Raw genomic sequence first — 54,120 nt, forward strand, 5'->3', positions numbered from 1 at the left:
AGTCTCTTATCGAATCGAAGATCATGGAGTCCGTAGACTCTGCTGATAGGCCTCGATTTGTTGCTGCGCTTCGATCGCTGCCCGCCGACGCCACAAAACACCTAACGATGAAGCTATTGGACTTGGCGCTTTCTCATGCGTCGGACGCACTTCACGCAATACGAACGGCGCTTCACCTGACTTGATCCACTCGTCGTTACGCTCGAAACGCCCCCATCCGACGCTCGGACCAAGCTCAACCCAGAATTCTTTAAGGTCGTTTTCGATGGCGGCGTTTTCGATGACCATGTGTCCGTTGTGGAACACGATTGCCTTGAATTTCAGGTTGACCATATCAAGCAGCCTCCCGTGTCATCGAGTTGCGCAGATACGCCCAATCGACGCTTGCCGCGAGATCTTCGCAGCGCACGACGCCGCCGCTCTCGCGATCGATGTTGATGCAAAGCGACTCGCCCAACTGCTGGCCGGCGCTGATCGCCTTGCGCAGATAGCCGATCGTCGTCCCGCACCGAGCCGCAAAGTCGCGCTGCGCTTCCGTACTCAGTGAGTTGAGGTATGCGAGTAGCTTGTCCATGACCAAACTTTACCCGTGGGTAAAATAACAGTCAATACCCGTAGGGAATTTACCTGTGAGTATTAACCGGCTTAAATCGGCTTATGGATAAATATGAGAGAAGGCGTCTGCGGCTCATCGAGATCCGCGATGCACTATGCAACGGCGCAACGTCAGCACTGGCCAAACGAATCGGAAAGTCCGATTCCTACGTCAGCCGGATGCTTTGGCCTGAAGGTCGAGAAGGACGAAAGCGGATCGGCGAGGATATGGTCGACATGATCGACAACGCATTCGGTTGGTCACCGGGTTCGTTCGAATCCGAGACGCCGATCCGCGACCTATGGGATTTAGGCCCAAATGTCAAATCGGGAAGCACACCCAGAAAAAGAGGCCAAATCGGCGAATCAATTACGAAACCATTGCATAATACTGACAAGAGGAAGGCGTCAAATGGGGCGAGCTTGCGAGACGGCCGCTCATCGGTGAGTGCCAGGCCAATATTGGCTTGGGATGACGCCTCAGAACTTGGCGAAGAGTACGTCTTGATACCGCGACTTGAAGTAAAAGCATCTGCGGGCAATGGCCGCGTCGCTTGGCATGTGGATGAAAAAGGACAGAAGCAGGCTTTCCGCAAGGCATGGTGTACACGCCTTGGAATAAAGCCGGAGCAGGCCGCAACTATCGTTGCTGAGGGGTCTAGCATGGAGCCGCGCGTCAGAGACGGCGACTCCCTCGTGGTCGACTACCGCGCGACGGATCTCATCTCTGGGAAAGTCTACGTACTCTCGTTTCAGGGCGAGGTCTATGTAAAGCGCGTCTTTAAGAAGCCCAATGGCGGCTTAACCATCCGATCGGACAATCCGGACAAGGCTATGTACCCGGATATGGACATCGACCCGAACGATTTTCCGAACCTGCAAATCATCGCGCTCGTCGTTGCTGTCAGCGGCGCGATCTAAACCAGCTCATCACAACAAAAACCGGGGAATCTTCAATGAGGACGTTGGGGTGGCTTTTGCTTCTGGGCGCCGCGATCGGCCTGCTTGTGTCGTTCAGCATGGACGTAACGGTCGCATCGCCGTTTGATGGCACGAGAGTCACAAATTTCGGCCTGATCTCCCAACGCAACTCCATCCAGATGGTTTCTGGCTTTGCTGCGTTGTGCGCGGTCCTTCTGATCACACTGAGCGGGCGGCGCAGCTCCACGTCAGAGGCGCCGGGAGATCGAATCGCCTGTCCCGCATGCGCAGAGCCGATCCTCCGGGCCGCCAAGATCTGCAAGCATTGCCACACTGAGATCGGCACGGCGGACAGGCCGCCTGAAATCCAGCCTAGCAACCACGACGTTGTTAATGTTCCCGTGGCCAGCAACGCAGACCTGCGCTTTGTCGTTGGCATCGTAATCGTCGCCGCAATCGTGGCTGTCGCGATGAAGCTCGGACTCACCTGACGGCGGTACCAGCTGCGTGCGGTTGCTGCGCAAGTAGTTAACACCTGCCCCGCCTCCAGCGGGGCCGCAGCGCGGGCGGTCCTTTAGACCCGCGTCTCGCAAAGCGACGATCGTGCGTCCAAATCAAATCCCGATCCAATCAAGATGAGCTCTTTAGAACAAGACGATCAGATTGCTGACACAGACGGCGCCATTGCAAACCTTTATATCAGCGACCTGGCGAAAACCGCCTAGCACCCGGACGCCGGACGCAGTGAAGCCCCGCCCCGTGCGGGGCTTTTTCATTTGTACGCGAAAAAGAGCCGCGAGCTAGTCGCGGCCAAAATACACGCGCCAGGCGGCCCTCTGCCCGGCTAACAAAGCTTACATGTTTGCTTAAGTAGCGCAATCGGGTGCTTGGTCTGACGATTTCGTGAGACCGGTCGCGCTCGGATACCAAAAATTTTCCAACTATTCACCATTCTGTGGCGGCAGCAACAGCGCGACCTTTTATTCCTTAATGTTTTACCCATAGGTATTGACACACAATTTTACCCCTGGGTAATATTCGTCTCACGCACTCACCGAGTGCCCTGCAAGAACGAACAGCTTTGAGTGGGAGCGTCTCAAGACGGCGCGGCGTCTCTAAATAGCCCGTACAGGTCTCCGAACGTGGGCACACCGAGACGCTCCCTCTGAAAGCTGTTGCGCAATCCAAACTGCTACGGAGCACGACGTGAACCGTGTCGCTTTCGATAACGAGCTGCTCGCCGCGTGTGAGCGAACCCACGCAGTAACTGCACTTCTCGCTTTCCTGACGTTCATCGGTATCGGTTGCGTCTGGTTCCTCTGCGTGGCGATCCCGGCAGGTGCACTGTGGAAGTGATCAAGATCTGGGCCGGCGCCGCCGCCGTCGTCGCAATCTATCTGCTCATGTGCGCATCTTCTGAGCAACACGCGGCTGAAATTGAGCGCTGCAGCGTAGTGCGCTGCACCTGATCACGCAAAGGCTTATCGATGGATGCAAAGCTGATGTTCTGTTTAGCAATCCTATGCGCTTTGCTTATCGGCGTTGCACTTGGCTTCATGTTTGGCGGCATGGGTCGCGCTCCGAGGGCGAGGAGCGACGACGCAGGTGAGCACGAGTCCGATGCGCCCTACCGGCGCTTTGATGAATAACCGCAGTCCTTCACACACGGAGTCAACCAATGAAGAAGGCTTTTACGCAGACCCTCATGGAGTTGCGCGGGGGCGCAGTCGTCGAAGAGGCGACGAACGAACTGAACACGCTGGTCGCGATGGTTCGTGACACCGGCAAGGCCGGAAAGATCACGATTACCGTCGAGGTGAAGCCGTTCGCCAAGGTGCAGGACGCGCTCGAGGTGACCGGCAAGGTCGTCGCGACGCTGCCGCGCGAGAAGGAAACCGCGGAGGTGTTCTTCCCGACCGTCGAAAACAACCTCTCGCGTCATAGCGAGCGTCAAACCGAACTGCCTGGTATCTCGCTGGCGGACAGCAGCCCCCGCGTCGCGCTCGGCTAAGCGCGCAGCAATTCCCTCTACCACCAAAACCAAAACGGACAAGACATGCTCAAGGATTTCCAAGGCGAACGTGACGTCGCCGCAGTTCTCGCCGCAGGCACCTCGCTCGCCGGCACACAGAAAAGCCCGCTGCAGGACGGCAAACCGTTCGTGATCGTGCCGGAAGGCTACAAGGCCCAAATCGTCGACGAAGTGTTCAACAACCCGGCGCGTGCCAGCGGCCTCGTGAAGCTCCGCGACGCGAACAGCTTCGTCGCCTACTTCAACCGCCAGAAGCGTCCCGAGAGCCTGATCTATGCGTCGCTCGACCCGGCGAAGATCCTCGGCGTGATCGACGATCACCGCGCATACAGCGCCGTCGGCGCTGATCACGATGGTTCGAACTGGCGCGGCTATCGCGTCGAGTTCGCAGTGCCGGCCTCGCGCGAATGGAAGGTGTGGACGGGCAAGGATCGCAAGGCGCTCAACCAGCTCGAATTCGCCGAACTGATCGAAGACAACCTGCCGGACATCGTAACGCCCGACGGCTCGACGATGCTGAGCGTCGCGCTCAATTTCGAAGCCAGCAAGGAAGGCAACTTCGTGTCGGCCGCTCGCCTGCAGGACGGCAGCACGAACTTTGTCTGGAAGGAAGACGTGAACGCGACCGGCAACAAGATCGCGATGCCGTCGCAGATCACGCTCGAAATCCCTGTGTTCGAAAACGGCCAGCCGTCGCCGGTCGACGCCCGCATCAAGTACCGCGTCAAAGACGGCGCTCTGACCATCTGGTACGAGCTGGTGCGCCCGCACAAGGTGCTCGAAGCCGCGTTCCGCTCGATCTGGTCGCAAATCGAAGAGCAGACGGCGACGACGATCCTGCTGGGTTCCCCCGAGTAACTGCGAGTGCGGCGGCTCCCCCGAGCCAGCGCTTTGTGGGCGCAGTACCGGCCCACTCTTTTTGGATACCTGACATGCGCTTTTTCATTGTTGGCGACATCTGTCTCGAAGAAGTGATCGGCGAGCCGGTTGAGTTCGCAGAAGCGCCGGGCGAGATCTACGCGGTGCACCGCCCGCATCTTGGTGCGACTGACGCAACCTGCTATTGGCACGTGTCTCACGTTGAGACAGGCGTGCGCCTTGGGATGGGCGATTCGATCAACTTCGCTATCGACAATGCACGTCGCACGCTGGCAAGCAAAACTCCGGTGCAAATTGCCGAGGCTCTGGATGCTGCGCGCGTTCGTACGCAAGAAGCGAAAAAGCGCCTTCCGATTGGTCCTTTGGTTGGCGGGATCGCCATGAGGGCGGAGTGATGAAAGAACGTCTGATCCTCTTCAGCGGCCCGATGGTGCGTGCGCTGCTCGATGGCCGCAAGACACAAACGCGTCGCATCGTGAAGCCGACCGGCGCACATCACATCTTCCAGTTCCGAGGAACGGAAGAAGCGCGCGGCGCCGACGAACCAACCGGCGAATGGGCGTGGTGCCGCGCAGAGCGCGTCGTCAGCGAACACATTCGCTGCCCCCACGGCAAGCCTGGCGACCGTCTGTGGGTGCGCGAGACCTGGGCGCAACCGACGACGCTCGACCCAGGACCGACCGTCTATCGCGCCGACTACCCGGCCTGCGTGCCGGCCGGCTTCGAGAACGTGCCAGCGGCCGAAGCCATCACGTGGAAGCCATCGATACACATGCCGCGCGCGCTGTCCCGCCTCACGCTCGAAGTGACCGGCGTGCGTGTCGAGCGCCTGCAGGACATCAGCCGCGCCGATGCAGTCGCCGAAGGCTTGATCAAGCTGCCAGCGACCGGCCGTTACGTAGTGAACCGTGGCGACCAGTACTTCGGCGGCGCAAGTCACGACTCGCGCGAGGTGTATGCCGATCTGTGGGACCGACTCAACGCAGCGCGCGGCTTCGGTTGGGAAAAGAACCCGTGGGTCTGGGTCGTCGAATTCAAACTCGTCACGCTCGAAAGTGAATGATGCTGTCGCTAAGCGCTTCGAATGAGTTCAGGAACTTGCCACCGGTGCTCCATGTACTTCGCGGCAAGCCACGCCTCGTTTTCACTTTCGTACGGCTTCTCGCCGTATGCGTATTCCGTGAAGTCCGCACCGGTATCGACATGAGTTACCACCGCAAGGCGAGGCCAGTAAACGCCTTCTTTTTTGAAGGTTTCAGCTGTGATGACGCGATGTGTCACCTTCGGGAAACCTGCCATGACTAGTTCCTCGTTCGATTGCGTGAACAAGATGCTATCACCTGCGCGATGCTCGCGCGCTCGGAAACCCGTGCTACTCGCAGTCTCGGCGACCGTGACTGCTGCGTGTCTGTCCGTAATGGCGGGCTGGCAGCGAGGCGGATTCGTCGCAGAGCGGGTGCTCTGGATAGCCGTCGGCGTCGTGCTGGTTGTCGCCGCTCACCTGCTCCCTGCCCTGATCCGTTCGCATGGCTGGCGTATCCGTATTGTCGGCGCCCTGCTCTGGATCGGCTGCATGGCGGCTACCTGCTACGGTCACGCGGTCTTTTTCCTCCTGGCTCAGAAGCATGCTGGCGAGGTCCGCGCGGCAGCAGTACCGGCAGTGGTCACGACCGGCCGCAGTCTCGCAGTAATCGCCGCTGACCGCGCGACCGTCGTATCGCGACTGGCCCGCGCGACCGAACGCCACTGCACCGAGCCCTGCTCCAGTCTGCGGATCGAGCGCGCAACCCTCGCCGCGCGACTGGAAGCGATCAATGCCGAAGCGGCCGAGGCGAAGCGTCAGGAAGCCGCGCAGGACCGCGCCGACGCCGCGCGCGCCGCTGCCGTCACCGATCCCGTGATCGGCACGCTGACCGCGTTCGGCATCCCGTCCGGTCGCGTCGATCTGCTCGCCGGTCTCGCTTTCGCGGCAGTACTCGAAGCAGTCGCGTGCTTTTGCTGGTTGCTCGCGCTGCGCCCTGTCGAATCGCTCAAACCCAATACTGGCGCGGCAGTAACGCCAGTCACGGAACCGAGTAACGCCGTTACCGAGCCAGAGAGCGCGCCCGCGACGACCGTCGACGACGTCACCCGCGTGGCGGCAGCGGTCGCGGCGGGACGACTGCGCGGCACGGTCACGGAGATCCGGAAGTACCTCGGATGTTCGCAGTCACGAGCTGCCGCAGTCAGGAAGCAAATCAACGAACCGGCGGTACCGGCACTCAACCAATAAGCGCAAACAAATGAAACGCGATCTGAACAGTCTCCCGCTGGACCTTGGCAGCGAACTCATCGTCGACAACTTTGCTGGCGGTGGTGGTGCAAGCACTGGCATCGAACGCGCCTTCGGGCGCGCGATCGACATCGCGATTAACCATGATGGTGAAGCGCTTGCGATGCACACGGCCAACCACCCAACGACTGCTCACTACACCGAAGACGTTTTCGCTGTGCACCCTGGGTTCGTGACCGGTCAACAGCCGATTGGGCTGGCGTGGTTTAGCCCGGACTGCAAGCACCATAGCAAGGCGAAGGGCGGGAAGCCGCGCGAGCAGAAGATTCGCGGTCTCGCATGGGTCACGCTGAAATGGGCCACGTTTCAGGCTCCGCGCTGCATCGCGCTCGAGAATGTCGAAGAGTTTCTGGACTGGGGCCCGCTCGACGATGAAGGTCGTCCGATCAAGGCAGAGAAGGGGCGCACGTTCCGCGCGTTCATCGACGCACTGACGACGGGCCTCGCGGCTGATCATCCTGACGTGCAGGAGATCTTCGAGACGCTCGGCGCCGATTTCCCGATGGAGCGCCTGCGCACAGGACTGGGCTACAAGGCTGAATGGCGCGTGCTTCGCGCATGCGATTTCGGTGCTCCGACGATCCGCAAGCGCCTTTACTTCTTTGCGCGTCGGGACGGCCTGCCCATCGTCTGGCCGGTGCCGACGCATGGCGATCCGAAGAGCGAGGCGGTGAAGTCAGGCAAGCTGCAGCCGTGGCGCACCGCAGCCGAATGCATCGACTGGTCGATCCCGTGCCCGTCGATCTTCGAGCGCGGCCGCCCGCTGAAGGATGCGACACTGCGGCGTATCGCGAAGGGCATCATGAAGTTCGTCGTGAACAGCGCCGAGCCCTTCATCGTTTCGTATTACACCGCTGATGATCGATTCCGTGGCGCAACTTTGAATGAACCGCTCGGCACGGCGACCACCGCAAACCGCTTCGCCGTCGTCGCGCCGACGCTGATGCACGTCACGCATCACGGCGGCGATCGCGCCGCGCATGTCGACGTGCCGCTCGCCACAGTCACAGGCGCAAATCGCGGAGAACAGGCACTTGTGTCGGCAACGCTGATCCAGACCGGCTATGGCGAGCGCGAAGGGCAGGAGCCGTGCGTGCCCGGCCTCGACAAGCCGCTCGGTACTGCCGTCGCAGGTGGCGTCAAGCATGCGGTAGTTTCGGCGTTCCTCGCCAAGCATTACGGCGGCGTTGTTGGAACTGGCGTCGGTGGCCCGACAGGGACTGTCACCACCACTGATCACCACTCCGTTGTGACAGCGCAACTCGTCGGCTGTGGCGGACGTGCGGGCCAGTCACGCCCACGTGACGCTAGCGAGCCGATCGCCACCATCACCGCGAAAGCTGACACGACAGTCGTCACATCGCATCTGGTCAAGCTTCGCAATAACCAGTTCGGCCAGGATATGGGCGATCCCATGCCGACCCTCACGGCCGGTGGCGGCCACGTCGGAGAAGTCCGCGCGTTCCTGATCAAGTACTACGGCAACGACAAGGACGGCCAGAGCCTGCTGCAGCCGCTGGGCACGATCCCGACTCATGACCGGTTCGGCCTGGTGACGATCCACGGCGAGGACTATGTGATCGTCGACATCGGTATGCGGATGCTCACCCCGCGCGAGCTGGCGCGAGCCCAAGGCTTCCCCGATTCGTATGTGCTCGACCCGCTGCACAACGGTAAGCCACTCTCGAAATCAGCACAGGTTCGCATGATCGGCAACAGCGTCTGTCCAGACGTCGCCGACGCACTGATCACCGCGAACTTCGCACACGAAAAGCAGCTGGTCGGCGTTGCCGCCTGATCTGATTTAACCGCAAGGACAACGGCAATGAGCGATACAACGAAGCGCGGCACCAGTGCGTGCACAAGGAGAGACGCGATGAACTGCCTACAAAGCGTCAATTCGACGTTCCGCGTCGAAACGAGCCTCTTCGATCGCCTGCTCCTGACTCATCGCAGGCGCATCATGGCTTCTCCAGTAGATGGGCGGCTTGGTCATCGTGTACGCCCAGTCCCACCTCCCGTCCTTCTGTTCGGTCAGGTAAACGCTGTAGTTGACCTCCTTGTACGTGAAATTGTGGCTTGCCATGAAGGTCTCGCTCGGGGGTTTTCGAGGGATCCTAGCGTGAAGGAACGCCCTATCCTTTTCAGCAGCGCGGGGTCGCCCGCAGCCGCCAACAGCGCTACATCTGGCAGCTTAAAGTCCCACGTCGCCAGCTTGGGCACGCTCGACTGCATAGACGACAGCAGTATGAATGGCGTCATCCCGACTGCTGAATTTTTGGGGAAGCTTGTGCCTCATCGCCTGCACGAATGTATGGGCCCGATCACTCTTGCGCTCAAACAAAACCGAAGGCTCCCATACCCCTGGAGCGGACTCAAACGCCGTGCAATGCACGATGTATTCGCCTTCCTCGATAACGGTGCAATTCGTCATAGCAAGCTCCGCCGTCACTTTCAAGGAATCGTAGCATGACCGCAGTCATCAGCCCTTGCGGCACATATCGCTACCTGCTGACGCGCGCCGCCGAATCGATGGCGCCTATGCGATCAACAGCGCTGTTCGTCATGCTCAATCCGAGCACGGCGGACGCGACGCTCGACGACCCGACGATTCGCCGTTGCCGTGGCTTCGCGAAGCTGTGGGACTGCAACGGCCTCGCCGTGGCGAACCTCTACGCGCTGCGTTCAACCGATCCGGCCGGGCTATGGTCGCATCCTGACCCGATCGGCCCGGACAACGACGACTATCTATGGAACTTCGCGCGCGAATGCGGCGACGTCGTGTGCGCGTGGGAATCGAATGCCAAGCCTGAGCGCGCCGCTCGTGTCGCCAGCATCTTGACCGACGCAGGCGCGCGCCTCTGGTGTCTCGGCATGACAAAGGACGGTTCGCCCCGTCACCCGCTTTATGTGCGTTCCGATCAGCCGCTGATCGAATGGCACCCAGTCGCGGCAGCCACAGAGAAGGGGTCCTAAAAGTGATTGCTTTCGATCACCTGCGTACAGCTCTAGCCGGGAAAACCGGTGTTGATAGCATCTCGCGCCCTCTGTTCGCCATCTCGAATTACAGATTGGAGATCGACGAAGGTATCACCCTCGTTGATTTGATACGTGAGGTAGCTTTCATAAACCGGCGATCCGTCCAGCCTGGTGATGGTCGCTCGCGCCACGTAGCCCTCGATCTCACTGGGCGAGCCAGGTCGATACTCTGGTCGAGCGTCGACGACAACTCGATACGGCGGTGCATCAATCTCCCGGTGCAACGGCGACGACATGATGCTCTCCTACGCCCGAACCTATCCGTTGCCTACCTCGGTCCCTTCGACTCCGAGGGATACGATCTTAAGAATGTATTCCACGGCCTCGGTCTCGGAAAGACCGCCTTTAAGAAGCGGCTCGACGCTTATGTGCTGTGGCGGGAGAAGACCTCCCTGCCTGCCGGGTGGAGGCTGGACCATGATCGATGCTTCGGCTTTTGCCGCTATCAGCATCACGACAATCTGATGACCGTGCACCACATTTCTCTTGTTCGGGGCCGTCATGACAGTCTCCAAAATCATTGTGGAGAAATCGTAGCACGCGGCCTAAGCGCCGTTCTGGTCGCACCATTGAATCGCCCAACGCTGCGCCGCTTCGATAGCATCCGCGTCGGAGGGGTAATCGCCGAGGTCACCCGAATACTTCACTTCTACGGCTTCACCGCCTGCTGGGTCGCGCCGACAAATCTTCGCGCGGGCGTAGTAGCGACCGCCTTCATCGAGAGGCGACGCGTCGATATGAAACTCCTTGTAGTCGAATCGCATGCTCAGCTCCGAAAAGATCCACTACTCGTCACGCTGGACAAGTTGCGGGCGCCCAGTTGCGTCTGGACCGGTGTTCACCAGCTTGTTCCGGTAGTCGCAGCCAGGGCAAATGAAAAAAAATCCGTCCTCGTCGATCCGGGCTTCCACCTGATCGAAGTCAAAACGTGCATTGCAGTTTCGGCAAGTCCACATGGCTGTCTCCGTCGCCGTGCAGAACATTCATTAAATCTAGCATGACCGAAGCAGCACAACGAGTAATCGAAACAACGGGAAAACACTGGGGTATCACATGGACATCGCGAAGGGAAAACGCGTAAGCGCGACCGAGGCGGCGCAGATCCTCGGCGTGCCTCGATACGCGATCAGCCGGATCGACCGGGCCGGCGAGATCATCCAGCGCTACAAACTCGGTCACAAAACGCACGTCTACGAACTCGAATCGCTTTATAAATTCCTCGCGTCATGCCAATCGAAACCATTACAAAAGCCGGCCGCCGTCGCTACCGCTGGACGTTCGAACGCGTCATCGAGGGGACTCGCATTCGAAAAACCAAAATTCTCCCTCCGGGAATTTCTGCCAAAGCAGCAGACGAACTAGCGCGCAAGTGGGAGAGCGAGCAATACGAGATCGCCGCGGGCGCGCGCAAGCCTGTCGTGACCATCGGCGAGTGCGTGATGGCGCACTTTGCCGACAAGAGCAGCGGCTGGAAGGATGCCAAGAAGCGAATGCAGATCCTCGAAAAGTGGGCGCCGGAATTTGCCGAGCAGGACGCGCTTGATCTGCACGAGTGGTCGAAGTCGTTCGTTGGGTATCTGCGCGCCGCGACCGACCATCGCGGCGTCGCAAAGCATCCGCTGACAGACGGCGCGATCCGAAACGTCCTCGCGTACATTCGCGCTGCCATCAAATACGCGCATAAGGTCGGGAGGCTTGAAACGGACCAGACCGCGCGCATGGTTATTCCAGGCGTCAACAATGAGCGCCACCATTACCCGCAGCGCCGCGAGATGCTGGAGATCGCTCGCGCGTGTGAAGACCGTCAGGTCCGAGCTGCTATCCGCATCGCGTTCTACTCAGGCATGCGCCGCGGCGAGATCCTGCGTGCCAAGGTGACGCGGAGTGGCTACTCGCTCGACGACTCGAAGAATGGCCGGCCGCGCATCATCCCAATCCACCCGCGCATCGCCGTGCTCGCCCGCCGCGTGCGGTTCACGATACCTGTCTGGAAGTTCGAGGACGGCTGGCAGGCAGCCCGCGTCGCAGCAGGGTATCCGACCACGAAGTTTCACGATCTACGGCACGGCGCCGCGTCGGAAATGATCAACGCCGGCATCGATCTGTTCACGGTTGGCGGGGTGCTCGGCCACAAATCAACGGTGTCAACGAAGCGCTATTCGCACCTGGTAACTGACCGCCTGGCAGACGCCGTCGCCCGGATCGGGCAGAAGAGGTAAGAGATCGGAATCAGTTTTCGGGCAGAAAAACCCACACCCCTGATTTAGTGGCTACCCGATGGAATTTGCGGGAGCCTTATGGGACTTGGTGGGCCGGGTGGGATTCGAACCCACGATGTCCTTTCGGAGGCGGATTATGAGTCCGCTGCCTGCAACCAGCACGGCGTCCGGCCCAACGATGCTTCACGACGGAAGCAGGAGGGGACCAACAAAAAGACCCGGTCTGAAGGCCGGGCCTGTTCGTTGATTGGCCGACATACTACACGAAAAAAGGGCTTCCGTGATCGCTTCGCTGAACAAAGCGATCGGGAAGCCCCATGCGCAGATCGGGTCAACGAGCAGCCAACGACGGACCTCGATCAGTTGCCTTCGAGGAACGACTTCAGCTTGTCCGAGCGGCTCGGGTGACGCAGCTTGCGCAGCGCCTTCGCCTCGATCTGCCGGATACGCTCACGCGTCACGTCGAACTGCTTGCCGACTTCTTCCAGCGTATGGTCGGTGCTCATTTCGATGCCGAAACGCATGCGCAGCACCTTCGCTTCACGCGGCGTCAGCGAATCGAGCACGTCCTTCACGACATCGCGCATGCTCGCGTGCAGTGCGGCATCCGACGGCGCGACCGTGTTCGTGTCCTCGATGAAATCGCCGAGATGCGAATCGTCGTCGTCGCCGATGGGCGTTTCCATCGAGATCGGCTCTTTCGCAATCTTCATGATCTTGCGGATCTTGTCTTCCGGCATCTCCATCTTCTCGGCGAGCGTCGCCGGATCCGGCTCGAGGCCCGTTTCCTGCAGAATCTGACGCGAGATACGGTTCATCTTGTTGATCGTTTCGATCATGTGAACCGGAATACGGATCGTGCGCGCCTGGTCCGCGATCGAGCGCGTGATGGCCTGGCGGATCCACCACGTCGCGTACGTCGAGAACTTGTAGCCGCGGCGATATTCGAACTTGTCCACCGCCTTCATCAGGCCAATGTTGCCTTCCTGGATCAGGTCGAGGAACTGCAGGCCACGGTTCGTGTACTTCTTCGCGATCGAGATCACGAGACGCAGGTTCGCCTCCGTCATCTCGCGCTTCGCCTGACGCGCCTTCAGTTCGCCCGCCGCCATCTGGCGATTGGTTTCCTTCAGGTCCTTCAGCGGCAGCACGACGCGCGCCTGCAAGTCCAGCAGACGCTGCTGCTGTTCGCGGATCGCGGGCACGTTACGCGACAGTATCGCGCTGTACGAGTGGTTCTCGGCGACGATCTTGTCGGCCCATTCGAGGTCCGTCTCGTTGCCCGGGAAACGCGCGATGAACTCGGCACGCGGCATGCCGCACTTGTCGACCACCGTATGCAGGATCTGACGCTCGACCTGGCGCACTTCGTCCACCTGCGCGCGCAGCGTGTCGCACAGACGCTCGACGGTACGCGCGGTGAAGCGGATCATCATCAGCTCGTCCTGAATGGTTTCCTGCGCCTTCAGGTAGGACTTCGACTTGTAGCCCTCCTTCTCGAACGCGCGGCGCATCTTGTCGAACCATTCGCTGATCAGCGCAAATTTTTCGAGCGACAGACGCTTCAGTTCCTCGAGCTGGGCGGCGTTGGCCGTCGCTTGCGCGGTGCCGTCGTCGTCTTCCTCTTCTTCGTCCTCGTCTTCTTCCGCTTCCTGGTCTTCGTTCTCGATCGCTTCGGCTTCCTGTTCGGAGAAGCCGTCCGCGTCTTCCGCGTTCGCGTCGATCAGGCCGTCGACGAGCTCGTCGATGCGGATCTCTTCGTTCGCGACACGCTCGGCCATCGCGAGAATATCGGCGATCGTGGTCGGGCACGCGGAGATGGCCATCACCATGTGCTTCAAGCCGTCTTCGATGCGCTTTGCGATTTCGATTTCGCCTTCGCGCGTGAGCAGCTCGACGGTGCCCATCTCGCGCATGTACATGCGCACCGGGTCGGTCGTGCGGCCGAACTCGGAGTCGACGGTGGAAAGCGCGACTTCCGCTTCCTCTTCCACTTCATCGTCCGACGAAGCGTTGGGCGCGTTATCGTTCAGCAGCAGCGTTTCGGCATCGGGCGCCTGCTCGTAGACGGCGACACCCATGTCGTTGAACGTGCTGATGATGCCTTCGATCGCCTCGGTTTCTGTGAAGTTGTCCGGGAGGTGGTCGTTGATCTCGCCATAGGTCAGGAAGCCGCGCTCCTTGCCGAGCTTGATCAGCGCGCGCAGCTTCGAGCGACGCTCTTCAAGCTCCTCGACGGTACCAGGCTGCGAAGACGCGAACGCGTCCTTGAGCAGCGCTTTTTCCTTTGCGCGGCGGTCGCGTGCCTTGGCCTTTTCGCCTTTGCCCTGAGCGGGGGTTGCAGCTTCTTCGCTCTGGGTTGCGTCGTCATCGACGGATACTTCGTTCAGCTTTTTCGTCATGGAGTTCGCCATACCGGCTGTAGTCTCGACTGCCGGCTGCTGGACAACAGCCGGTTGAACCGTGGATACCAAAGACTCGCGGGGAGCCGCATCGTCCTGCGCGACATCCGCTTCCCTTTCGCTTCTGACTCCTTGCCGCTTCGCAACCGACGCCACCGACTTCGATGTCACCGATGCCGCTCTCGCGGCTGAAGAGGTCGAGGCTTTCTTCCGGGCTATTGGCGTGACGGTTTCGGCAGACGCCTTTCTGGCGGAAGAAGCCGGCCTGGCTGCGCTGACCCTGGTGGTCTTTTTCGGCTCCTCCGAGCCTTTGCCTGTCGCCCTTTTTCCGCCTGTAGTCTTTACCATTGCAATCGCCTTTTATCGCCTTTGCCTGGAAAACAAAACCGCTGAGAACCTTTTATTATAGCACCCGGGTTTCAGCCCTTCCCTTTCACTGTCCGAGCTGACGCTTCATGTCAGCGCGCTTTTTCATCAGTTCCGTCAATTCCGAAAACTCCTCGGGGGTGTGCCTCGACTGACGCGACAATTGATCCAGCCGCTCGCAATACGCGTCATAGCGCATCTTCAGAATAGCGGCTTTCAATTCCTCACCGGCAAGGCGCTCGTGCTCACGCCGCTCTTCGGCGACCGTCGCGTCCTCGGGATTCTTCAACAGCAAATCCCGGACGTTTTCATCATAGTCCAGAATTTCGCGGAAGATTTCCTCGAAGGTGGGGGCGTTGGCCCCGTTTCGCAACAGATCGGACAACAACTGAAATTCCGCCGTGTCGCCCAGCCCGCGTGCGTGCGTCGTCACTTCCTCGAACAGTTCGCCGTGCCGCGTGACCTGTAGCAGCGCCTGCTCTTCTTCTTCGTCGAGCGCCGCGACGATGCGCGGATGCATCACCAGATTCCGCAGCGCACGCTGCTCGATGCCCGTGACGCTGCGGCGATCTTTGCGGGCAGGCGCGCTGCGTGCTACGGCCGCGATCCGCGCATCGACTTCGCATAGCGCGGCCACTTCCTCGAACGGCACGTCGAGCCGGTCCGCGAACATATGCATGATCTGCGCGCGCAAAGCATTTGCGGGCAGCATCTGCAAGAGCGGCTTCGCGTCGAAAAGCGCCCGCGCGCGTCCTTCGGGCTGATCCAGCTCTTTGCCCGCCAGCACTTCATTCAGCAGGAATTGCGACAGCGGCATGGCGCGGCGCACTTGTTCCGCGAAGGCGTCGGCGCCGAATTCGCGGACGTAGCTGTCGGGGTCGTGCTCGGCCGGCAGGAACAGGAAGCGGATCGTGCGGTTGTCGGCGGCATGCGGAAGACATGCGTCGAGCGCGCGGCGCGCGGCGCGGCGGCCCGCCGAATCGCCGTCGAAACTGAACACAACCGTATCCGTCTGGCGCATCAGTTTCTGCACATGAATCGGCGTGCAGGCCGTGCCCAGCGTCGCGACGGCGTTCTCGAAACTCAGTTGCGCGAGCGCAACCACGTCCATATAACCTTCGACGACCAGCACGTATCCCTGTTCACGGACCGCGAGCCGCGCCTCGAACAGGCCATACAGCTCGCTGCCTTTGTTAAATAAAGGCGTTTCCGGCGAATTCAAATACTTGGGCTCGCCGCCGTCGAGCACGCGTCCGCCAAAGCCGATCACCTGGCCTTTCACGTTGCGAATCGGGAACATCACGCGCTCGCGGAAGCGGTCGTAACGCCGGTTCTGTCCCTGAGCATCCGATTTCTCGCTGACGATCACGAGGCCCGCCTCGACGAGGGCATCGTCCCGATAGTTGGGGAATGCCGCTTCGAGGTTCTGCCAGCCATCTGGCGCGTAGCCGAGACCGAAGCGTTTCGCGATTTCTCCCGTCAGACCACGCTTCTTGAGGTACTGGATCGCGTTCGGCGCGCCGCGCAGCTGTGTGCGGTAGTAGTCGTTGGCCGTCTGCATCACGTCGGTCAGCGCCGTCGTCACGGCCTTCGATACGGCGGGCGCGTAGCCTTCGCCTCCGGAGCCACCTCCCGAGCCGCCGCGCATCGGCGCGGGCTCCTGCGGCACGGTCAGACCGACGGATTGGGCCAGCTCGTTGACGGCTTCGGGAAACGACAGCCCGGCGTGCTCCATCAGAAAGCCGATGGCCGTGCCGTGCGCGCCGCAGCCGAAGCAGTGATAGAACTGCTTAGTCGGACTAACGGTGAACGAAGGGCTCTTTTCGTTGTGAAACGGACAGAGTCCCATGAAGTTCGCGCCGCCCTTTTTCAGCTGCACATACCGGCCGACCACGTCGACGATATCGACGCGGTTCAGCAGGTCTTGCAGGAAGGAATGCGGAATCACAGTGGAGACGCGGCCTTAAAAGGAGTGAGGCACTGGGGTAAGGCACCGGCGCGAGACATGCCCGCCGTGCGCGCAGCCGCGAGACAGCAAGCACGCACGGCGAAAACCGATGACCGGCTTATTTCGACAGCGCGGCCTTGACCTGCGCGGACACGGCCGTCATGTCGGCGCGGCCGGCGAGCTTCGGCTTCAGCACGCCCATCACCTTGCCCATGTCCTGCGGACCGGCGGCGCCGACCTGCGCGACGGCCGCCTGCACTTCGGCGGCGATTTCCGCGTCCGACAGTTGCTCGGGCATATAGGCGCTCAGCACGGCCAGTTCGGCCCGCTCCTTTTCGACGAGATCGGTGCGGCCGGCCGTTTCGAACTGGGCAATCGAGTCCTTGCGCTGCTTGATCATCTTGTCGATGACGGCCGTTACGCCGGCGTCGTCCAGTTCCACGCGATCGTCGACTTCACGCTGCTTAATGGCAGCGAGCAGCAGCCGGATCGTGCCGAGGCGCTCGGTTTCGCGCGCGCGCATCGCTGCTTTCATGTCGTCGTTGATTCGGACCTTGAGACTCATCGTTCACCTGAATGCGTGGAGTTAAAAAAAGCGGGTGAAGACGCAGTGCAGAGCGCAAAAACCCGCTTGGGATCGTTCCTCAAGCGGGTTAGTACCCGGGCTGGAACCCGGGCTGGTCCAGATACGCAGTGAATCCGCTGAATTCTTGCGTCTGGATGCGGCCTTACGGAACTCTGACCGAAGCGGCCCGGGGCCGTTTGGGACCGTTCGAGGCCGGTTGCCGCAGCGCCGGCACGCCTGCGCGCCGTCACCTTGTGTGAGCCGCTGCTTTCGCGGAAACATCGGGCGAGAGCCGCGACTTCACGTTGAATCAGTAAAACTTCTTGGGCAATTGCTGGCTGCGCAGGCGCTTGAAGTGGCGCTTCACCGCAGCCGCCTTTTTCCGCTTGCGCTCGGACGTCGGCTTTTCGTAAAACTCGCGCGCACGTAGTTCGGTCAGCAGGCCGTTCTTTTCGATCGTGCGCTTGAAGCGGCGCATCGCGACTTCAAAAGGCTCGTTTTCTTTTACGCGGATAGTCGTCATCTTTCAATAACGGAGCTTGGCAAAGAAGCGAAAGTATAGCAGGTGTTTCGCACAATCGTATGATGGTGTCAAGCCCTTATTTTGCGACTGCCTGGCCATGCGTTCCGACGTACTCGGCGGCCGCCTGGCCTGCCGCCACGCCTGATGCCCAGGCCCACTGGAAGTTGTAGCCGCCGAGCCAGCCCGTCACATCGACGGCCTCGCCGATGAAGTACAGACCGGGCACGCGCGCGCTCATCATCGTCGCCGACGACAACTCTCGCGTGTCGATGCCGCCGCGCGTCACCTCGGCTTTCTTGTACCCTTCGGTGCCGTTCGGCGTGACCGTCCAGCGCGACAGCGCCTCGCCGACCCGCCGCAGCGCCTTGTCGGACAGATCGGCAAGACGCGCTTCGGCGGGCACGCCGTGCGTTTGCAGCCAGACGTGTGCGAGGCGCGTCGGGACCCATTCGGCGAGCAGATTCGCGATCTGGCGCTTCGTCGCGCTTTTCGCCTCCAGCAGCGCAGCGACGGCATCCTGCGCGGGCAGCAGGTTGATGTGCACAGGCTCGCCTGGCTGCCAATAGCTCGAAATCTGCAGCACGCCGGGACCGGACAGACCGCGATGCGTAAGCAGCAGGTCTTCGACGAACTCGCCGCCCGACTTCTTCGCGCCCGTCGCCAGATGCACTTCCAGCGACACGCCCGAAAGTTCCGAAAACGGCTGCCAGTCGGCGGGAGCAAACGTGAGCGGCACCAGAGCCGGCCGCGTGTCGATCAGCTTGTGTCCGAACTGCTTCGCGAGACGATAGGCGAAATCCGTCGCGCCGATCTTCGGAATCGACAGCCCGCCCGTCGCGACGACGAGCGTGCGGGCGCGGATCGGACCGGCGCGCGTTTCCAGCGTGAAGCCTTCGGAATCGGCATGGCGCACCTGCTCGACGGCGAGCGGCCGGCGCCACGCGATATTGCCGGCGTCGCATTCGCTCTTGAGCACGTCGATGACGGCATCGCTCGACTGGTCGCAGAACAGCTGGCCCTTGTGCTTTTCGTGCCACGTCACGCGATATTGCTTGAGCAGCGCCATGAAATCGCGCGGCGTGTAGCGCGCCAGCGCGGAACGGCAGAAATGCGGATTCGCCGATAGATAATTTGCGGGCCCGGCATATAGATTCGTGAAGTTGCAGCGGCCGCCGCCCGAGATGCGGATTTTTTCGGCGAGCCGCGACGCGTGGTCGATCAGCACGACGCGACGGCCGAGTTGCCCCGCCACCGATGCGCACATCATGCCCGCCGCGCCCGCGCCGATTACGGCGATATCGAAGGATTCCATGGGGCTGCATTGTACCGGCGCGACGGGCGGCTTCGGCGCCGCAACGCCCGCGCTGCTATACTCTCAGGTTCCTTTTTTGATGTTTCGGGCGCTCTTTCCAGACGCCCCGATCGGCGTTCGAATCATGCTCGTTCTCGGCATAGAAAGCTCCTGCGACGAAACCGGCCTCGCGCTCTACGACACCGAACGCGGCCTGCTCGCACACGCGCTGCATTCACAGATCGCGATGCATCGCGAATACGGCGGCGTGGTGCCGGAGCTGGCGTCGCGCGATCATATCCGGCGCGCGCTGCCGCTGCTCGAAGAAGTGCTGGAGCGCTCGGGCGCCGCGTGCGGCGACATCGACGCGATCGCCTACACGCAGGGCCCGGGTCTTGCGGGCGCGCTGCTGGTCGGCGCAAGCATCGCCAATTCGCTCGCGATGGCGTGGAACAAGCCGACCATCGGCATTCATCACCTGGAAGGGCATTTGCTGTCGCCGCTGCTGGTCGACGCGCCGCCGCCGTTTCCGTTCGTCGCGCTGCTCGTGTCGGGCGGCCACACGCAGTTGATGCGCGTCACCGACGTGGGCGTCTACGAGACGCTCGGCGAGACGCTCGACGACGCCGCCGGCGAAGCCTTCGACAAAACCGCGAAGCTGCTCGGCCTCGGCTATCCGGGCGGACCGGAAGTGTCGCGGCTCGCGGAATTCGGCACGCCGGGCGCTGTCGTGCTGCCGCGTCCGATGCTCCATTCCGGCGACCTCGACTTCAGCTTCAGCGGACTGAAGACGGCCGTGCTGACGCACGTGAAGAAGCTCGGCAGCAATGTGTGCGAACAGGCCAAGGCCGATCTCGCGCGCGGCTTCGTCGACGCAGCCGTCGACGTGCTGGCCTCGAAGTCGCTCGCCGCGCTGAAGAAAACGAAGCTCAAGCGTCTCGTGGTGGCGGGCGGCGTCGGCGCGAACCGGCAGTTGCGCGAGGCGCTGTCCGCCGCGGCGAAGAAGCGCGGCTTCGACGTGCATTACCCTGACCTGTCGCTGTGCACCGACAACGGCGCGATGATCGCGCTCGCGGGCGCGCTGCGGCTGCAACGCTGGCCCGCGCAGGCCGCCAATGACTACGCGTTCACCGTGAAGCCGCGCTGGGACCTGTCGTCGCTGGCGCGCTAAGGCGCTTTTCTCGCGACGCCGACAACGGCGTCGCCGCCGCGCAGCGCACAACACAATGCAAAACGGCCGCTCATCGTTGAGCGGCCGTTTGTCTGTTGAACGCAGCGAAGCGGTCAGGCCTTGCGCTTGTCGTTCTCGATCACCGCATACGCGCTGTGATTGTGGATCGACTCGAAGTTCTCCGCTTCGAGCACATACGCTACGATCCGCCGATCTTCATTCAGACGTGTTGCGACGTCGCGCACCAGATCTTCGACGAACTTCGGGTTTTCATAAGCGCGCTCGGTCACGAACTTCTCGTCTGGACGCTTGAGCAGGCCCCACAGCTCGCACGACGCCTCGTCTTCCGCGATACGGATCAGGTCTTCGACGGGCATGTCGTCGACCAGCTCGGCGTCGATCGTCACGTGCGAGCGCTGGTTGTGCGCGCCGTACTCCGAGATCTTCTTCGAGCACGGGCACAGGCTCGTCACGGGCACCAGCACCTTCAGGAACAGACGCGTCTCGCCATTGCGCGAATCGGCCTTGAGCGTCACTTCGTAGTCCAGCAGACTTTGCACGCCCGACACGGGCGCCGTCTTGTTGACGAAATACGGGAACGACACCTCGATACGCCCCGCCGGCGCCTCGAGCTTTTCGAGCATCGACGCGAGCATCGCGCGGAACGCGGACGCATCGAGCGGCGCCTTGTTCTCTTCGAGCAGCGAGACGAAGCGCGACATGTGCGTGCCCTTCACCTCAGCGGGCAGATGGACATCGAGATTCCATGTGCCGACGGTCGGCTGAGCGTTGCCTTCCGGCGTGCGGACCGTCAACGGATGACGCACCGCCTTCACGCCGACCCGCTGAATCGGAATCTGGCGGGTGTCGACCGTGCTTTGCACGTCGGGCATCACGAAGGCGGGGTTCATCTGGTTCATGTTCTTATCCTCAACTGACAGCGCGAATCGACGCGCAAAATGACAACCGCCGGCTTGCGCCGGCGGAGCCCAGCGGGCACGCGACCCGCCGATTCATATTGGAGTAGATGCAACGAGCCGCTTATTCGTTCCGGCGGCCCGCCATGTTAAGCGACGCGTTTCACCGACTTGCCGCTTGCGTGCTCCACAAATCGCTCGCGGATGGACTTCGCGATACCCGCGGCGTCGAGGCCGCACGAGGCGAGCAGCTTGGCCGGATCTCCGTGATCGATGAAGCGATCGGGAAGTCCCAATTGTAGTACGGGCCGGATAACCCCACTCGCCATCATGGCTTCCACGCACGCGGAGCCCGCGCCACCCATCACACAGCCCTCTTCGACCGTGACGATCGCGTCGTGGCTTTCGGCCAGCTCGCGCACGAGGTCGGCGTCGAGCGGCTTCACGAAGCGCATGTTCGCGACCGTCGCGTCGAGTTGCTCCGCGGCTGCCAGCGCCGGCGCGACCATCGTGCCGAACGCGAGAATCGCGATGCGCTTGCCCGCCGGCTGCGACGTCTCGCGGCGCACTTCGCCCTTGCCGAGGGGAATCGCGGCCATCTGCTTGACCGTCGCGACGCCCGCGCCCGCCCCGCGCGGATAACGCACGGCCGTCGGATTCGGCTGCTGCAACGCCGTGTACAGCATCTGACGGCATTCGTTTTCGTCCGATGCCGCCATCACCGTCATGTTCGGAATGCAGCGCAGGAACGCGAGGTCATAGGCGCCCGCGTGCGTCGCACCGTCCGCGCCGACGAGGCCCGCGCGATCGATTGCGAACACAACGGGCAGATTCTGCAGCGCGACGTCGTGGATCAGCTGGTCATACGCACGTTGCAGGAACGTCGAGTAGATTGCGACGACGGGCTTGAGCCCTTCCGTCGCGAGGCCGCCTGCGAACGTCACCGCATGCTGCTCGGCGATGCCGACGTCGTAATAGCGATCCGGGAAGCGCTTCTCGAACTCGACCATGCCCGAGCCTTCGCGCATCGCGGGCGTGATGCCGACCACGCGCGAATCGAGTTCCGCCGCATCGCACAGCCATTCGCCGAAGACCTGTGTGTAGGTTTTCTTGGCGGGCGTCGTCGACGGCTTGATGCCTTCGGCCGGATTGAACTTGCCGGGACCGTGGTACAGCACGGGATCGGCCTCGGCGAGCTTGTAGCCCTGGCCCTTCTTCGTCACGACGTGCAGGAACTGCGGACCGCGCAGCTCCTTGATGTTCAGCAGCGTCGGGATCAGCGAATCGAGATCGTGGCCGTCGATCGGCCCGATGTAGTTGAAGCCGAACTCTTCGAACAGCGTAGCCGGGACGATCATGCCCTTCGCGTGTTCTTCGAGCCTGCGCGCGAGGTCGAGCACAGGCGGCGCGTGGCGCAGCACGCGTTCGACGCCGGCGCGCGCGGCCGCGTAGAAGCGGCCCGACATCAGACGCGCGAGATGGCGATTCAGCGCGCCCACGGGCGGCGAAATCGACATGTCGTTGTCGTTGAGGATGACGAGCAGCGGCACGTCGTCTTCGACGCCTGCATTGTTCATTGCCTCGAAGGCCATGCCCGCCGTCATCGCGCCGTCGCCGATCACGGCAATCGCGAAGCGGTCTTCGCCGCGCAGCTTGCTGCCGATCGCCATGCCGAGCGCCGCCGAAATCGACGTGCTCGAGTGCGCGGTGCCGAACGTGTCGTACGGCGACTCGTCGCGGCGCGGAAAGCCCGAGATGCCACCGAGCTGGCGCAGCGTCGACATCTGGTCGCGGCGGCCCGTCAGGATCTTGTGAGGATAGGTCTGATGACCCACATCCCAGACGATGCGGTCGCGCGGCGTGTCGAATACGTAATGCAGCGCGATTGTCAGTTCGACCGTACCGAGATTGGACGACAGGTGGCCGCCCGTCTGCGATACGCTGTCGAGCACGAAGGCACGCAACTCGTCGGCAAGCGGTTGCAACTGGCGGCGATCGAGGCGGCGCAGGTCCGCAGGGTCGTCAATGGTTTTCAGCAAGTCGTACATCGTCGTTCCATTGTAGGAAAACTTACGCGCCCGCACTTCATTCGCGCACACCCGAATGCTCTTGTGCGGGCGGCGGGCTTTCGCGTTACAGCCACTTCAGCTGACCCGGTTCACCACGAGATCAGCCAGCTCGGCGAGCCGCTGTGCGCGGGCGCCAAAGGGGGCAAGCGCATCGTGCGCATCGCTGCGCAGTTGCGCAGCCAGCGCGCGCGACGCGTCGAGCCCGATGATCGACACGTAGGTCGGCTTGCCGTCCTTTGCGTCCTTGCCGGCCGTCTTGCCGAGCGTCGCGGAATCGGTCGTGACGTCGAGAATGTCGTCGACCACCTGAAACGCAAGGCCGACGGCGGCCGAATAGGCGTCGAGCGCCTGCAGCGTCTTCGCATCGGGCGTTCCACCTGTCAGTGCACCCATCCGGACGGCCGCGCGCAGCAGCGCACCCGTCTTCAGGCGGTGCATCGTTTCGAGCTGCGGACGCGTCAGCGTCTGTCCGACGCTCGCGAGATCGATCGCCTGGCCGCCCGCCATGCCGACCGAGCCGCTCGCGAGCGCCAGTTCGCGCACCAGCGCGGCCTGCTGCGCGGGCGCGAGCACATCCGATGTCAGCGCAACGAAAGCTTGCGACTGCAGCGCGTCGCCGACCAGCAGCGCCGTCGCTTCGTCATACTTGACGTGCACGGTGGGCTTGCCGCGGCGCAGTTCGTCGTCGTCCATGCAGGGCATGTCGTCGTGAACAAGCGAATAGACGTGGATCATTTCCAGCGCCGCCGACGCCGCTTCCAGGCACTCGGCCTTCGCGTCCGTCAGCTCGCCCGCCGCGTGGCACAGCAGCGGGCGCACCCGCTTGCCGCCGCCCAGCACGGCATAGCGCATCGCTTCATGCAGCTTTGCAGGCTCCGTCGACGTCGCCGGCAAGTAGTGTTCGAGTGCGCTCTCTACGCGGTCCAGCACCGAGCGCATCCATTGTTCGAATGTCATAGATCGTCTCCGCTGTCGGCAGCGGTTGTACCTGCTGTGTTCACGGGAAGCGGCTTGAGCGTCTCGCCATCCAGGACGCGCACCTGCTGCTCCACCTTTTCGAGCTGCTGCTGGCAGAATGCCACGAGCGCTGCGCCGCGCCGGTACGCTGCCAGCGACTCTTCCAGGTTGAGGCTGCCGGCTTCCATCCGCCCGACGAGCCCTTCCAGCTCCGCCAGCGCCGACTCGTAGCTCTCGGGCAGCGGGGTCTGGTCGGAACCTTCGGCGCTGGCGGGGGACAAACCCGTCGTCTCGGTCCGTGCGGTCTTCGCCATGAATCGTCGCAAAATTAAAACAAGTCGGACATTCTACGGCAAAAGGAAACTTCTCGACCTGTAAGCGCACCAATCGGGGCAGGCGCGACGCTTGCACAACACTTCTGGCGATAGAAAAGAATCCGGCGTTTTGCGCCAGAAATCGCGACCTTCGACGACATTTTTAACCCAAATCAGGTACTTAAGCGCCCCAAGGAGGGGGAAACAGGTATAATCGCGGGCTCCCTAAATCGAATCTTCGATGGTTGGGTTGTTCACTGCTTTCACGTCTTCATCGGGAGTGGGAATGTCCAATCTGAGCAATGCATTGCAGCTGAAGGCTATTCACAGCCAGCTGCCAGTCACGGCTTACTTTGACCAGGCGCTTCACCAGCGCGAACTCGAAATCCTTTTCAAGAAAGGTCCTCGCTACGTCGGGCACGAACTCATGGTTCCCGAAGCGGGAAACTATTTCGCCTTGCCCAGCGAAAGCGAGGGACGCGTGCTCGTTCGCAATCAGCAGTCGCAGGTCGAACTGCTGTCGAACGTGTGCCGCCACCGACAGGCGATCATGCTGAACGGCCGCGGACAGACGGGGAACATCGTCTGCCCCCTGCATCGCTGGACATACGATCTGAACGGCCAGCTGCTCGGCGCGCCGCATTTCGCCGACAACCCCTGCCTCAACCTCGGAGCCACGCCGCTGCAAAGCTGGAACGGCCTGTTGTTCGAATCGCAGGGCCGCGACGTCGCGAAAGATCTCGCGCGTCTCGGCACGGCAAAACACTTCGACTTCGCGGACTACATGTTCGATCACGTCGAAGTGCACGAGTGCAACTACAACTGGAAGACCTTCATCGAGGTCTATCTGGAGGACTATCACGTCGTGCCGTTCCATCCGGGCCTCGGCAGCTTCGTCAATTGCGACGACCTGAAGTGGGAATTCGGCGAGTGGTACAGCGTGCAGACGGTCGGCGTGCACAACGAACTCGCGCGTCCGGGCAGCCCGACGTACCGCAAGTGGCACGACGAAGTGCTGCGTTACCGCGAAGGCAAGATGCCGGAGTTCGGCGCGATCTGGATGGTGTACTACCCGGGCATCATGATCGAGTGGTATCCGCATGTGCTCGTCGTGTCGTGGCTGATTCCGCGCGGTCCGCAGAAGACGACCAACATCGTCGAGTTCTATTACCCTGAGGAAATCGCGCTGTTCGAGCGCGACTTCGTCGAGGCGGAGCGCGCCGCGTACATGGAAACGGCGCGTGAAGACGATGAGATCGCCGAGCGCATGGACGCCGGCCGCCGCGCGCTGCTGGAGCGCGGCGAATCGCAGGTCGGTCCGTATCAGAGCCCGATGGAAGACGGCATGCAGCACTTCCACGAGTTCCTGCGGCGCCAGCTCGGCACGGTCTGAGTCTTCGTCGAACGGCTATCGGCAAAGGAAGACGGGCTTCGGCCCGTCTTTTTTTGTTTAGACTACCTATATCGTTCGGCGCTGCCGAAGCCAGTCTCTCAGGAGCCGTCATGCCACACACTCACCACACCACGCTGATCTCCGCCGATAACCTCGCTGAACGTCTGGCTGCCGCGCCGGGCAGCGTCTTCATCGCCGATTGCCGCTTCGATCTCGCCGACACCGACGCCGGCGAGAAAGCCTATGCGGCGGGCCACCTGCCGCACGCGCACTATCTGCACCTCGACCGCGATCTGTCGGGCCCGAAGACGGGCACCAACGGGCGTCACCCGTTGCCCGATCGTCAGAAGCTCGTCGACCGTCTCGCCGAACTCGGCCTCAAGCAAGGCCAACAAGTGGTCGCCTACGACGAGCAGGGCGGCATGTACGCCGCGCGTCTGTGGTGGCTGCTGCGCTGGCTGGGCCACGATTCAGTCGCTCTGCTCGACGGCGGGCTTCCGGCGTGGAAAGCGGCGGGCCAGGCGTTGACGCAGGACGCGCCTCCCAAGGCCAAGGGCGACTTCAAGGCGGGCGCTCCGCTTGCCGTGACCGTCGATGCGCAGGCCATCGAGCGCAATATCGCCACGCATGAGCGCGTGCTGATCGACGCGCGCGCCGCGGACCGCTATCGCGGCGAGAACGAAACGCTGGATCGCGTCGGCGGCCACATTCCGGGCGCGCGCAACCGCTACTTCAAGGACAACCTCACCGCGGACGGCCGCTTCAAGTCGGCGCACACGCTGCGTGACGAATTCAGCGCCGTCATCCCGGGCGTAGCCGCCGAGCACGTCGTGCTGCAATGCGGCTCGGGCGTCACCGCGTGCCACAACGCACTCGCGATGGAGATTGCGGGACTGCATGGCGCAGCGCTGTATCCGGGGTCGTGGAGCGAATGGAGTTCCGATCCGGCGCGGCCGGTGGCAACGGGCGCCAATCCTTAGTCCATCGCTAGCCGTTCGCTGATCACGGCGCTTTTGCCGTGATCAGGTTGGCGCGTCGCCGCTATCCGCGCGGCGCGCCCGCGCCCCAAGGCGAGCGCGGTGCGGCGTGCAGGTGGAAAAAGCGGACCCGAAGTCCATCGTGAATGCCCATTGCAAACAACTTTGCCACGGCTGCAAAAGACGGCCGACCGCCTGCGGCGACAGCATAAAGCCGACTTGTAGAGACATCCGACGTTACCGCAATGCGACCACAGCACGGCCGCGCGAAATCCGCAGGCTGGAGGAACAACACAATCAGCTGACGCCATGCTGCCTGAACCACGCAAGCGCCCGCTTCCAACCGTCCTCGGCATCGGCCTGCCGGTAACTCGGCCGATAGTCGGCAAAAAACGCATGCCCCGCGTCGTCGTAGACGATGAACTGCGCCCCCCGCCCCGCCTGCGGCCCTTGCGCGATGGCCTGCTTCATCTTTTCCAGCGAATCTTGCGGAATGCTCTGGTCCTGCCGCCCATACAGCCCGAGCACGGGCACCTGCAGGTCGGACACGCGGTCGATCGGATTGGCGGGCGTCATCGGCGTCTGGTCGCCGACCACGCGCCCGTACCACGCGACGGCCGCCTTCAGCCGCGGATTGTGTTCCGCGTACAGCCACGTGATGCGCCCGCCCCAGCAGAAGCCGTTGACTCCCACCCGGTTAACATCGCCGCCATGCTGGCCGGCCCACTTGAACGTCGCGTCGAGATCGGCGAGCACCTGGGCATCGGGCACCTTGCTCACGACCTGCTCGTTGAGCTGCTGCATCGACGGATACTTCGTCGGATCGCCCTGGCGTACGTACAGGTTCGGCGCGACGGCCAGATAGCCCTGCTTTGCGAAGCGTCGGCAGACATCCGCGATATGCTCGTGCACGCCGAAGATCTCATGGATCACGATGATCACGGGCAGATGCGTCTTGCCCTTCGGCTGCGCGCGGTACGCGGGCACCAGCGTATCGCCCGAGTGGATGCCGACCTCGCCCGCATCGAGCCCTTCGCTATCGGTGTGGATGGTCTGCGCGGACACGGGCAGCACGCACGCCGCAAAGCCGCTGCCGAGCGCCGCCTTGATGAAGGTGCGCCGATCGAAGGGCACGTGGGGAACGAGACTGTCGACTTCTGGCTTCAGCATGCGGTGCTCCTTGGTGAAATGACAAGGGTGAACGGCAAGGAAGGCAAGCAAAGATGTTGCGGGGGACGGAGTAAGGCGCTAAAGCGCCAACTTCTGCCGACGACTTTGCAGGGGACGGGGCTAAGCGCTAAAGCGCCAACTCCCGTCGACTACCCTGTATGGGACCGGAGTAAGTGCTCTGCATGGGGCTGGAGTAAGTGCTAAAGCACTAACTTCAGCCGACAGCTAAAGCGCCAACTCCGGTCGACTGCCCTGCATGGGGCTGGAGTAAATGCTAAAGCGCCAACTCTGGTCGACCGCCCTGCATGGGACCGGAGTAAGGCGCTAAAGCGCCAACTCCGGTCGACACAGCATACGCGCAAGCGCATTCCGTTGCAGAAGCATCGACCTGCAATCAGTGCAGCTTCACGCGCGGCAGTGTAGTGCGCCGCAGCCAGTGCGCGAACGTATCGAGCACCATCCGCGCGTAGCCATGCAGCGCCGCGATGTGCAGCCGGTACAGCGACATGTACATGAAGCGCGCGAAGAGCCCTTCGATCAGCATGTTCCCGCCGATCACGCCGCCCATCAGATTGCCAACAGCGCTGAAGTGCCCAAGCGATACCAGCGAGCCGAAGTCGCGATAGGTGAACTCGGGCAGCGGCCGGCTTTCGAGCATATTGCCGAACGCGCGCAGCAGAAAGCTCGCCTGCTGATGCGCGGCCTGCGCGCGAGGCGGCACGTTGCGTTCATTGCCAGGCCACGAACACGCCGCGCAATCGCCGAGCGCAAACACGTTATCGTCGATTTCGGTCTGCAGCGTGCGGCGCACCTGCAACTGGCCGAGCCGGTTCACGGGCAGGCCGTCAAGCTGGCTCAATACGGGCGGCGCCTTGATGCCTGCGGCCCACACGGTCAGATCGGCGCGCACGGTCTTGCCGCTTGCCGTGCGCACGAGGCCCGGCGCGACTTCCGCGACTGTCTCGCCCACCATCAGCTTCACGCCGAGCTTTTGCAGAAGTTCGGCCGTCGCAGTCGATACGCGCTCCTGTAGCGCCGGCAAAATGCGCGGCCCCGCTTCGATCAGCACGATGCCGACGTCATGACGCGGATCGAGCTTATGCAGCCCGTACGCGGACAACACCTGCGCCGTATTGCGCAGTTCCGCCGACAGCTCGACACCCGTTGCGCCGCCGCCGACGATCGCGACCTGGATGCGCGGCTCCGTCGATGCGTGCGTGCCGGGATTCGACTCGACGGGTTCGTGCGCCTGATGCTCGGCGCGCATGCAGGCGGCAATGAGGCGCTTGCGAAAGCGCTCGGCCTGCTGGACGGTGTCGAGCGCGATCGAATATTCCGGCGCGCCCTTCACGCCGAAGAAATGCGTGGTGCTGCCGATCGCAATGACGAGCGTGTCGTATTCGAGCGCGCGTTTGGGAAGAAGCTCGGCGCCGTCGTCGTCGAGCACGCGGCCAAGCGTGATGCGTTTCGCCGCGCGATCGAGCGCGGTCAGTTCGCCCTGCTGGAATTCGAAGCCGTGCCAGCGCGCCTGCGCCGCGTATTCGAGCTCCTGCGTGAATGGGTCCATGCTGCCCGCCGCAACTTCATGCAGCAGCGGTTTCCAGATATGCGTCGGATAACGGTCGACCAGCGTGACCTGCGCGCGTGGCACGCCATTGCTCTTCTTGCGCGCATAACGGTCGCCGAGCCGCGTCGCCAGCTCGAGACCGCCCGCACCTCCACCCACGACGACAAAACGATGCATCAGGACTCTCCGTATGAAACGACAAGTTGTGCGTCGATGCGGCTCGCTTCGCGCAAGTGCGGCCGCTTTTGTTTTCTTGTTATTCGCGTTCTGTCGATTGTCGGCGACCAGCGGGACAAGTCACAAGTCCGTCATGTGCGACTGTGACTTGCGAACGACGTTGCCCCGCTCCTTGTCCCGCCCATTGTCCCGTTGACCTGGAGAAGCAACAATGGTGTGTCAGTGTGTCGTGGCGCACATGACTGGCATGTCAGTGCGCTTCTTCCCAGTTCGCGCCCGCGCCCACTTCGGCGACGAGCGGCACCTTCAGTTGCGCGACGCCGCACATCAGTTCCGGCAGGCGCTTGCGGACATCGGAGAGCTCGTCGTCCGGCACTTCGAGAATCAGTTCGTCGTGTACCTGCATGATCATGCGCGTGCCGATGCCCGACTCCTCGATCCACTTCTGCACCGCGATCATCGACATCTTGATCAGATCGGCGGCCGTCCCCTGCATCGGCGCATTGATCGCGGCGCGCTCCGCGGCCTGGCGCCGCGGGCCGTTGCCGCCGTTGATCTCCGGAAGCCAAAGACGCCGGCCGAACACGGTCTCGACATAGCCCTTCGCCTTCGCGCTCGAACGCGTGTTTTCCATGTACGCAGCAACGCCCGGATAACGCGCGAAATAGCGGTCGATATAGAGCTTCGCGGCATCGCGCGTGATGCCGAGATTCGACGCGAGACCGAACGAGCTCATCCCGTAGATCAGGCCGAAGTTGATGACCTTCGCGATGCGCCGCTGATCGTTCGACACTTCGAGCGGCGTCACGCTGAACACTTCGGATGCCGTAGCGCGGTGAATGTCTTCGCCCTGCTTGAACGCGCGCAGCAGCGCTTCATCGCCGGAGATATGCGCCATGATCCGCAACTCGATCTGCGAGTAGTCCGCCGACACGAGCTTGTGTCCCGGCGGCGCGATGAACGCTTCGCGAATGCGGCGGCCTTCACCCGTACGCACGGGAATGTTCTGCAGATTAGGATCGTTCGATGCGAGGCGCCCCGTCACCGCGACGGCCTGCGCATAGTTCGTATGCACGCGGCCCGTGGTCGCGTTGACCATGCGCGGCAGCTTGTCCGTATACGTCGACTTCAGCTTCGACAGGCCGCGATGCTCGAGCAGGACCTTCGGCAGCGGAAAATCTTCCGCGAGCTTTTGCAGTACTTCTTCATCGGTGGACGGCGCGCCGCTCGGCGTCTTCTTGATGACAGGCAACTCGAGCCTTTCGAAAAAGATCTGCCCGATCTGCTTCGGCGAGCCGAGATTGAATTCGCCGCCCGCCAGTTCATACGCCTCTTTTTCGAGTTCGACGAGACGCGTTGCGATCTCATTGCTCTGCACGCGCAGCTTTTCCGTGTCGATCAGCACGCCGTTGCGCTCCATCTTGCGCAGCACGCGCGACGTCGGCACTTCGATGTTCCGGTACACGTGATCGAGCGGCACTTCCGCGGCGATCTGCGGATACAGCGCGTGATGCAGACGCAGCGTGATGTCGGCATCTTCGGCCGCGTATTCGGAGGCCTTGTCGAGCGGCACTTCGTCGAAGCCGATCTGCGATGCGCCCTTGCCGGCCACGTCTTCGTACTTGATCGTCGTGAGGCCGAGATGGCGCAACGCGAGGTTGTCCATGTCATGCGGACGATGCGATTCGAGCACGTACGACTGCAACAACGTGTCATGCTCGATGCCGTTCATCGCGATGCCGTAGTTCGCGAGCACCTGCTCGTCGTACTTCACATGCTGGCCGACCTTCTTCTTGTCCGCGCTTTCGAGCCACGGCTTGAGCTTCGCGAGCACTTCGTCGCGCGGCAGTTGCACGGGCGCATCCGGCCCGCGATGCGCGAGCGGAATGTACGCGGCCTTGCCCGCTTCCACCGCGATCGAAATGCCGACGATCTGCGCGATCATCGGATCGAGCGACGTGGTCTCCGTATCGAAGGACGTGATTTCTGCGGCATCGAGCTTCGCAAGCCATGCGTCGAGCTGCTCCCACGTCTGCACGGTGTCGTACTCGCGTGCGCGCTCGCCGTCGACGGTCGGCGCGGGCGGCACATCCGTCTCGGGCCCTTCGACGGCATCGGCGATTTCCACTTCGCGCAGCCACGTCTTGAAGCCGTGACGCGTGAAGATGTCGCGCAATTCTTCGCGCGCTTCGGCGCGCGTGGCGAGCGTCTCTTCGAACGAATTCACGTGCTCGGTCAGATCGCAATCCGTGTCGACCGTGACGAGCTTTTTCGCCATCGGCAGGAAATCGAGCGCACGCCGCAGATTGTCTCCTACCGCACCTTTGATTTCATTCGCGTGTGCGACGATGCCATCGAGGGTTTCGAATTGCGTGAGCCATTTGAGTGCTGTTTTCGGGCCGCATTTCTCGACGCCCGGCACGTTGTCCACGGTGTCGCCGATCAGCGACAGATAGTCGACGATGAGCTCGGGCGGCACGCCGAACTTCGCGACGACGCCTTCGCGGTCAAGCTTTTCGTTCGTCATCGTATTGATGAGGGTGACATGATCCGTCACGAGCTGCGCCAGATCCTTGTCCCCCGTGGATACGATCACGTTCATGCCGCGCTGTTCCGCGCGCTTCGCGAGCGTACCGATCACGTCGTCGGCCTCGACGCCTTCGATCATCAGAAGCGGCCAGCCGAGCGAGCGCACGGCGACGTGAATCGGTTCGATCTGCTTGGCCAGATCTTCAGGCATCGACGGACGGTGTGCCTTGTATTGCGGATACCAGTCGTCGCGAAACGTCTTGCCTTTGGCATCGAACACGCACGCGCTATACTCTGCCGTAACTTCCTTGCGCATACGGCGCAGCATGTTGATGATTCCGTAGAGCGCACCTGTTGGTCCGCCATCTGGACCGCGCAGATCAGGCATCGCATGGTAGGCCCGGTACAGATAACTCGAACCGTCAACCAATAGCAGGGTCTTACCTTCCAGGTTCTGTTCTTCAGGCATTATGACTAAGAGAAAAGTGATTCCGAGTCTGCGATCGCTCGCAGATCAAGAGCGCGCAACAGCCAAGAAGGCCCGCGCATCGTGGCAGATGTTCACGATTATGGCAGAGTTTATCGAGGCGACCGAGTACCTGTCGGAGATCCGCCCGGCCGTGAGCATCTATGGTTCGGCACGTCTGAAACCGAACTCGCCCTACTACAAACTGGCCACCACGATTGCGCGCAAGCTCTCCGACGCCGGCTTCGCAGTGATCTCCGGCGGCGGCCCCGGCATCATGGAAGCGGCCAACAAGGGCGCGCATGCGGGCAAGGCACCGTCCGTCGGCCTGAACATCGAATTGCCGCACGAGCAATCGGGCAACCAGTGGCAGGACATCTCGCTGCGCTTCCGCCACTTCTTCACGCGCAAGGTCACGTTCGTGAAGAACTCGGATGCCGTCATCGTGATGCCGGGCGGCTTCGGCACGCTCGACGAACTCGCCGAAGTACTCACGCTGATTCAAACAAAGAAGTCGCGTCACGTGCCCATCATTCTCGTCGGCGCGGAGTTCTGGAAGGGCCTGCTCGGCTGGTTCGAAGCGCAACTGGTGCCGATGGGCCTCATCAATCCCGAAGACATGAACCTGATGCAGGTGATCGACGAGCCCGACCAGGTGCTCGAAGCCGTGCTCGCGTTCTATGAAGAGCGCGAAGAGCCCGAAGCGCATCCCGTGAAGTCGGACGAAGACCGGATGTTCTACTTGTGATGGTCTGATGCATGCATGGCGGACAGTGCGTTGCATTGTCCGCCACCACGGCTATCGCGACGCGGCATGCGTCTTGCCGTGTGTCATTGACGGCGTAGTACCTCCTGCTCCCGTTTCCGCTTTCGTCTGCGCCGCCTGTGCTTCGAGCCAGCGGCAAAACTGCCCGACGAGCGGCGCGTTCACCACTTCGCGCCGCGCGACCCACCAGTAGCCGCGCGCGCCGATACGCGGTCCTTTCAGCGGCATCACCAATCGCCCCGACGCCAGTTCGTCGTCGAGCAGCGGCATCGGTCCGAGCGCGACGCCCAGGCCATCCACGGCCGCCTGCAACGCCAGATAGAAATGATCGAACGACTGCTTCTTGCGGCACTTCGCGGTGACGCCCGCTGCGTGCAGCCAGTGCTGCCACGCATCCGGCCGCGTATCCGAATGCAGCAGCACATGACGCGCGAGATCGTCGGCCGTATGGATCGGCAGGCGCTGCAAGAGCGTGGGACTGCACACGGGAAGCTCGCTTTCTTCGAGAAACTGCCCGCTCGCGCAATTGGGCCAGTGCGCAGGCCCGCGCCGCACGGCGACGTCGAAGCTGTCGAGTGTTTCGACGGGCGCATTCGACGTCGATAGCCGCAGCTCGACGTTCGGCGCCATCCGCTGAAACTGCGAGAGCCGCGGCAATAGCCACTTCATCGCGAACGTCGGCAGCGCGTTTACACGCAGCACATGCACGACACCTGTGTCGCGCAACTGGTCGGTCGCTGCGGCGATGCTGTCGAACGCGGCCTGCACCGTCGACAAATAGCGGCGGCCGTCTTCCGTCAGCCGCACCCGCTTGCCGACGCGATGAAACACCTGCACGCCGACCCACGCCTCGAACGCCGCCACCTGACGGCTGATTGCACCGTGCGTCACATGAAGCTCGTCCGCGGCGGACGTGAAGCTGTTGTGCCGCGCCGCGGCTTCGAAGGCGCGCAGCGCAGGGAACGGGGGAAGCTTGCGGTTCGTTCTTGCATTCATTCTTGTGATTCTAGATCACAAGGATGTGCCCGAGAAATCGTTTTGCGCCGTCCGGAATCGGCGCTAATCTTCACGCCTTGTACTGCCTTGTACTGCCTTGTACTGAATAGTGAACGCGATGGATCAGCACCCCGACGCGCCGGAGCATGCGCCCCCTCCGACTACGCGCGAAATCTTCATGGGCTTTCTGGGCCTCGGCCTGACGTCGTTCGGCGGCGCGCTGCCGCTCGCGCGGCGGACCATCGTCGAACGGCGCCGCTGGCTGACGGCCGCCGAATTCATCGATCTGCTCGGCCTGTGCCAGTTCCTGCCGGGCGGCAACGTGATCAATCTGTCGGTGGCTCTGGGCATGCGCTTTCGCGGCCTGCGCGGCGCGCTGGCGGGCATTCTCGGCTTGATCGCCGGACCGTCGCTCGTCGTGATCGCACTGGGCGTGATCTACGAGCGCACGCAGAACGATCCGCACATCAAGCATCTGTTCGCCGGACTCGCGGCAGCGGCGGCCGGCCTGCTGATCGCGATGGCCGTCAAGATTCTGCTGCCGCTGCGCCACGACCCGAGGGCCGCGACGATCACCGCGCTGGGCTTCGTCGCGATTGCATTACTGCGCTTCCCGCTGCTGCCGACGATGCTCGTGCTGACGCCGCTCAGCATCTACATCGCGTCGCGCGTGGCGAAAGCCGATGCGGCTGCGGCACCGGCACGCCAGAACGAGGTATCGAAATGACCGATACGTTGATCGCGCTCGCCGTCATCTTCAGCCAGCTATCGCTGCTCGCGTTCGGCGGCGGCAACACCATCTTGCCGGAGATGCAGCGGCAGGTCGTCGAAGTGCATCACTGGATGCCTGCCAGCGAATTCAGCGCGCTCTTCGCGCTCGCGCAGGCCGCGCCGGGGCCGAACATGATGGTCGTGACGCTCGTCGGCTGGCATGTGGCGGGCTGGGCCGGGATGCTCGTGACGTCGCTCGCGAAGTTCGGACCGTCGTCCGTCGTCACGCTGCTTGCGATGCATGCCTGGAACCGCTTCAAGGACCGCCCGTGGCGGCGCATCGCGCAGAAGGGGCTCGTGCCCGTGACGGCCGGTCTCGTCGCGGCGAGCGCCGTTCTGATCGCGCAGGCGTCGGACACGTCGTGGCTCGCGTGGGTCATCACGGGCACATGCGCGGTGCTCGCGTTCAGGACGCGCATTCACCCGTTGTGGCTGCTCGGAGCCGGCGCGCTCGCGGGGCTCGCCGGACTCCCGTTCGTCAGCTGATAAGCGCTCACACGCGCTTACCGCAACGCCACTACTGGAACGCCACTTCGGCGAAGCTGCGCAGCTTGCGACTGTGCAGCTTGTGCAGGCCGTTGGTGCGCAGAATCTCCATCGCCTTCACGCCGATCTGCAAATGCTGGTCGACTTGCGCGCGATAGAACTGGTCGGCCATGCCGGGCAGCTTCAGTTCGCCATGCAGCGGCTTGTCCGACACGCACAGCAGCGTCCCGTACGGCACGCGGAAACGGAAGCCGTTCGCGGCGATCGTCGCGCTTTCCATGTCAAGCGCGATCGCGCGGCTTTGCGACAGGCGCTGCACGGGCTCGCGATGATCGCGCAGCTCCCAGTTGCGGTTGTCGACGCTCGCGACCGTTCCCGTGCGCATCACGCGCTTCAGTTCAGCGCCATCGAGTTGCGTGACTTGTGCGACGCCGCGCTCCAGCGCGACCTGCACTTCGGCGAGCGCAGGAATCGGCACCCACAGCGGCAAGTCGTCGTCGAGCACGTGATCCTCGCGCACATAGCCGTGCGCGAGCACATAGTCGCCGAGACGCTGCGTGTTGCGCAGACCCGCGCAGTGGCCGAGCATGATCCATGCATGCGGACGCAGCACCGCGATGTGATCGGTGATGGTCTTCGCGTTCGACGGACCCACACCGATGTTGACCATCGTGATGCCGCTGCCGTCCGCGCGCTTCAGGTGATACGCGGGCATCTGCGGCAGGCGCGGCGGCGCCGTGCCTTCGTCTTCCTGCTCGCCGAGATTCGCGTTGTACGTGATCACGTCGCCCGGCTCGACGAACGATGTGTACTCGCTGCGATACGCGCGCAGATCGGCGTCGTCGGTCTTCGCCATCATCGTGCGGCCGAGCTTCACGAACTCGTCGATGTAGAACTGATAGTTCGTGTACAGGACGTAGTTCTGGCAGTGCGTGGGCGACGTGGCCGTGTAGTGCTTGAGCCGATGCAGCGAAAAATCGACGCGCGCCGCCGTGAAGAGCGCGAGCGGATGCGGCTCGCCGGGCATCGGCTCGTAGGTGCCGTTGACGATGCGGTCGTCGAGCAGTGCGAGATCGGGCGGGTCGAACACGTCGCGCATCGAGAGCAGGCGCTCGCGGTCCAGATCGCCTTCGAGGTGGATGCCCTCGGCGAACGCGAAGTGAATGGGGATCGGCTGATCCGACACGCCCACTTCGACGGCCACATGATGGTTCTTCACCAGCAGGCGCAGTTGCTCGCGATAGTAGTTGCCGAACAGATCGGGCCGCGTCACCGTGGTCTCGAACACGCCCGGACCGGCGACGAAGCCATACGAGCGGCGCGAATCGACATGAGTGTTCGTATCCGTGCGCACGCGCACGAACGGGTAGCACGCGCGCACGCGCCGGTCGAACGGCTCGTTGCGCCGGAAACGCGCAAACGCATCGCGCAGGAACGATGTGTTCGCTTCATAGATGGCGGACAGGCGCGTGACAGCGTCGGCGGCGTCGTCGAAGGCCTCGGTCGGGAACGCGTTAGCGGGCGTGTGCACCGCGCGTTGGTTGGTATCGTAGTTCATCTTCGTTCGCCTCGATTGATGCAACGACATTACCACGGAACCCGCGCTTTCTGATGTCGCCGCGCCTGCACATCGGCGGCCTGCGCGATCACGCGCGCGCATGATCGCGCCGTTCGCGCGACGCCTCGCACACGTGCCGCGCATGCCGTGCGAGAAGCGCGCAAAATAAGGCTATCGCCCGCTGCTCATGCCCGTGAGCAGCACTGGATTTGCTAGAATCGGGCCACCTTATCGGAGAAACATCATGAAGCCGCTCTTCCCCGCCGCAGTCGCGCTGGCGCTCGCCGTCAGCGGCGTGGCGATGGCTGCCCAGCCTGCCCCATCCGCGAAAGACGCGCAGGCGGCGGCGGACGCTCAAGCCGCAGCCAATGAACGTGCGGGCCTGCCGGATCTGAGAGCGATCAACCGTCCCGCGGCCGAGGTCAGCTCGAAGGTCGAGATCAACCAGCCGCGTACGCCGAGCTTCTACGAGCGCAGCGGCAACGGCACCGAAATCACCGAATACCGCGACAAGGGCAAGCCCGTCGAGATCAACGTGCGCTCGAACTTCGGCACGCGCTACCAGATGAGCGCGCCCACCGACACGTCGCCGAAGGTGTACGAATCCGGCAAGCCGCCCGCGCGCCTGCCGTCCGTGAACCTGCACTACTGATCGACGCGGGCCGGCGCGCCCACTCGTGGCGACGCGCGCCGGCCTGCTTCAAGCCTGCTTCAAGCCGATAGGCACCGGTGAACATCGCATCCGGCGCCCGTCACATCGACGCACAACGACGCACCACGAAGGCAACGGCGCTTTCAACCCGCTTGCCCCGGCTCACACTGGCATCGCGCCAGCCGAACAACCTGACTCGACGCCCCACGCATGGCCGTTTTCACCGCTGTCACCGAAGCCCAGCTCGCAGACTGGATGCGCCACTACGATCTCGGCGAAGTCGTCGACTTTCGCGGCATCACATCCGGAATCGAGAACAGCAATTTCTTTCTGACGACCACGCGCGGCGAGTACGTCCTCACCATTTTCGAAAAGCTGACGGCCGGGCAACTGCCGTTCTATCTCGACCTGATGCGCCACCTGGCGTCGCATCGCGTGCCCGTGCCGGACCCGATGCCGCGCGACGACGGTGCGCTCTTCGGCATGCTCGACGGCAAGCCCGCCACGATCGTCACGAAGCTCGACGGCGCGCCGGAACTCGCGCCCGGCGTCGCGCATTGCGTCGAAGTGGGCCAGATGCTCGCGCGGCTGCATCTGGCGGGCCGCGACTTCGCGCATCATCAGCCGAATCTGCGCAGCCTGCCATGGTGGCAGGAAACGGTGCCGAGCATCGTGCCGTTCGTCACCGATGTGCAACGCACGCTGCTCACGGAAGAACTCGCGCATCAGCAGGCGTTCTTTGCGTCGGCGGATTATGCGTCGCTGCCGGAAGGTCCGTGCCATTGCGATCTGTTCCGCGACAACGTGCTGTTCGCGCACGCGGCGCCCGATACGCATCATGAAGTCGCGCTCGGCGGCTTCTTCGATTTCTATTTCGCGGGCTGCGACAAGTGGCTCTTCGACGTCGCCGTGACGGTCAACGACTGGTGCGTCGATCTCGCCACGGGCAAGCTCGACGAAGCGCGCGTCGAAGCGTTGCTGCGCGCGTATCAGACCGTGCGTCCGTTCACGCCCGCCGAAAACCGGCACTGGGGCGACATGTTGCGCGCGGGAGCGTATCGCTTCTGGGTGTCGCGCCTGTATGATTTCCATATGCCGCGCGCCGCCGAACTGCTCAAGCCGCACGATCCGGGTCATTTCGAGCGCATTCTTCGCGAGCGCCTCGCTGGCGTCGCCCTCCCTGGCATTCATACCTCATGCAACTGATCGAAGTCCCGGCGAAAACCGGCTACGTGTGGTTCCGGCAAGGAATCTGGCTCTTTCGCAAGAACCCGCTTGCGTTTCTCACGCTGTTTTTCGCGTATCTGCTTGCGATGACGGCCATTTCGCTGATCCCCATCATCGGCGGCGTGCTGCCGCTGATGCTGATTCCGGGCATCGCGGTCGGCTTCATGGCGGCGTGCCGCGACACGATTGCGGGCAAGCCAGTGCTGCCGACCATACTCGTCGACGGCTTCCGCTCGTACGGCAGCCAGGTCGCGAAGCGCCTGCTGCTGCTCGGCGTGCTCTACATCATCGCGATGGCCATCGTGCTGCTGGGCTCCGCGCTCGCGGACGGCGGCGTGCTGCTGCATCTGATGGTCAGCGGCGAGTCGATGCAGCCGGAAGCCATCGCCAACAGCGATATTCCGCTGGCCGTGCTGACGGCGCTCGCATTCTATGTGCCCGTCGCGATGCTGTTCTGGTTCGCACCGATCCTCACCGCATGGCACGACGTACCGACCATCAAAGCGATGTTCTTCAGCATCGTCAGTTGCTGGCGAAATCGCGGCGCGTTCGCCGTGTACGGCGCGCTGTGGTTCGCCGTCGCGACGACAGTGTCACTCGGACTGTCCGCGCTGCTGCAGGCGATCGGCGCGGGCGATCTCGCGCTCGTGATCCTGATGCCTGCTTCGATCATCGTCACCACGATGCTCTACTGCTCTTTCTACGCGACCTATCGCGGCTGCTTTGGCGTGCAATCGCCCGGACAGCCGCTGCCGCCCGCGCCGTCTTCGCCGTCTTCGTAAGAGCCGGCTTTCTTCGGACCTGCGCCGCTGCCATGCGGCGCGGGGTTCCCGCCCGCTTGCATCGATCCGTCGTGCCGAGTTTTGCGGCACAATAGTTTGCACGCAATCCATTCGCACGCTTCGCTTCAGGGGGATGCACATGACCCAGCGCACCGCTTTTCCCGTCACGCTCGACGAGCAGCTCTGCTTCGCGCTCTATTCGACGTCCCTTGCGATGACCAAGGCATACAAACCGATTCTCGATCGGCTCGGACTCACTTACCCGCAATATCTGACGATGCTGATCCTGTGGGAAAGCGACGACGTCACCGTGAAGGACATCGCTGCGCGCCTGAATCTGGATTCGGCGACGGTCACGCCGCTACTCAAGCGGCTCGAAGCGCAAGGCTATATCGAGCGCTTGCGCGGCACCGAGGACGAACGGCTCGTCTTCATCCGGCTGACGAAATCGGGCGTCGCGCTCAAACGCACTGCACGCGATGTGCCGGGCGAAATTTTCTGCGCGACCCAGCAAACGCCCGAGTTCCTCACGCGGCTGCGTGACGATCTGACGAAATTGCGCGGCACCCTGAACGACTATCTCGACCGCTACTGAAAACGCGAGTCCGCCGTGGCTGCCGGCGGCTATCGTATCGATAGGGAATGTAGTTTGTACGCAAATGATTTGTACGATATCTTTGTCGCATGCCAGTCCGATAGCGATGCGCGCGAAAGACTGGCAAGCACTGCCTCATTCACTGAAACCGATCAAGGAGCGGCAAAATGAACGTACTTTACAAGGCAACGGCAACGAGCAACGGCGGCCGCGACGGTCGCGCGATCTCGTCGGACAACGTGCTCGACGTGAAGCTGGCTGCGCCGCGTGAACTCGGTGGCAACGGCGCGCAAGGCACGAACCCGGAACAACTGTTCGCGGCCGGCTACTCGGCGTGTTTCCTGAGCGCGATGAAGTTCGTCGCCGGCCAGCGCAAGCAGGCTGTGCCCGCTGACACGACCGTGACGGCGGATGTCGGCGTAGGCCCGAACGACAAAGGCGGTTTCGCGCTCGACATCGAATTGCGCGTGTCGCTGCCGGGTCTCGATGCGGCGGCGGCGCAGGACCTGGTGAACGCGGCACATCAGGTGTGCCCCTACTCGAACGCGACGCGCGGCAATGTCGATGTGCGCGTGAAGGTGGTTTGAGCTCGTCGGCGCGTCTACACCAAACCGACAGCCGTTCGGCCCGCAGCGCCCGCCCTTCATTCGAAAGACGGGCGTTGCCTTTGACAGCACATGACCCGCGCTTATCACCTCGACGCATGATGCGGGGACGGGCTTCATGCACAACCGTCCGCGGATGATGACGGCGAGTTTTCTGGCGAAGGATCTGGGTATCGACTGGCGGCGCCGCGAACGCAATTTCGCGGAAAAGCTCAACGACTTCGACTTTGCGGCGAACAACGGCGGCTGGCAGTGCGCGGCATCGACGGGCTGCGATGCGCAGCCGCGGTACCGGATTTTCAACCCGGCGACGCAATCGGAGACATCGATCCGCAAGAGCGCGTTATCAAAGGCTTCTTGCAGGAACTGGAGACGGTGCCCGCAACGTGGATTCACGCGCCTTGGCAGGCCCAGACAATCGGGAGAACTGGGCCGTGGTGCTGAGGAAGGATTACCCGCAGCCTGTCGGCGTCGGCGATCATGCAAAAGCGCGCCAGACGAGGCTGACGCGCTATGGCGTGCTGTGCTCTCGCTGAGCGCGCGTTTCTGGCCGGCTCACACGCCGGCCAGCGCGAATCACCTTAGTTCTGGCTCATCCACGACGGATGGCGCATTTGCGACTCACGGTCGATCTTGCGCATGCGGAACTCGAGGTCATACAGATCCGTGGCTTCAGCCAGGTAGGCGTCGTTGCGCTCTTTGACGCGCTCGTCGTAGGACTTCGTAAGGAACAGGAAAAGACGGCTGATCAGATACATGGTGAACCTCGAATGTGGCATTAGGTGGCTAACACCTAGGGATAACCCGCATTATAGGGAAAACCCTAGGTCTGCGCCAGCGCTCAATTCGAAGTGTGGCAATTTGTCAACTGGCGCGCGAACGGGCGCCCTCTGTGGCACGCGCGGCCGCATACGTCGACTCGGTGCGGCGCTGATGCCTGAAGAAATCCCACAACAGACTGCTTGCGTCCGGTCCTTTCGACGAATGGAACGGCACGGCATCGTCGCCGCCGCTCCAAGCGTGGCCGAGCCCCTGCACACGGCACAGCCGTACGACGCGCCGCCCGCCGCGCGTGTAGTCGCGCGTGAGGACGGTCGCCTTGCGGTCCTCCTTCACGTCGCCGACCTTGCGCACGCCCTGCGCATCGACGATCCCGTTCAGCCGCAGGAACTGTTCGGTCAACTGCTCCGCGTTGACGGGCGCGACGACGTGGTCGGACTCGCCTTGCAGGATGATGGCCGGCATGCCCGGATACGAGGTGACGTCCGCCAGGGCATCGACGAGCGTCACGGGGTCCTGACGTGTGCCGCGCCGCATGACGTCCATCGCGGTGATGCCGGAGTGCGCCTCGCCGAACGCCGGCCCCGAATGCAGCGCGACGGCCGCGAAACGGTCTGGGAAGTGCAGCGCCAGCAGCGTCGCGAGTCCCGCGCCCGCCGACAGCCCGGCCACATAGACCCGCTCGCGGTCGAAACCGTACGACTCGACGAGCGCATCGACGAGCGACACCACGGAGCGCGCCTCCGCCCGGCCGGCGCGGTCCGTATCGTCGTACCAATGCCAGCAGCGGTGCGCGTGCGCGTGTTTCGACTGCTCCGGATACAAGACCGCGAAGCCGTAGCGGTCGGCGAGCAGATTCATGCGCGTGCCTTCGGCGAATTCGTCGATCGATTGCTTGCAGCCGTGCAGCATCACGATGAGCGGCACGTGCTTGAGCGGTTTGCCGGCGGGCAGATACAGCCCGTATTGCAGATGATTGACGAGGCTGCCCGGCGCGGCAGGCGCCGAGTGGAACGAGCGCGTCCACGTGCCGCCCGCCCATGCGGCGGCGCGCGGCCGCACGCGCGACTCGCGCGCGCCGCGCTGCGGCACGTCGCGGGTGACGGTCTTGCGTACTTTCACCGAAGGCTTGGCGACGGGCGATGCAGGCCGCGTCGCCGCGCGTTTGGACTTGGGCGCACGCTTCAGTGTCGCGCGCACGTGCTCCGTCTGGATCGCAAAGAGGCGTTTGAGGCCGCCTAGCCAGATTTTCGTGAAGCTTTTTGGCATAGGATTTCTCGTAAATAGGGATCGATGCTGTCCGCGTCAGAAGCGGACTTGTGCGATGCACAATAACACCAATCTCGGTGCGATGCTGAACGTCGGCCGATGCGAATTCAGCGAAAAGACCGCTGCTGCGCGCGTTTCCTCATACGATTTCCGAATTGTCCTAGCATCTGTCAGTTATCGCGTTTCTGGTTTGCGACTGCGGCCGAACTCCTCCCTCTATACTTATGGAATATGCGCCGAGCGAAAGTGTTCTGGGAAATGTGCTACTTGATCCCGCAGCGCCGCACGGCGCCCTGAATCCTCCCGCCGCAGGCCCGCAACACGTTGCGCCCGGTTACATGTCGTCAAGAATGCCCATGCCTCACCTGCCATATCACTTCTGGTATCTGATCACGAGCTTCGGCGGCGCCGGACTGACGCTTCCGCTCGCCGTCGCCATCGCGCTGTGGCTGACCGTCGGCTATTCGTGGAAGCTCGCCGCCGGCTGGCTCTTTCTGCTCGGCGTGGCCGTCGCGCTGGTCACGGCGACAAAGGTGGCGTTTCTCGGCTGGGGCGTCGGCGTGCGCGTGTGGGACTTCACCGGCCTGAGCGGACACGCGATGCTCGCCACGGCCGTCTTCCCCGTCGCGGCCTTTCTCGTGCTGCTGCCCGCGCCGCCTGCCGTGCGTGTCGCCGGCGTGGTGCTGGCGCTGTTCGGCGGCGCGCTGGTCAGCTTTTCGCGCATCGTCATCGAGGCGCATTCGCCTTCGGAGGCGATCACGGGCTGCATCGTCGGCGCGTTGACGGCGCTCGTGTTCATCCGCATCGCGTGGAACGCGACGCCGGGGCGCATGCCGATCGTCCCCGTCGCGCTGAGTCTGATGTTCATCGCGCTCGGACTGCACAACGTGCATGTGCCGACGCATCGCTGGGTCACGCATCTCGCGCTAAAGGTCTCCGGCCACGAACGGCCTTTCGTCCGCGACAGCTGGCGGGGGCTGCGCGATACGAGCGCGCCCGTCACGCCGTTCTCGCCGTTGCCGAATACGCGCAACGTCGCCGTGCCGCTGCAGGATTCCGACGCATAAAAATTCGCCATTGCGGCCCCGATATGCTCAACATGTCGAGCGCTATAACCGTACATATATTACGATGGCGTTTTCCACTTGTTTCCGGTCAGCCCGGCGCAATGCATCCATGTCCATCACGTCGATCCACCGCTTTCTGAAGCCCGCCGTGCTCGTCGCGAGCGCGCTCTCGTTCGCCTTCGGCGCGCAGGCACGCGCGGACGAGATCATCGTGTCCGCTGCCGCCAGCCTGACCAACGCGTTCAAAGCGGTCGGCGATGCGTACGAGCAGCGGCATCCCGGCACGAAGCTGCTCTTCAACTTCGGCGCGTCGGACGTACTGATGCAGCAGATCGCGAAAGGCGCGCCTGCGGATGTGTTCGCTTCCGCCGATCAGAAAGCGATGGACAAGGCCGTCGAGCAAAAGGTGATCGTACCGTCGACACGCACGGACTTCGCCGCGAATTCGCTCGTGCTGATCGTGCCGGCGGACAGCAGGCGCGCGCCATCGACGCTCAACGAGTTGACGACGGCGAACGTGAAGCGCGTCGCGTACGGCGATCCGGCGTCGGTGCCCGTGGGCCGCTACACGGAAGGCGCGCTGAAGGCGGCGGGCGTGTGGGACGCCGTCAGCGCGAAGGGCGTGCTCGCGGCCAACGTTCGACAGAGCCTCGACTACGTGTCGCGCGGCGAAGTCGACGCGGGCTTCGTGTTCGGCACCGATGCCGCCGTGATGCCCGACAAGGTCAAGGTCGCGCTGACCGTGCCGACGACCACGCCGATCACCTACCCGATCGCGCAGATCGAAGGCAGCAGGCATGCCGCCGACGCGCGGTCGTTCATCGCGTTCGTGCTGTCGCCGGCGGGCCAGGCCGTGCTGTCGAAATACGGCTTCAAGCCCGCGCACTGAGCGGTCATCACTGAACGGTCATACAAGGCGCGCGTGATGGAACAGGCCTGGATTCCGCTGCTGCTGTCGCTGAAGGTCGCCGGCTGGGCGACCGCGCTGAACGTCGTGCTCGGTGTCGCCCTCGGCCTCGGTCTGTCGCGCTGGCGCTCGGGCGCGCGCGACGTGATCGATTCGCTGCTGACGCTGCCCCTCGTCATGCCGCCGACGGTGCTCGGCTATTACCTGCTGGTGCTGCTCGGCCGACGCGGCGTGATCGGCGTCTGGCTCGACCGCTTCGATATCCAGCTGGTGTTCACGTGGCAGGGCGCGGTGATCGCGTCGATGGTCGTGGCGTTTCCGCTCGTGCTGAAGTCCGCACGCGCGGCGTTCGAATCCGTCGATCCGCAGCTCGAGCGCGCGGCGCGCACGCTCGGCGTCAGCGAAGCGGCCATCTTCTTTCGCGTGACGCTGCCGCTCGCGTCGCGCGGCATTCTGGCGGGCGCGTTGCTCGCGTTCGCACGCGCGCTCGGCGAATTCGGCGCGACGCTGATGATCGCCGGCAACCTGCCGGGCCGCACGCAGACGCTGTCGGTGGCCGTCTACGCCGCCGTGCAGGCGGGCGACGACGGCACGGCCAATTTCCTCGTGCTCGTGACGTCGATTACCTGCGTCGCGATCCTGCTGTTCGCGGGCCGGCTCGTGCCGCAACACTCGCTGATGACTTCCCGCTGACATGCCGCTCACCGTCGACATCCGCAAATCGCTGCACACGCCCGAGCGCCAGTTCACGCTCGACGTATCGTTCACGGCCAGCGCGCAGCGCATCGTGCTGTTCGGGCCGTCGGGCGCGGGCAAGAGCCTGACGCTGCAGGCGATCGCGGGCCTGCTGCGCCCCGACGAAGGCAAGATCACGCTGCACGGCGACGCGCTCTTCGACAGCGCGCGCGGCATCGACCAGAAGCCGCAGGCGCGCCGCCTCGCGTACCTCTTCCAGGACTACGCGCTGTTTCCGCATTTGAACGTGCGGCAGAACATCGGCTTCGGCATGCATGCAGGCTGGCTCAATCCGGGCCGGCGCTTTTCGCATCCGCAGATCGATTACTGGCTCGATGCGCTGGACCTGAAAAGCGTTGCCGGGCACCATCCGGCGCAGCTTTCCGGCGGACAGAAACAGCGCGTGGCGCTGGCGCGGGCGCTCGTCGCGCAGCCGCGGCTGCTGCTGCTCGACGAGCCGTTTTCCGCGCTCGATCACGCGCTGCGCGAGCGCATGCGGCGCGAACTGTGCGATCTGCAGACGCGGCTCGACATTCCAATGCTGTTGATCACGCACGATCCCGATGATGTCGCCGCGTTCGGCGATCAGGTCGTGCAGGTGTACGACGGCAGCGTGCGCGAAAACGCGCCGTTCAAGGGCTACGCGCGCACTCTCTCCTAAGAGACAGCACCACGGCCGGCAAACGCGGCGCTATGAAGCCCCTCAAACCTTTAAGCCGTAGTCACGCCGAGAATCACGCTCGACGCCTTGAACGCGGCCACGAGCGCCTCGCCCTCGGCGATGCCCAGCTCATCGACGCTCTCATTTGTGACGACGGCCGTCACGACAGCCCCGCCGTCGAGCGCGAGCGACACCTCCGCGTTGACGGCCCCGCGCTGCACCGCCGACACCTTGCCGCGCAGCCGGTTGCGCGTCGACAGCCGTTGCGCCGTGCCGTCGTCCGCGGCCAGCAGCACCGACGACGCCTTCACGAGCGCCACGGCTTCCCCGCCGACCGCGAGCCCGAGCGTCTCCGTGCTTTCGTGCGTGACGATCGCGACAATGACCTGTCCGCCGGGCAGCGCAAGCGATACTTCGTCGTTGACGGTGCCGCGCTGGATCGCGCTGACCTTGCCGTACAACTGGTTGCGCGCGCTCGTCTTCATGCCGATGCGGCCGATCAGCTGCCAGTCGTCGCTGAATCCGGCAATCGCCGCGCCGGCGCGCTCCAGAAACAGCCGGTGCTCGCGCTCGACCGCGCGAAACGTGTCGATCAGCGTCCGCGCGCGCGGCGTGAGCGTGGTACCGCCGCCGCCCTTGCCGCCCGTCGAGCGGACGACGAGCGTCTCGCCGGCGAGGTTGTTCATCGCGTCGATGGCGTCCCACGCGGCCTTATAGCTCATGCCGATGGCTTTCGCCGCGCCCGTGATCGAGCCCGTGTCGCCGATCGCGGCGAGCAGCGCGATGCGTTGCGCGCCGCCGAGCGTCTGTTCGCCGGAACGAAACCAGACGGAACCGCCGAATTGCAAAGGGTCGTGGGAAGCGTCGTTGTGGTCAGTCGTCATGGCTCGCGCGCGTCGGCAAATGGCGGGTAAGAGTGCAAGCCATTATAGCGACGCGCACTTCGCCGAAAGCGCGCGAGCGGCCGTGCGAAAGCGTCAGAGCGCGTACTGCGCGATTCCGTTGCCGAACGACCAGTTCTCCTTCAGCACCTCGACGAGATTCACGAACACATCCTCGCGACGCACGCCCGGACTTTCGGCGAGATTGTCGGCGATGCGTTTGTAGAGCGCTTTCTTCTGGTCGACAGTGCGCGTGTTGTTTGCGGCGATCTGGATCAGCACGAGATCGTCGCTGCGCTCGATGTCCAGATAGTTGCGCCCATAGACGAAGTTGCTCGCGTCGTGCTCGGTGATGACCATGAAGATGTCGTCTTCGGGCACGTTGAAAACGTCGATCAGCGCGCGCTGGATGCCCTGCGTGAGCGCTTGACGGTAATCAACCGGCTTGCCGGCGCGCAGTGCGATTCGGGTGAGAGGCATGACGAACTCCTGAGTGAAGAGAAGGTGCATTCAGGTTAGTTCGCGCCTATCATAATGAACAGACATGCTTCTATATTTCATCCATTTACGTTTGAAATGAAAGTGCTCGATCTCGACGCCGTCCGTGCCTTTGTTCTCGTCGCCGATTTGCGCAGCTTCACGCGTGCCGCGGATGCGCTCGACACCACGCAATCCGCCGTCAGCCTCAAGCTGAAGCGGCTGGAAGCGCATGTCGGCAAGCAGTTGCTGGAGCGCACGCCGCGCGTCGTGCGGCTATCGGCGGATGGCGAGGCGTTCGTCGAAGGCGCGCGCGATCTGCTGACGGCGCACGACCGGGCGCTCGGCTCGCTGTCCGTGGACCGGCGGCGTCTCGCGTTGGGGTTGAGCGAGCATGTCGCGAGCGTCGACCTCGCGGGGATGCTCGCGCGCGTCAATGCGCACGATCCGGGGCTCGTGCTGGAACTGCATATGGGAATGTCGGTGGCGCTGCTTCAGCAGTACGACGAGCGGCGGCTCGACGCCGTGATCGTGCGCTCCGAGCCCGACGACATGCCGCGCGAGGACGGCCAGCTGCTCTTCACGGAGCCGCTGTCCTGGCTCGCGACGCCCGAATGGCAGCCGCGCACGGGCGAACCGCTGCCGCTCGCGCTGCTTGCCGCGCCTTGCAATGTGCGCTCGATCGCGTTGCGCACGCTCGACGGCGCGGGCATCGCGTGGCGCGAGGCGTTCGTCGGCGGCGGGGTGCCTGCCGTGGGCGCGGCGGCGGCGGCGGGACTCGCCGTGTCGCCGCTCGCGAGGCGCGTCGCGCCGCGCGGTCTCGTCGATTCGGGCGCGCGGCTTGGCTTGCCGCCGTTGCCGGAATCGCGCGTGACGCTGCATTCGCGCGTGCGCGACGCACGCTCGGCGGAAACGCTGCGCATCGTGACGAACGGGCTGACCGCCCAGTGACGCTTATTTGAGGATCGGCGGAAGCTCGCGCGACATGGCGCCGCCGCCGTTGGCCTGAGGCGCTGGAACGTCGGCGGGTTGCGCGGGCTTCGGCGTCGTCATCGCGACGACAGGTTTTGCGGGCGCGCCTTGGGTCCGGGCGTGGGTTTGGGCCTGGGCCCGGGTCTGGGTCTGGGCCCGGCGCGTCGCTACATGCGCTCCGCTCGCGTGCGCCGTTTTCATACCAGCGCCGGCAGCCACGCTAGCGGCCTTTTTCGGCGGCATTTTCGCGCCTGGCTTAACTGCTGCAGCTCTCGCGCCCGGCGCAGCCGCATGTCGATGCGCTTCCGTCGCGGCGCGAGAACCAACGGGGGCCGAGTGCTTCGAATGCGTGACGTGCCGGACGCCCGGCGCGGCCTCGGGCGGATTCCACACTTCCTTGTACTCGGCGCGTGCCGCCATCGACGCGCACAGCAAACCAACCGCCACCCCCAACCTGAATCCGAACGACACCGCCGCCTCCGCGCAAAAATTCGTGGCGCGGATTATACATGCGGACTTGCATTAATCCATATATGGACTAATATTTATAAAAAGTTCAACTCAGGACTCCATCATGTCTTCCGCCGCCCACATCTCGAGCGCCGAACGACCGCTGCGACGACCGCCCGCCGAACCCTCGATGGCGGACATGTCGGCCGCCGGTCTGCGCGCGTTCTTCGCCATTGCACGCGACTGGGAATTGAGCGCCGACGAGCAGATCGTCCTGCTCGGCTCGCCCGGCCGCTCGACGTTCTTCAAGTGGAAAAACTCGCCGCAAACGGCACGCCTCAACCGCGACACGCTGGAGCGGCTGTCCCTTCTGCTCGGCATCTACAAGTCGTTGCAAATCCTGCTGCCGCAGCCTGCCGCCGCCGATGCCTGGATCAAGCGCCCCAACAGCGCGCCGCCGTTCGGCGGCCGCCGTGCGCTCGACCGCATGCTCGCCGGCAATATCAGCGACCTCGTCGCCGTGCGCCAGTATCTCGACGCAATGCGAGGCGGCTGGGCGTGACTGAACCGCAATGGCAAGACCGCTGGCGCGTGGCATCGCTCGCCTGGACGCCCGCGTACCGCGTGATTCCGACTCGCTTTCCCGCCGTCAACCTGTTCGACCGTGTCGCATCGCCCGAAGACTTCGAAGCGCTCTACGCGCTCGAAGCGATGACCAACGACCGCGTGCGCACCGAAATCGGCGATCTCGATCTCGTGCCGCGCGACGAACGGCGCTTCGGTCCCGGCTACGGGCCGATCATGGCCGCGCTCACGCATCTGAATCCGCAAGGCAGCCGTTTTTCCGACGGCACGTATGGCGTGTTCTACTGCGCGCGCTCGCGCGAAACGGCGATCGCCGAAACGCGCTATCACTCGGGCCTCTTTCTCGCCGCGACCCAGGAACCGCCGATGCGTCAGCAGATGCGTCTCTACACGGTAATCGCGCAAGGCGAGGTCGTCGATCTGCGGGACATGGATTCAGCCGATGCATCGGTGCTGTCGCCGAACGACTATGCGCCCGGCCAGACGCTCGGCCGCGCGATCCGCGAGGCAGGCGCGCCGGGTATCGTCTATCCGTCGGTGCGGGATGCGGACGGCGAATGTCTCGCCGCGTTCAGAACGACGCTGCTGCGCGACTGTCATCACGCGGCGTATCTGGAATACAACTGGAACGGCAGCACCGTCGACATGGTGTTCGAGCTGAGCCGGGTCGGCTGACGCATCCGGCATGGGGTTCTACGCACGAGCGTCTACGGCAACGCAAGCGCCGACGCCCCGGCGGAGCGCGCCAGATCGACCGTGACCGACCAGCGCGTCGTCGTGCGCGCTTCGACGATCGTCAGCTTGCCGCCCGGCCCGAACGCGCCCGTGTCGATGAACACCTGCGCGCCGAACTGCTGCACTTCGCGCACGGGCGTATGCCCGCAATACGTCAGCGACAGGCCGCGCTGGCTCGCCGGATCGGACGTGCCCATCGCGAGGCCGCGGCCCCACAGCAGTTGCTGGCGAGTCTCGTCGGAGAAATGGTTTGCGTCGAGCTCGGCGTCGGTGCCGAGAAACTCCGCGTGCAGCACGTTGAAGCGGTCGTTGCCCGAACCGATCACACGCACGAGCGGCAGCGTGCGCAGCCGCTGCGCATACGCGCGCAACCGCTCCATCGGCACATGCGCGCTCCACAGGCCGCCGATGCCGTACCACCACTGCTTCTTCAGCCTGCCTTCAGCAACGGCGCACAGCGTGTCCTCGTGATTGCCGAGGACGGCATGAAACCACGGCTTGTCGAGCAGCGCGAGCGCCTCTTCGGACTGCGCGCCGCGATCGACCAGATCGCCGACGGAGAATAGCCGGTCGCGCGACGGATCGAATTCGATATCGCGTAGCAGAAAGCGCAGCGCATCGACGCAGCCATGCAGATCGCCGACCACGAAATCGCGTCCGTCGCGATTGACGTCGTGATGTTGGACGGTGGTGACAAGTGTGGAGTCCATGACGCAATGATAGTGCGAGCATGCAAGCGCTGTATGCGCGGCATCCCGCGTTCGTGCGCCTATCGTCAGCAAGACACGCTAGGGACGTCGTAGTGGGATTCGTGCGCCGCGCGCTGCGTCGCAGTCGCACTACTCGCGTTTCAAGCCGTCACTGCGGCATCGCGCGCAGCTTGCCGATCTGCGCGACACTGACGGTCGATTGCGGATTGCCGAACCGCTTCGTCACGTAGTTCGTGATCGCGGCGATCTGTTCGTCGCTCAGATCGCGGTCGAATGCCGGCATCAGGACGTCGGCGGCTTTGGTCGTGCGGCTCACGCCGTGCAGGATCACCATCGCGAGATTGTTCGCGTCGCTCGCGCCCGACACCGTGTTATGGATCAGCGACGGATACGCGCCCGGCGCGCTCGCGCCGACGCCCTCGCCCGTCCAGTTGTGGCACGTCGCGCAGTTGGCGAGGAAAAGTTGCGCGCCGTTCACACCATTCGTCTTCGTGCCGCGCAACGCGACGACGTCGCTCGCGGGCGCGCCCCATCCGGCCCGCGCGCGCGACTCGCCCTTGTCGAGCGGCTTGATGGCGCGCAGATACGTCGCGATCGAACGCAGGTCTTCCCGGTTCAGATACTGCGTGCTGTCCGCGACCACGTCGGCCATCGGCCCCGCCGCATTCGCGCGTCCAGGGGCAACGCCCATCGACAGATAGCCGATCACGTCCTGATCCGTCCACTCGCCGATCCCACTCGTCTTGTGCGGCGTGATGTTGTACGCGTGCCAGCCCGCCTGGATCGCACCTGAGAATCGTTCGCTCGTCTTGAGCCCTTGCGTGAAGTTGCGCGGCGTATGGCACTCCTCGCAGTGCGCGAGCCCCTGCACCAGGTACGCGCCGCGATTCCATTCGGCGCTTTGCTTCGGGTCGGGCACGAAGCGGCCTTCGTCGAAGTTCAGCAGATTCCAGAAGAACATCAGCCAGCGCAGGTTGAACGGAAAGCGCAGGCTGTTCGCGGGCGGCGTGTAGTGGACGGGCACCACCGTGTTCAGATACGCGCGAATCGCCTGCACGTCCAGTTCCGTGACTTTCGTGTACTCGACATACGGGAACGCCGGATAGAGCCGCTCGCCTTCCTTGCCGATGCCTTCGTGCATCGCGCGCATGAAGTCGGCGTCCGTCCAGCGGCCAATGCCCGTGTCAGGGTCGGTTGTGATGTTCGGCGTGTAGATCGTGCCGAACGGCGTATGAATCGCGAGGCCGCCCGCAAACGGACGGCCCTTGTCCGACGTGTGGCACGCAATGCAGTCGCCGACGCGCGCGAGGTACTCGCCGCGCTTGACGAGATCGGGACCGAAGCCGGTCACGCTGCCAGCGGGCGCGATGCCTGTGCCTGTGCCTGTGCCTGTGCCTGTGCCTGTGCCTGTGCCTGTGCCTGTGCCTGTGCCTGTGCCTGTGCCTGTGCCTGTGCCTGTGCTTCGGCGAGCGGCGCTTCGTCGTTGTGACGCGGGGCCGCGTCGTACGCTTCGAGCCACGCGAGATACAGCGCGAACAGCGAGAACGCCGCGGCGAGCGCCGCCATCTTCCATACCCGGCGGCGGCTTTTGAGCGCCGCGCGCCGGCCGCCCGAAAAAACCGTCGCGTCCAGGTTGCCGGTGCGTTCGCCTGGCTTGCGCGCGCGGGACATGTGCTGGTTCATCATGTGTCTTCGTGCGTTGGGTCAGAGTTCGCGCTTGAGCTTGTCGGCGAGCTTCAGCGACAGCGCCGCGATCGTCAGCGTGCAGTTCACGGAGCCTGCACCCGGCATCACGCCGCTGCCCGCGATGAACACATTCTGATGATCGTGCGTGCGGCAGTCGGGATCGACGACGGAATCGGCGGCATCGTTGCCCATGATCGTCGTGCCCATGATGTGATTGTTCGGCGCGAACGTATCGTCGAACGACACCTCCGTGCCGCCGAAGAGCCCCGCGATCTGCGCATACAGTTCGTGCGTGTGCGCGGCGCTTTTCTTCACGTAATCGTTGATCGAGTAGTAGATCTCGGGCTGCGCAATGCCGAGCGCGTCCTTGTGATCGGCGGAAGGCACGATGCGATTCTGCGGCTCGGGCAGATGCTCGTGGAAGCTGTTGACGACGACGAGGCGCGACGCGCGGTCGCGAATCTGCCGGTCGAGTTCGGCGCCCGTCAGGCCCTGTCTGAGCAGCGCGGATGTAATCGCGATCGTCGGCACGCCGTTCGACACATGCAGCTTCTTCGCCGCATAGTCCGAGCGGAACGCACCGTCACGGAAGTTCACCACCGACGTCATCTCCATCGGCCCACGCCCCGGCCACAGCGACTCGTTCGCGAGAAACGCGATGCCCGTGCCCGGATGGTCCATCAGATTGCGGCCGACTTGATCGGAGCTGTTGCCGATGCCATGCGGGAACTTGTCGGACGTCGACATCAGCATCAGCTTCGGCGTCTCGATGCCGTTCGCGGCGAGCACGAACAGCTTCCCCGTGATGCGCGTGCTGTTGCCGTTCGGGTCCTTGTAGTGAACGGCCGTGACGAGCCCCTTGTCGTCCGCTTCGATCCGGTAGACGACGGCTTGCGCAATCAGCTTCGCGCCCGCGCGCTCCGCCTTGTCGGCATGCACGATGCCGTTG

General features: G+C 63.3%; 62 protein-coding genes, 1 tRNA gene and 1 pseudogene (1 of these 64 running past the window's edge). 31 read left to right on the top strand and 33 right to left on the bottom strand.

The window, feature by feature from the left end; all coding sequences use genetic code 11:
• Positions 1-21 precede the first annotated feature (21 nt).
• Positions 22-333 carry a hypothetical protein gene (locus tag GCT13_RS13425; protein ID WP_152758683.1) on the bottom strand — a complete coding sequence of 104 codons (312 nt, stop codon included), beginning with the start codon at positions 331-333 and terminating at the stop codon, positions 22-24.
• A gap of 1 nt (position 334) precedes the next feature.
• A complete protein-coding gene (locus GCT13_RS13430; protein ID WP_152758685.1) occupies positions 335-574 on the bottom strand; it encodes a transcriptional regulator in 240 nt (79 codons plus the stop codon).
• A gap of 83 nt (positions 575-657) precedes the next feature.
• On the opposite strand from GCT13_RS13430, the gene GCT13_RS13435 reads away from it, so the two are divergent.
• The 7 genes from GCT13_RS13435 (at position 658) to GCT13_RS13460 (ending at position 5,489) form a co-directional block, all read left to right on the top strand.
• Positions 658-1,515, top strand: a complete 858-nt coding sequence (locus GCT13_RS13435; protein ID WP_152758687.1) for a S24 family peptidase — start codon at positions 658-660, stop codon at positions 1,513-1,515.
• A gap of 56 nt (positions 1,516-1,571) precedes the next feature.
• Positions 1,572-2,006, top strand: a complete 435-nt coding sequence (locus tag GCT13_RS13440; RefSeq protein WP_152758689.1) for a hypothetical protein — start codon at positions 1,572-1,574, stop codon at positions 2,004-2,006.
• A gap of 715 nt (positions 2,007-2,721) precedes the next feature.
• Positions 2,722-2,871 carry a hypothetical protein gene (locus GCT13_RS48315; RefSeq protein WP_193727659.1) on the top strand — a complete coding sequence of 50 codons (150 nt, stop codon included), beginning with the start codon at positions 2,722-2,724 and terminating at the stop codon, positions 2,869-2,871.
• 322 nt (positions 2,872-3,193) lie between these two features.
• On the top strand, positions 3,194-3,526 hold the full coding sequence (locus GCT13_RS13445; RefSeq protein WP_152758691.1) for a hypothetical protein: 333 nt from the start codon (positions 3,194-3,196) through the stop codon (positions 3,524-3,526).
• 45 nt (positions 3,527-3,571) lie between these two features.
• Positions 3,572-4,405: a YfdQ family protein gene (locus tag GCT13_RS13450; RefSeq protein ID WP_152758693.1), complete on the top strand. Its 834-nt coding sequence runs from the start codon at positions 3,572-3,574 to the stop codon at positions 4,403-4,405.
• Between the two features lie 74 nt (positions 4,406-4,479).
• The gene (locus GCT13_RS13455; RefSeq protein WP_152758695.1) at positions 4,480-4,821 is read left to right on the top strand and encodes a hypothetical protein; all 342 of its coding nucleotides are present in this window, start codon (positions 4,480-4,482) and stop codon (positions 4,819-4,821) included.
• The gene (locus tag GCT13_RS13460; protein ID WP_152758697.1) at positions 4,821-5,489 is read left to right on the top strand and encodes a hypothetical protein; all 669 of its coding nucleotides are present in this window, start codon (positions 4,821-4,823) and stop codon (positions 5,487-5,489) included. Before GCT13_RS13455 ends, GCT13_RS13460 begins: the two co-directional genes overlap by 1 nt.
• Before the next feature lie 8 nt (positions 5,490-5,497).
• On the opposite strand, the gene GCT13_RS13465 is transcribed toward GCT13_RS13460, so the two are convergent.
• On the bottom strand, positions 5,498-5,725 hold the full coding sequence (locus GCT13_RS13465) for a hypothetical protein (RefSeq protein WP_152758699.1): 228 nt from the start codon (positions 5,723-5,725) through the stop codon (positions 5,498-5,500).
• 31 nt (positions 5,726-5,756) lie between these two features.
• On the opposite strand from GCT13_RS13465, the gene GCT13_RS13470 reads away from it, so the two are divergent.
• Positions 5,757-6,698 carry a hypothetical protein gene (locus GCT13_RS13470; protein WP_152758897.1) on the top strand — a complete coding sequence of 314 codons (942 nt, stop codon included), beginning with the start codon at positions 5,757-5,759 and terminating at the stop codon, positions 6,696-6,698.
• Here the strand turns inward: GCT13_RS13470 and GCT13_RS50835 are convergent.
• The gene (locus GCT13_RS50835; RefSeq protein WP_321574338.1) at positions 6,688-6,921 is read right to left on the bottom strand and encodes a hypothetical protein; all 234 of its coding nucleotides are present in this window, start codon (positions 6,919-6,921) and stop codon (positions 6,688-6,690) included. The genes GCT13_RS13470 and GCT13_RS50835 overlap by 11 nt on opposite strands.
• Before the next feature lie 9 nt (positions 6,922-6,930).
• Between GCT13_RS50835 and GCT13_RS13475 the strand changes: the two genes are divergently transcribed.
• Complete coding sequence (locus tag GCT13_RS13475; RefSeq protein ID WP_321574339.1) at positions 6,931-8,556, top strand: DNA cytosine methyltransferase; 1,626 nt, start codon at positions 6,931-6,933, stop codon at positions 8,554-8,556.
• 87 nt (positions 8,557-8,643) lie between these two features.
• Here the strand turns inward: GCT13_RS13475 and GCT13_RS13480 are convergent, their stop codons facing one another.
• Both GCT13_RS13480 and GCT13_RS13485 read right to left on the bottom strand, forming a co-directional pair.
• The gene (locus tag GCT13_RS13480) at positions 8,644-8,844 is read right to left on the bottom strand and encodes a hypothetical protein (RefSeq protein WP_152758703.1); all 201 of its coding nucleotides are present in this window, start codon (positions 8,842-8,844) and stop codon (positions 8,644-8,646) included.
• A gap of 108 nt (positions 8,845-8,952) precedes the next feature.
• Complete coding sequence (locus tag GCT13_RS13485; protein ID WP_152758705.1) at positions 8,953-9,192, bottom strand: hypothetical protein; 240 nt, start codon at positions 9,190-9,192, stop codon at positions 8,953-8,955.
• Between the two features lie 35 nt (positions 9,193-9,227).
• Here GCT13_RS13485 and GCT13_RS13490 point away from each other — a divergent pair, with 35 nt between their 5' ends.
• Positions 9,228-9,734 carry a DUF1643 domain-containing protein gene (locus tag GCT13_RS13490; RefSeq protein ID WP_152758707.1) on the top strand — a complete coding sequence of 169 codons (507 nt, stop codon included), beginning with the start codon at positions 9,228-9,230 and terminating at the stop codon, positions 9,732-9,734.
• Between the two features lie 32 nt (positions 9,735-9,766).
• Here GCT13_RS13490 and GCT13_RS13495 read toward each other — a convergent pair whose 3' ends face one another.
• The 4 genes from GCT13_RS13495 to GCT13_RS13510 form a co-directional block, all read right to left on the bottom strand.
• Positions 9,767-10,033, bottom strand: a complete 267-nt coding sequence (locus GCT13_RS13495) for a hypothetical protein (RefSeq protein ID WP_152758709.1) — start codon at positions 10,031-10,033, stop codon at positions 9,767-9,769.
• Positions 10,034-10,054: 21 nt separating this feature from the next.
• Complete coding sequence (locus GCT13_RS13500) at positions 10,055-10,300, bottom strand: hypothetical protein (RefSeq protein WP_152758711.1); 246 nt, start codon at positions 10,298-10,300, stop codon at positions 10,055-10,057.
• A 42-nt stretch (positions 10,301-10,342) separates the two neighbouring features.
• The gene (locus tag GCT13_RS13505) at positions 10,343-10,561 is read right to left on the bottom strand and encodes a hypothetical protein (RefSeq protein WP_152758713.1); all 219 of its coding nucleotides are present in this window, start codon (positions 10,559-10,561) and stop codon (positions 10,343-10,345) included.
• A 157-nt stretch (positions 10,562-10,718) separates the two neighbouring features.
• Complete coding sequence (locus tag GCT13_RS13510; RefSeq protein WP_152758715.1) at positions 10,719-10,985, bottom strand: hypothetical protein; 267 nt, start codon at positions 10,983-10,985, stop codon at positions 10,719-10,721.
• Positions 10,986-11,023: 38 nt separating this feature from the next.
• Between GCT13_RS13510 and GCT13_RS13515 the strand changes: the two genes are divergently transcribed.
• Complete coding sequence (locus GCT13_RS13515) at positions 11,024-12,016, top strand: tyrosine-type recombinase/integrase (RefSeq protein WP_152758717.1); 993 nt, start codon at positions 11,024-11,026, stop codon at positions 12,014-12,016.
• 86 nt (positions 12,017-12,102) lie between these two features.
• On the opposite strand, the gene GCT13_RS13520 is transcribed toward GCT13_RS13515, so the two are convergent.
• A tRNA-Ile gene (locus GCT13_RS13520) sits at positions 12,103-12,190 on the bottom strand.
• 185 nt (positions 12,191-12,375) lie between these two features.
• On the bottom strand, positions 12,376-14,418 hold the full coding sequence (gene rpoD / locus GCT13_RS13525) for an RNA polymerase sigma factor RpoD (protein ID WP_321574340.1): 2,043 nt from the start codon (positions 14,416-14,418) through the stop codon (positions 12,376-12,378).
• Between the two features lie 61 nt (positions 14,419-14,479).
• On the opposite strand from rpoD, the gene GCT13_RS50840 reads away from it, so the two are divergent.
• Positions 14,480-14,827, top strand: a complete 348-nt coding sequence (locus GCT13_RS50840) for a hypothetical protein (RefSeq protein ID WP_321574341.1) — start codon at positions 14,480-14,482, stop codon at positions 14,825-14,827.
• Positions 14,828-14,851: 24 nt separating this feature from the next.
• On the opposite strand, the gene dnaG is transcribed toward GCT13_RS50840, so the two are convergent.
• From dnaG to GCT13_RS13545, 4 genes are all read right to left on the bottom strand, one after another.
• Positions 14,852-16,732 (bottom strand): DNA primase, encoded by a 1,881-nt coding sequence (dnaG, locus tag GCT13_RS13530; RefSeq protein WP_321574342.1) that lies wholly within the window; start codon positions 16,730-16,732, stop codon positions 14,852-14,854.
• Between the two features lie 118 nt (positions 16,733-16,850).
• Positions 16,851-17,297, bottom strand: coding sequence for a GatB/YqeY domain-containing protein (locus tag GCT13_RS13535; RefSeq protein ID WP_152758721.1), 447 nt, complete (start codon positions 17,295-17,297; stop codon positions 16,851-16,853).
• A gap of 310 nt (positions 17,298-17,607) precedes the next feature.
• Complete coding sequence (gene rpsU, locus GCT13_RS13540) at positions 17,608-17,820, bottom strand: 30S ribosomal protein S21 (RefSeq protein WP_012403240.1); 213 nt, start codon at positions 17,818-17,820, stop codon at positions 17,608-17,610.
• A gap of 76 nt (positions 17,821-17,896) precedes the next feature.
• Positions 17,897-19,132: a BaiN/RdsA family NAD(P)/FAD-dependent oxidoreductase gene (locus GCT13_RS13545; protein ID WP_152758723.1), complete on the bottom strand. Its 1,236-nt coding sequence runs from the start codon at positions 19,130-19,132 to the stop codon at positions 17,897-17,899.
• 124 nt (positions 19,133-19,256) lie between these two features.
• Between GCT13_RS13545 and tsaD the strand changes: the two genes are divergently transcribed.
• Entirely contained in the window at positions 19,257-20,282 is a 1,026-nt protein-coding gene (gene tsaD / locus GCT13_RS13550) for a tRNA (adenosine(37)-N6)-threonylcarbamoyltransferase complex transferase subunit TsaD (protein ID WP_152758726.1), read from the top strand.
• A 113-nt stretch (positions 20,283-20,395) separates the two neighbouring features.
• On the opposite strand, the gene folE2 is transcribed toward tsaD, so the two are convergent.
• The 4 genes from folE2 to GCT13_RS13570 all read right to left on the bottom strand — a co-directional run bounded on the left by folE2 (position 20,396) and on the right by GCT13_RS13570 (position 24,539).
• On the bottom strand, positions 20,396-21,202 hold the full coding sequence (gene folE2, locus GCT13_RS13555) for a GTP cyclohydrolase FolE2 (protein WP_152758728.1): 807 nt from the start codon (positions 21,200-21,202) through the stop codon (positions 20,396-20,398).
• 146 nt (positions 21,203-21,348) lie between these two features.
• On the bottom strand, positions 21,349-23,247 hold the full coding sequence (gene dxs, locus GCT13_RS13560; protein ID WP_152758730.1) for a 1-deoxy-D-xylulose-5-phosphate synthase: 1,899 nt from the start codon (positions 23,245-23,247) through the stop codon (positions 21,349-21,351).
• A 96-nt stretch (positions 23,248-23,343) separates the two neighbouring features.
• Positions 23,344-24,225 carry a polyprenyl synthetase family protein gene (locus GCT13_RS13565; RefSeq protein WP_087735603.1) on the bottom strand — a complete coding sequence of 294 codons (882 nt, stop codon included), beginning with the start codon at positions 24,223-24,225 and terminating at the stop codon, positions 23,344-23,346.
• Positions 24,222-24,539 (bottom strand): exodeoxyribonuclease VII small subunit, encoded by a 318-nt coding sequence (locus GCT13_RS13570; RefSeq protein ID WP_152758732.1) that lies wholly within the window; start codon positions 24,537-24,539, stop codon positions 24,222-24,224. Before GCT13_RS13570 ends, GCT13_RS13565 begins: the two co-directional genes overlap by 4 nt.
• 286 nt (positions 24,540-24,825) lie before the next feature.
• Between GCT13_RS13570 and GCT13_RS13575 the strand changes: the two genes are divergently transcribed.
• Entirely contained in the window at positions 24,826-25,932 is a 1,107-nt protein-coding gene (locus GCT13_RS13575; RefSeq protein ID WP_152758734.1) for an aromatic ring-hydroxylating oxygenase subunit alpha, read from the top strand.
• 110 nt (positions 25,933-26,042) lie between these two features.
• Positions 26,043-26,912: a sulfurtransferase gene (locus GCT13_RS13580; protein ID WP_152758736.1), complete on the top strand. Its 870-nt coding sequence runs from the start codon at positions 26,043-26,045 to the stop codon at positions 26,910-26,912.
• A 294-nt stretch (positions 26,913-27,206) separates the two neighbouring features.
• Here the strand turns inward: GCT13_RS13580 and GCT13_RS13585 are convergent, their stop codons facing one another.
• The 3 genes from GCT13_RS13585 to polA all read right to left on the bottom strand — a co-directional run bounded on the left by GCT13_RS13585 (position 27,207) and on the right by polA (position 32,821).
• Positions 27,207-28,079 carry a dienelactone hydrolase family protein gene (locus GCT13_RS13585; RefSeq protein ID WP_152758738.1) on the bottom strand — a complete coding sequence of 291 codons (873 nt, stop codon included), beginning with the start codon at positions 28,077-28,079 and terminating at the stop codon, positions 27,207-27,209.
• Positions 28,080-28,473: 394 nt separating this feature from the next.
• On the bottom strand, positions 28,474-29,823 hold the full coding sequence (locus tag GCT13_RS13590) for an NAD(P)/FAD-dependent oxidoreductase (RefSeq protein ID WP_152758741.1): 1,350 nt from the start codon (positions 29,821-29,823) through the stop codon (positions 28,474-28,476).
• 250 nt (positions 29,824-30,073) lie between these two features.
• A complete protein-coding gene (gene polA / locus GCT13_RS13595; RefSeq protein ID WP_152758743.1) occupies positions 30,074-32,821 on the bottom strand; it encodes a DNA polymerase I in 2,748 nt (915 codons plus the stop codon).
• Between the two features lies 1 nt (position 32,822).
• Here polA and GCT13_RS13600 point away from each other — a divergent pair, with 1 nt between their 5' ends.
• Positions 32,823-33,566 carry an LOG family protein gene (locus GCT13_RS13600; protein WP_087735609.1) on the top strand — a complete coding sequence of 248 codons (744 nt, stop codon included), beginning with the start codon at positions 32,823-32,825 and terminating at the stop codon, positions 33,564-33,566.
• 51 nt (positions 33,567-33,617) lie between these two features.
• Here the strand turns inward: GCT13_RS13600 and GCT13_RS13605 are convergent, their stop codons facing one another.
• Positions 33,618-34,580 carry a transcriptional regulator GcvA gene (locus GCT13_RS13605; RefSeq protein ID WP_152758745.1) on the bottom strand — a complete coding sequence of 321 codons (963 nt, stop codon included), beginning with the start codon at positions 34,578-34,580 and terminating at the stop codon, positions 33,618-33,620.
• Positions 34,581-34,698: 118 nt separating this feature from the next.
• On the opposite strand from GCT13_RS13605, the gene GCT13_RS13610 reads away from it, so the two are divergent.
• Both GCT13_RS13610 and GCT13_RS13615 read left to right on the top strand, forming a co-directional pair.
• Positions 34,699-35,307, top strand: coding sequence for a chromate transporter (locus tag GCT13_RS13610; RefSeq protein WP_152758747.1), 609 nt, complete (start codon positions 34,699-34,701; stop codon positions 35,305-35,307).
• On the top strand, positions 35,304-35,837 hold the full coding sequence (locus tag GCT13_RS13615; RefSeq protein WP_152758749.1) for a chromate transporter: 534 nt from the start codon (positions 35,304-35,306) through the stop codon (positions 35,835-35,837). The genes GCT13_RS13610 and GCT13_RS13615 overlap by 4 nt, the downstream gene beginning before the upstream one ends.
• 31 nt (positions 35,838-35,868) lie before the next feature.
• Here GCT13_RS13615 and GCT13_RS13620 read toward each other — a convergent pair whose 3' ends face one another.
• The gene (locus tag GCT13_RS13620) at positions 35,869-37,395 is read right to left on the bottom strand and encodes an AMP nucleosidase (RefSeq protein ID WP_152758751.1); all 1,527 of its coding nucleotides are present in this window, start codon (positions 37,393-37,395) and stop codon (positions 35,869-35,871) included.
• Positions 37,396-37,639: 244 nt separating this feature from the next.
• On the opposite strand from GCT13_RS13620, the gene GCT13_RS13625 reads away from it, so the two are divergent.
• The 6 genes and pseudogenes from GCT13_RS13625 to GCT13_RS50845 all read left to right on the top strand — a co-directional run.
• Positions 37,640-38,047, top strand: a complete 408-nt coding sequence (locus tag GCT13_RS13625) for a hypothetical protein (RefSeq protein ID WP_152758753.1) — start codon at positions 37,640-37,642, stop codon at positions 38,045-38,047.
• A gap of 210 nt (positions 38,048-38,257) precedes the next feature.
• A complete protein-coding gene (locus GCT13_RS13630) occupies positions 38,258-39,253 on the top strand; it encodes a homoserine kinase (protein WP_152758755.1) in 996 nt (331 codons plus the stop codon).
• Positions 39,244-40,056, top strand: coding sequence for a BPSS1780 family membrane protein (locus GCT13_RS13635; RefSeq protein WP_152758757.1), 813 nt, complete (start codon positions 39,244-39,246; stop codon positions 40,054-40,056). The genes GCT13_RS13630 and GCT13_RS13635 overlap by 10 nt, the downstream gene beginning before the upstream one ends.
• Before the next feature lie 139 nt (positions 40,057-40,195).
• Positions 40,196-40,651 (top strand): MarR family winged helix-turn-helix transcriptional regulator, encoded by a 456-nt coding sequence (locus tag GCT13_RS13640; RefSeq protein ID WP_152758759.1) that lies wholly within the window; start codon positions 40,196-40,198, stop codon positions 40,649-40,651.
• A 167-nt stretch (positions 40,652-40,818) separates the two neighbouring features.
• A complete protein-coding gene (locus GCT13_RS13645) occupies positions 40,819-41,238 on the top strand; it encodes an organic hydroperoxide resistance protein (RefSeq protein WP_087735618.1) in 420 nt (139 codons plus the stop codon).
• Positions 41,239-41,365: 127 nt separating this feature from the next.
• A pseudogene (locus tag GCT13_RS50845) lies at positions 41,366-41,792 on the top strand (FAD-binding domain-containing protein); the annotation flags it as partial.
• A gap of 45 nt (positions 41,793-41,837) precedes the next feature.
• Here the strand turns inward: GCT13_RS50845 and GCT13_RS13655 are convergent.
• Positions 41,838-42,014, bottom strand: coding sequence for a DUF3563 family protein (locus GCT13_RS13655; RefSeq protein WP_152758761.1), 177 nt, complete (start codon positions 42,012-42,014; stop codon positions 41,838-41,840).
• Positions 42,015-42,120: 106 nt separating this feature from the next.
• A complete protein-coding gene (locus GCT13_RS13660; RefSeq protein ID WP_152758763.1) occupies positions 42,121-43,305 on the bottom strand; it encodes an extracellular catalytic domain type 1 short-chain-length polyhydroxyalkanoate depolymerase in 1,185 nt (394 codons plus the stop codon).
• A gap of 356 nt (positions 43,306-43,661) precedes the next feature.
• On the opposite strand from GCT13_RS13660, the gene GCT13_RS13665 reads away from it, so the two are divergent.
• The 4 genes from GCT13_RS13665 (at position 43,662) to GCT13_RS13680 (ending at position 46,675) form a co-directional block, all read left to right on the top strand.
• Entirely contained in the window at positions 43,662-44,372 is a 711-nt protein-coding gene (locus GCT13_RS13665; protein WP_152758765.1) for a phosphatase PAP2 family protein, read from the top strand.
• 109 nt (positions 44,373-44,481) lie between these two features.
• Complete coding sequence (gene modA / locus GCT13_RS13670; RefSeq protein ID WP_152758767.1) at positions 44,482-45,261, top strand: molybdate ABC transporter substrate-binding protein; 780 nt, start codon at positions 44,482-44,484, stop codon at positions 45,259-45,261.
• A gap of 36 nt (positions 45,262-45,297) precedes the next feature.
• Positions 45,298-45,972, top strand: coding sequence for a molybdate ABC transporter permease subunit (gene modB, locus GCT13_RS13675; RefSeq protein WP_152758770.1), 675 nt, complete (start codon positions 45,298-45,300; stop codon positions 45,970-45,972).
• A gap of 1 nt (position 45,973) precedes the next feature.
• Entirely contained in the window at positions 45,974-46,675 is a 702-nt protein-coding gene (locus tag GCT13_RS13680) for an ATP-binding cassette domain-containing protein (RefSeq protein WP_152758773.1), read from the top strand.
• 50 nt (positions 46,676-46,725) lie between these two features.
• Here the strand turns inward: GCT13_RS13680 and GCT13_RS13685 are convergent, their stop codons facing one another.
• Both GCT13_RS13685 and GCT13_RS13690 read right to left on the bottom strand, forming a co-directional pair.
• A complete protein-coding gene (locus GCT13_RS13685; RefSeq protein WP_152758776.1) occupies positions 46,726-47,559 on the bottom strand; it encodes a TOBE domain-containing protein in 834 nt (277 codons plus the stop codon).
• Positions 47,560-47,652: 93 nt separating this feature from the next.
• On the bottom strand, positions 47,653-48,036 hold the full coding sequence (locus GCT13_RS13690; protein WP_152758779.1) for a tautomerase family protein: 384 nt from the start codon (positions 48,034-48,036) through the stop codon (positions 47,653-47,655).
• A 96-nt stretch (positions 48,037-48,132) separates the two neighbouring features.
• Here GCT13_RS13690 and GCT13_RS13695 point away from each other — a divergent pair, with 96 nt between their 5' ends.
• From GCT13_RS13695 to GCT13_RS13705, 3 genes are all read left to right on the top strand, one after another.
• Positions 48,133-48,984 carry a LysR family transcriptional regulator gene (locus GCT13_RS13695; protein WP_152758781.1) on the top strand — a complete coding sequence of 284 codons (852 nt, stop codon included), beginning with the start codon at positions 48,133-48,135 and terminating at the stop codon, positions 48,982-48,984.
• 661 nt (positions 48,985-49,645) lie between these two features.
• Positions 49,646-50,017 (top strand): MbcA/ParS/Xre antitoxin family protein, encoded by a 372-nt coding sequence (locus GCT13_RS13700; RefSeq protein WP_407670790.1) that lies wholly within the window; start codon positions 49,646-49,648, stop codon positions 50,015-50,017.
• On the top strand, positions 50,014-50,715 hold the full coding sequence (locus tag GCT13_RS13705; protein WP_321574344.1) for an RES family NAD+ phosphorylase: 702 nt from the start codon (positions 50,014-50,016) through the stop codon (positions 50,713-50,715). The genes GCT13_RS13700 and GCT13_RS13705 overlap by 4 nt, the downstream gene beginning before the upstream one ends.
• A gap of 32 nt (positions 50,716-50,747) precedes the next feature.
• On the opposite strand, the gene GCT13_RS13710 is transcribed toward GCT13_RS13705, so the two are convergent.
• The 4 genes from GCT13_RS13710 to GCT13_RS13720 all read right to left on the bottom strand — a co-directional run.
• Positions 50,748-51,485 (bottom strand): metallophosphoesterase, encoded by a 738-nt coding sequence (locus GCT13_RS13710; RefSeq protein WP_152758783.1) that lies wholly within the window; start codon positions 51,483-51,485, stop codon positions 50,748-50,750.
• Positions 51,486-51,633: 148 nt separating this feature from the next.
• Complete coding sequence (locus GCT13_RS50850; protein WP_321574345.1) at positions 51,634-52,836, bottom strand: c-type cytochrome; 1,203 nt, start codon at positions 52,834-52,836, stop codon at positions 51,634-51,636.
• Positions 52,833-53,171, bottom strand: coding sequence for a hypothetical protein (locus GCT13_RS49175; RefSeq protein WP_227746819.1), 339 nt, complete (start codon positions 53,169-53,171; stop codon positions 52,833-52,835). Before GCT13_RS49175 ends, GCT13_RS50850 begins: the two co-directional genes overlap by 4 nt.
• 18 nt (positions 53,172-53,189) lie before the next feature.
• Positions 53,190-54,120, bottom strand: the 3' portion of a protein-coding gene (locus GCT13_RS13720; RefSeq protein ID WP_152758785.1) for a GMC family oxidoreductase. 671 nt of this gene lie beyond the right edge of the window; 931 of the gene's 1,602 nt are visible here — the last part of the coding sequence; its start codon lies off the right edge, out of view; the stop codon is at positions 53,190-53,192.

It is taken from the genome of Paraburkholderia franconis (genome assembly GCF_009362735.1).
Lineage (GTDB): Bacteria > Pseudomonadota > Gammaproteobacteria > Burkholderiales > Burkholderiaceae > Paraburkholderia > Paraburkholderia franconis.

Bases quoted from the DNA above. Each gene is read 5' to 3' on its own strand.
- modB (WP_152758770.1), top strand. From the start codon at position 45,298: ATGGAACAGGCCTGGATTCCGCTGCTGCTGTCGCTGAAGGTCGCCGGC.
- GCT13_RS13470 (WP_152758897.1), top strand. From the start codon at position 5,757: ATGCTATCACCTGCGCGATGCTCGCGCGCTCGGAAACCCGTGCTACTC.
- GCT13_RS13450 (WP_152758693.1), top strand. From the start codon at position 3,572: ATGCTCAAGGATTTCCAAGGCGAACGTGACGTCGCCGCAGTTCTCGCC.
- dxs (WP_152758730.1), bottom strand. From the start codon at position 23,247: ATGTACGACTTGCTGAAAACCATTGACGACCCTGCGGACCTGCGCCGC.
- GCT13_RS13580 (WP_152758736.1), top strand. From the start codon at position 26,043: ATGCCACACACTCACCACACCACGCTGATCTCCGCCGATAACCTCGCT.
- GCT13_RS13445 (WP_152758691.1), top strand. From the start codon at position 3,194: ATGAAGAAGGCTTTTACGCAGACCCTCATGGAGTTGCGCGGGGGCGCA.
- GCT13_RS13490 (WP_152758707.1), top strand. From the start codon at position 9,228: ATGACCGCAGTCATCAGCCCTTGCGGCACATATCGCTACCTGCTGACG.
- GCT13_RS13655 (WP_152758761.1), bottom strand. From the start codon at position 42,014: ATGTATCTGATCAGCCGTCTTTTCCTGTTCCTTACGAAGTCCTACGAC.
- GCT13_RS13495 (WP_152758709.1), bottom strand. From the start codon at position 10,033: ATGTCGTCGCCGTTGCACCGGGAGATTGATGCACCGCCGTATCGAGTT.
- GCT13_RS13645 (WP_087735618.1), top strand. From the start codon at position 40,819: ATGAACGTACTTTACAAGGCAACGGCAACGAGCAACGGCGGCCGCGAC.
- GCT13_RS13640 (WP_152758759.1), top strand. From the start codon at position 40,196: ATGACCCAGCGCACCGCTTTTCCCGTCACGCTCGACGAGCAGCTCTGC.
- GCT13_RS13455 (WP_152758695.1), top strand. From the start codon at position 4,480: ATGCGCTTTTTCATTGTTGGCGACATCTGTCTCGAAGAAGTGATCGGC.
- GCT13_RS13615 (WP_152758749.1), top strand. From the start codon at position 35,304: ATGACCGATACGTTGATCGCGCTCGCCGTCATCTTCAGCCAGCTATCG.
- GCT13_RS13605 (WP_152758745.1), bottom strand. From the start codon at position 34,580: ATGAATGCAAGAACGAACCGCAAGCTTCCCCCGTTCCCTGCGCTGCGC.
- GCT13_RS13505 (WP_152758713.1), bottom strand. From the start codon at position 10,561: ATGCGATTCGACTACAAGGAGTTTCATATCGACGCGTCGCCTCTCGAT.
- GCT13_RS13630 (WP_152758755.1), top strand. From the start codon at position 38,258: ATGGCCGTTTTCACCGCTGTCACCGAAGCCCAGCTCGCAGACTGGATG.
- tsaD (WP_152758726.1), top strand. From the start codon at position 19,257: ATGCTCGTTCTCGGCATAGAAAGCTCCTGCGACGAAACCGGCCTCGCG.
- GCT13_RS13625 (WP_152758753.1), top strand. From the start codon at position 37,640: ATGAAGCCGCTCTTCCCCGCCGCAGTCGCGCTGGCGCTCGCCGTCAGC.
- GCT13_RS13460 (WP_152758697.1), top strand. From the start codon at position 4,821: ATGAAAGAACGTCTGATCCTCTTCAGCGGCCCGATGGTGCGTGCGCTG.
- GCT13_RS13690 (WP_152758779.1), bottom strand. From the start codon at position 48,036: ATGCCTCTCACCCGAATCGCACTGCGCGCCGGCAAGCCGGTTGATTAC.
- GCT13_RS13635 (WP_152758757.1), top strand. From the start codon at position 39,244: ATGCAACTGATCGAAGTCCCGGCGAAAACCGGCTACGTGTGGTTCCGG.
- GCT13_RS13430 (WP_152758685.1), bottom strand. From the start codon at position 574: ATGGACAAGCTACTCGCATACCTCAACTCACTGAGTACGGAAGCGCAG.
- GCT13_RS13695 (WP_152758781.1), top strand. From the start codon at position 48,133: ATGAAAGTGCTCGATCTCGACGCCGTCCGTGCCTTTGTTCTCGTCGCC.
- GCT13_RS13515 (WP_152758717.1), top strand. From the start codon at position 11,024: ATGCCAATCGAAACCATTACAAAAGCCGGCCGCCGTCGCTACCGCTGG.
- GCT13_RS13545 (WP_152758723.1), bottom strand. From the start codon at position 19,132: ATGGAATCCTTCGATATCGCCGTAATCGGCGCGGGCGCGGCGGGCATG.
- GCT13_RS13700 (WP_407670790.1), top strand. From the start codon at position 49,646: ATGGCGGACATGTCGGCCGCCGGTCTGCGCGCGTTCTTCGCCATTGCA.
- GCT13_RS13465 (WP_152758699.1), bottom strand. From the start codon at position 5,725: ATGGCAGGTTTCCCGAAGGTGACACATCGCGTCATCACAGCTGAAACC.
- GCT13_RS13575 (WP_152758734.1), top strand. From the start codon at position 24,826: ATGTCCAATCTGAGCAATGCATTGCAGCTGAAGGCTATTCACAGCCAG.
- GCT13_RS13565 (WP_087735603.1), bottom strand. From the start codon at position 24,225: ATGACATTCGAACAATGGATGCGCTCGGTGCTGGACCGCGTAGAGAGC.
- polA (WP_152758743.1), bottom strand. From the start codon at position 32,821: ATGCCTGAAGAACAGAACCTGGAAGGTAAGACCCTGCTATTGGTTGAC.
- GCT13_RS13665 (WP_152758765.1), top strand. From the start codon at position 43,662: ATGCCTCACCTGCCATATCACTTCTGGTATCTGATCACGAGCTTCGGC.
- GCT13_RS13435 (WP_152758687.1), top strand. From the start codon at position 658: ATGGATAAATATGAGAGAAGGCGTCTGCGGCTCATCGAGATCCGCGAT.
- GCT13_RS13480 (WP_152758703.1), bottom strand. From the start codon at position 8,844: ATGGCAAGCCACAATTTCACGTACAAGGAGGTCAACTACAGCGTTTAC.
- modA (WP_152758767.1), top strand. From the start codon at position 44,482: ATGTCCATCACGTCGATCCACCGCTTTCTGAAGCCCGCCGTGCTCGTC.
- folE2 (WP_152758728.1), bottom strand. From the start codon at position 21,202: ATGAACCAGATGAACCCCGCCTTCGTGATGCCCGACGTGCAAAGCACG.
- GCT13_RS13660 (WP_152758763.1), bottom strand. From the start codon at position 43,305: ATGCCAAAAAGCTTCACGAAAATCTGGCTAGGCGGCCTCAAACGCCTC.
- GCT13_RS13710 (WP_152758783.1), bottom strand. From the start codon at position 51,485: ATGGACTCCACACTTGTCACCACCGTCCAACATCACGACGTCAATCGC.
- GCT13_RS13600 (WP_087735609.1), top strand. From the start codon at position 32,823: ATGACTAAGAGAAAAGTGATTCCGAGTCTGCGATCGCTCGCAGATCAA.
- GCT13_RS13535 (WP_152758721.1), bottom strand. From the start codon at position 17,297: ATGAGTCTCAAGGTCCGAATCAACGACGACATGAAAGCAGCGATGCGC.
- GCT13_RS13485 (WP_152758705.1), bottom strand. From the start codon at position 9,192: ATGACGAATTGCACCGTTATCGAGGAAGGCGAATACATCGTGCATTGC.
- GCT13_RS13610 (WP_152758747.1), top strand. From the start codon at position 34,699: ATGGATCAGCACCCCGACGCGCCGGAGCATGCGCCCCCTCCGACTACG.
- GCT13_RS49175 (WP_227746819.1), bottom strand. From the start codon at position 53,171: ATGATGAACCAGCACATGTCCCGCGCGCGCAAGCCAGGCGAACGCACC.
- GCT13_RS13425 (WP_152758683.1), bottom strand. From the start codon at position 333: ATGGTCAACCTGAAATTCAAGGCAATCGTGTTCCACAACGGACACATG.
- GCT13_RS13620 (WP_152758751.1), bottom strand. From the start codon at position 37,395: ATGAACTACGATACCAACCAACGCGCGGTGCACACGCCCGCTAACGCG.
- rpoD (WP_321574340.1), bottom strand. From the start codon at position 14,418: ATGACGAAAAAGCTGAACGAAGTATCCGTCGATGACGACGCAACCCAG.
- GCT13_RS13685 (WP_152758776.1), bottom strand. From the start codon at position 47,559: ATGACGACTGACCACAACGACGCTTCCCACGACCCTTTGCAATTCGGC.
- GCT13_RS13585 (WP_152758738.1), bottom strand. From the start codon at position 28,079: ATGCTGAAGCCAGAAGTCGACAGTCTCGTTCCCCACGTGCCCTTCGAT.
- GCT13_RS13570 (WP_152758732.1), bottom strand. From the start codon at position 24,539: ATGGCGAAGACCGCACGGACCGAGACGACGGGTTTGTCCCCCGCCAGC.
- GCT13_RS13500 (WP_152758711.1), bottom strand. From the start codon at position 10,300: ATGACGGCCCCGAACAAGAGAAATGTGGTGCACGGTCATCAGATTGTC.
- rpsU (WP_012403240.1), bottom strand. From the start codon at position 17,820: ATGACGACTATCCGCGTAAAAGAAAACGAGCCTTTTGAAGTCGCGATG.
- GCT13_RS13680 (WP_152758773.1), top strand. From the start codon at position 45,974: ATGCCGCTCACCGTCGACATCCGCAAATCGCTGCACACGCCCGAGCGC.
- GCT13_RS13590 (WP_152758741.1), bottom strand. From the start codon at position 29,823: ATGCATCGTTTTGTCGTCGTGGGTGGAGGTGCGGGCGGTCTCGAGCTG.